The organism is Kitasatospora sp. NPDC090091 (assembly GCF_044747365.1).
GTDB lineage: Bacteria > Actinomycetota > Actinomycetes > Streptomycetales > Streptomycetaceae > Kitasatospora.
In genome coordinates, this window is the sequence record NZ_JBIVDY010000018.1 from 1 (window position 1) to 57,671 (window position 57,671).

Annotated in this window: 28 protein-coding genes (1 of these 28 running past the window's edge); 20 read left to right on the plus strand and 8 right to left on the minus strand. The window is 73.6% G+C overall.

Annotated features, from left to right (window positions below; all coding sequences use genetic code 11):
* The 4 genes from ACIPSC_RS28050 to ACIPSC_RS28065 all read left to right on the plus strand — a co-directional run.
* The coding region (locus ACIPSC_RS28050; protein WP_400829067.1) for an SDR family NAD(P)-dependent oxidoreductase at positions 1–7,884 on the plus strand (7,884 nt) is incomplete at its 5' end.
* Positions 7,885–7,898: 14 nt separating this feature from the next.
* Entirely contained in the window at positions 7,899–19,556 is an 11,658-nt protein-coding gene (locus ACIPSC_RS28055; protein ID WP_400829069.1) for an SDR family NAD(P)-dependent oxidoreductase, read from the plus strand.
* Between the two features lie 250 nt (positions 19,557–19,806).
* Positions 19,807–27,990, plus strand: coding sequence for a type I polyketide synthase (locus ACIPSC_RS28060; RefSeq protein ID WP_400829071.1), 8,184 nt, complete (start codon positions 19,807–19,809; stop codon positions 27,988–27,990).
* Positions 27,991–28,007: 17 nt separating this feature from the next.
* Positions 28,008–29,159, plus strand: coding sequence for an acyl-CoA dehydrogenase family protein (locus tag ACIPSC_RS28065; protein ID WP_400829073.1), 1,152 nt, complete (start codon positions 28,008–28,010; stop codon positions 29,157–29,159).
* Positions 29,160–29,278: 119 nt separating this feature from the next.
* Here the strand turns inward: ACIPSC_RS28065 and ACIPSC_RS28070 are convergent, their stop codons facing one another.
* The 5 genes from ACIPSC_RS28070 to ACIPSC_RS28090 form a co-directional block, all read right to left on the minus strand.
* Complete coding sequence (locus ACIPSC_RS28070) at positions 29,279–30,034, minus strand: thioesterase II family protein (RefSeq protein WP_400829075.1); 756 nt, start codon at positions 30,032–30,034, stop codon at positions 29,279–29,281.
* A gap of 379 nt (positions 30,035–30,413) precedes the next feature.
* Complete coding sequence (locus ACIPSC_RS28075; protein WP_400829077.1) at positions 30,414–31,088, minus strand: RNA polymerase sigma factor; 675 nt, start codon at positions 31,086–31,088, stop codon at positions 30,414–30,416.
* Between the two features lie 615 nt (positions 31,089–31,703).
* Entirely contained in the window at positions 31,704–33,092 is a 1,389-nt protein-coding gene (locus ACIPSC_RS28080) for an ABC1 kinase family protein (protein WP_400829079.1), read from the minus strand.
* Positions 33,093–33,901: 809 nt separating this feature from the next.
* On the minus strand, positions 33,902–34,384 hold the full coding sequence (locus tag ACIPSC_RS28085; protein ID WP_400829081.1) for a MarR family winged helix-turn-helix transcriptional regulator: 483 nt from the start codon (positions 34,382–34,384) through the stop codon (positions 33,902–33,904).
* Positions 34,385–34,472: 88 nt separating this feature from the next.
* Positions 34,473–34,847 carry a cupin domain-containing protein gene (locus tag ACIPSC_RS28090; protein ID WP_400829083.1) on the minus strand — a complete coding sequence of 125 codons (375 nt, stop codon included), beginning with the start codon at positions 34,845–34,847 and terminating at the stop codon, positions 34,473–34,475.
* Between the two features lie 354 nt (positions 34,848–35,201).
* Between ACIPSC_RS28090 and ACIPSC_RS28095 the strand changes: the two genes are divergently transcribed.
* Together ACIPSC_RS28095 and ACIPSC_RS28100 are read left to right on the plus strand one after the other, a co-directional pair.
* Positions 35,202–36,644 (plus strand): glyceraldehyde-3-phosphate dehydrogenase, encoded by a 1,443-nt coding sequence (locus ACIPSC_RS28095; protein WP_400829085.1) that lies wholly within the window; start codon positions 35,202–35,204, stop codon positions 36,642–36,644.
* A gap of 272 nt (positions 36,645–36,916) precedes the next feature.
* Entirely contained in the window at positions 36,917–37,633 is a 717-nt protein-coding gene (locus tag ACIPSC_RS28100; protein WP_400829087.1) for a flavodoxin family protein, read from the plus strand.
* 45 nt (positions 37,634–37,678) lie between these two features.
* On the opposite strand, the gene ACIPSC_RS28105 is transcribed toward ACIPSC_RS28100, so the two are convergent.
* A complete protein-coding gene (locus ACIPSC_RS28105) occupies positions 37,679–38,584 on the minus strand; it encodes an arginase family protein (protein WP_400829089.1) in 906 nt (301 codons plus the stop codon).
* Between the two features lie 189 nt (positions 38,585–38,773).
* Here ACIPSC_RS28105 and ACIPSC_RS28110 point away from each other — a divergent pair, with 189 nt between their 5' ends.
* From ACIPSC_RS28110 to ACIPSC_RS28130, 5 genes are all read left to right on the plus strand, one after another.
* Positions 38,774–39,607, plus strand: a complete 834-nt coding sequence (locus ACIPSC_RS28110) for a PIG-L family deacetylase (RefSeq protein WP_400829091.1) — start codon at positions 38,774–38,776, stop codon at positions 39,605–39,607.
* A gap of 203 nt (positions 39,608–39,810) precedes the next feature.
* Positions 39,811–40,614, plus strand: a complete 804-nt coding sequence (locus tag ACIPSC_RS28115; RefSeq protein WP_400829093.1) for a glycerophosphodiester phosphodiesterase — start codon at positions 39,811–39,813, stop codon at positions 40,612–40,614.
* The gene (locus ACIPSC_RS28120; protein WP_400829095.1) at positions 40,611–42,005 is read left to right on the plus strand and encodes an MFS transporter; all 1,395 of its coding nucleotides are present in this window, start codon (positions 40,611–40,613) and stop codon (positions 42,003–42,005) included. Before ACIPSC_RS28115 ends, ACIPSC_RS28120 begins: the two co-directional genes overlap by 4 nt.
* 324 nt (positions 42,006–42,329) lie before the next feature.
* A complete protein-coding gene (locus ACIPSC_RS28125; RefSeq protein WP_400829330.1) occupies positions 42,330–43,532 on the plus strand; it encodes a family 2 encapsulin nanocompartment cargo protein terpene cyclase in 1,203 nt (400 codons plus the stop codon).
* A 15-nt stretch (positions 43,533–43,547) separates the two neighbouring features.
* Positions 43,548–44,429 (plus strand): geranyl diphosphate 2-C-methyltransferase, encoded by an 882-nt coding sequence (locus ACIPSC_RS28130; protein WP_400829097.1) that lies wholly within the window; start codon positions 43,548–43,550, stop codon positions 44,427–44,429.
* A 131-nt stretch (positions 44,430–44,560) separates the two neighbouring features.
* Here the strand turns inward: ACIPSC_RS28130 and ACIPSC_RS28135 are convergent, their stop codons facing one another.
* Together ACIPSC_RS28135 and ACIPSC_RS28140 are read right to left on the minus strand one after the other, a co-directional pair.
* Positions 44,561–44,881 (minus strand): hypothetical protein, encoded by a 321-nt coding sequence (locus ACIPSC_RS28135; protein ID WP_400829099.1) that lies wholly within the window; start codon positions 44,879–44,881, stop codon positions 44,561–44,563.
* 135 nt (positions 44,882–45,016) lie between these two features.
* Positions 45,017–45,898, minus strand: a complete 882-nt coding sequence (locus ACIPSC_RS28140; RefSeq protein ID WP_400829101.1) for a LysR substrate-binding domain-containing protein — start codon at positions 45,896–45,898, stop codon at positions 45,017–45,019.
* A gap of 161 nt (positions 45,899–46,059) precedes the next feature.
* On the opposite strand from ACIPSC_RS28140, the gene ACIPSC_RS28145 reads away from it, so the two are divergent.
* The 9 genes from ACIPSC_RS28145 to ACIPSC_RS28185 all read left to right on the plus strand — a co-directional run.
* Positions 46,060–47,184 carry a DMT family transporter gene (locus ACIPSC_RS28145; RefSeq protein ID WP_400829103.1) on the plus strand — a complete coding sequence of 375 codons (1,125 nt, stop codon included), beginning with the start codon at positions 46,060–46,062 and terminating at the stop codon, positions 47,182–47,184.
* Between the two features lie 88 nt (positions 47,185–47,272).
* A complete protein-coding gene (locus ACIPSC_RS28150) occupies positions 47,273–48,262 on the plus strand; it encodes a GNAT family N-acetyltransferase (protein ID WP_400829105.1) in 990 nt (329 codons plus the stop codon).
* A complete protein-coding gene (locus ACIPSC_RS28155) occupies positions 48,255–49,055 on the plus strand; it encodes an aminotransferase class IV (protein ID WP_400829107.1) in 801 nt (266 codons plus the stop codon). The genes ACIPSC_RS28150 and ACIPSC_RS28155 overlap by 8 nt, the downstream gene beginning before the upstream one ends.
* Before the next feature lie 170 nt (positions 49,056–49,225).
* Entirely contained in the window at positions 49,226–50,023 is a 798-nt protein-coding gene (locus ACIPSC_RS28160; protein WP_400829109.1) for an ABC transporter ATP-binding protein, read from the plus strand.
* The gene (locus ACIPSC_RS28165; RefSeq protein WP_400829111.1) at positions 50,020–52,698 is read left to right on the plus strand and encodes an FtsX-like permease family protein; all 2,679 of its coding nucleotides are present in this window, start codon (positions 50,020–50,022) and stop codon (positions 52,696–52,698) included. The genes ACIPSC_RS28160 and ACIPSC_RS28165 overlap by 4 nt, the downstream gene beginning before the upstream one ends.
* A gap of 243 nt (positions 52,699–52,941) precedes the next feature.
* Positions 52,942–53,421 carry a hypothetical protein gene (locus tag ACIPSC_RS28170; protein ID WP_400829113.1) on the plus strand — a complete coding sequence of 160 codons (480 nt, stop codon included), beginning with the start codon at positions 52,942–52,944 and terminating at the stop codon, positions 53,419–53,421.
* On the plus strand, positions 53,418–55,064 hold the full coding sequence (locus ACIPSC_RS28175) for a multicopper oxidase family protein (protein WP_400829115.1): 1,647 nt from the start codon (positions 53,418–53,420) through the stop codon (positions 55,062–55,064). The genes ACIPSC_RS28170 and ACIPSC_RS28175 overlap by 4 nt, the downstream gene beginning before the upstream one ends.
* A gap of 214 nt (positions 55,065–55,278) precedes the next feature.
* Positions 55,279–56,640 carry a DUF2252 domain-containing protein gene (locus ACIPSC_RS28180; RefSeq protein WP_400829117.1) on the plus strand — a complete coding sequence of 454 codons (1,362 nt, stop codon included), beginning with the start codon at positions 55,279–55,281 and terminating at the stop codon, positions 56,638–56,640.
* Between the two features lie 469 nt (positions 56,641–57,109).
* A protein-coding gene (locus ACIPSC_RS28185; protein ID WP_400829119.1) for a hypothetical protein crosses the window boundary here: on the plus strand, positions 57,110–57,671 show its 5' portion. It continues 1,022 nt past the right edge of the window; 562 of the gene's 1,584 nt are visible here — the first part of the coding sequence; it begins with the start codon at positions 57,110–57,112; its stop codon lies off the right edge, out of view.

Consider the following 57,671-nt stretch of genomic DNA (forward strand, 5'->3'; position numbering starts at 1 on the left):
GACGTGGCGGCGGCCGGGCAGTCCCGGATCGGGCATCCCGTTCTGGCGGCGGCCGTCCAGGTCGGCGACCGCGACGAGTGGGTCCTGACCGGCCGTCTCTCCACCGACACCCAGCCCTGGACCGCCGAGCACCTGCTCTTCGGCACGGTCGTCGTGCCGGGGACCGCGCTGGTCGAGCTCGCCCTCGCCGCCGGCCGCCGCGTCGGCACCCAGGTGGTGGACGAGCTGGTGCTGGAGGCGCCGTTGGCGCTGTCCGACGACGCGGCGCTGCAGATCCAGGTGACGGTCGGTCCGGCCGCTGCGGACGGGCGCCGTGAAGTGGCGATCTACACCCGCCCGGAGAACGGTGACGACGACGAGCGGGAGACGGTCTGCCACGCCCGCGGTCTGCTCGGCCCGGACGCCGAGCCTTCGGCGGCGTGGCCGGCCGAGTGGCCGCCGGCGGAGGCCGAGCCGCTTCCCGTGGACGGGCTGTACGCGGGTCTGGCCGACCTCGGTTACGACTACGGGCCGGTCTTCCAGGGTGTGCGGGCGGCCTGGCGTGACGGCGACCGGACGTACGCCGAGGTGGAACTGCCGGGTGACGGCGGTGGCGAAGGCTTCGGCATCCACCCCGCCCTCTTCGACGCCGCTCTGCAGAGCGCCGTCATCATGCTGACCGGGCGCGACGGTGGCGGGCACCGGATGCCCTTCAGCTGGACCGGGGTCCGGCTGGAGCGCGAGGGCAGTTCGCGCCTGCGCGTCCGAGCCGTCGTGACCGGCGACTCCTCCGTGCGCCTCGACGCGATCGACGAGTCGGGTGACGCGGTCGTGGCCGTGCGGTCCATCGTGGTCCGCCCGGTGGAGCAGGCACGGATCGACCACGCCCAGCGCGGACAGCAGAGCCCGCTCCACCAGCTGGACTGGACAGAGGTCGCCGCCGTGTCGTCGCCGACGCCGGTGCGGGTGGCCGTCCTCGGTGCCGAGTTCGCGGACCTCGGCGCGCTGGAGCAGGCCCTGGCCGACGGCGCCGAAGCGCCGGCGGTCGTCGTCGCCGCGATGGAGACCCCGGCGGGTGATCCGGCATCGGCGTCGCGCGAGCTCGCCGCGGACGCGATGGCGCTGGCACAGCGGTGGCTCGCGAGCGAGTGGCTCGGTGAGGCACGGCTCGTCGTGGCCACCCGTGGTGCGGCCGCCGTCGGTGCCGAGGCGCCGGACGTGGCGCAGGCTGCGGCGTCGGGTCTCGTGCGCAGCGCACAGGCCGAGCACCCGGGCCGCTTCGTGCTCGTGGACCTCGACGACCAGGACGTCCCGGACTGGGCCGCGGTACTCGCCTCCGACGAGCCGCAGCTCGCGCTGCGTGGTGGCCGACTGCTCGCTCCGCGGCTGGCGCGGGTGTCGGCCGTGCCCGGTGCGCTGCCGGTGCTGGACGGGACGGTGCTGGTCACCGGTGGTACGTCCGGTCTGGGTGCGCTGTTCGCGAAGCATCTGGTGGAGCGGCACGGCGTTCGCGATCTGCTGCTGGTGAGCCGGCGCGGTGCGGCGGCCGAGGGCGTGGCCGAGCTGGTGGCCGAGCTGGCGGCGGCCGGTGCGATGGCGCGGGTCGAGGCCTGCGACGTGGCTGACCGCGACCAACTGGCTGCTCTCGTCGCATCGGTGGAGAAGCTCACTGCGGTCGTGCATGCGGCGGGTGTGCTGGACGACGGCGTGATCGAGTCGATGACCGCCGAGCAGATCGAGCGGGTCATGCGTCCGAAGGTGGACGCGGCGTGGCACCTGCACGAGCTCACCGCCGGCACGGACCTGGCGGCGTTCGTCCTGTTCTCCTCGGTCGCGGCGCTGATCGGCGCTCCCGGCCAGGCGAACTACGCGGCGGCCAACGCGGCCCTCGACGCGCTCGCTGCCAAGCGTCGCGCCGAGGGCCTGGCCGCCATGTCCCTGGCCTGGGGCCTCTGGGCCGAAGCCGGCGGCATGACCGGACAGCTCGGTGACGACGAGGTCGCCCGGCTGGAGCGGATGGGCGTCGGCGCCATCACCGCCGACCTCGGCCCGAAGCTGTTCGACCAGGCCCTGGCCCTCGACACCACCCTGCTGGCACCAGTGAAGCTGGACGCGGCCGCGCTCCGCTCGCAGGCACGGGCGGGGCTCCTTCCTGCCGTGCTGCGGGGCCTGGTCCGGATGCCGAACCGCACCGCCGGATCCGGCGGCTCCCTGGCGGAGCGGCTGGCCGGGCTGGCCGAGGCCGACCGGGAGCGGGTGGTGCTGGAGCTGGTGCAGACGCAGGTGGCCGCGGTCCTCGGGCACGCCACCGGTACGGCGCTCGATCCCGATCGGGCGTTCAAGGACCTCGGGTTCGACTCGCTGAGCGCGGTCGAGCTGCGCAACCGGCTGACCCAGGCCACCGGGCTCCGACTGCCCGCGACGCTCGTCTTCGACCACCCGAGCCCGGCCATGGTCGCACGGCTCGTCCTGGCCGAGGCCGGTGGAGCGGCCGAGGGGCAGCAGCGGGCCGTGACGCGATCGCGGCGCACCTCCGTCGACGAGCCGCTGGCGATCGTCGGCATGAGCTGCCGCTACCCGGGCGGGGTGACCTCGCCCGAGCAGCTGTGGGACCTGTTGGCCTCCGGGCGGGACGCGATCACGGGCCTGCCCACCGACCGCGGTTGGGACCTGGAGCGGCTCTACGACCCGGACCCGGACCAGCCCGGAAAGATCTACACGCGCGGCGGCGGCTTCCTGGACCGGCCGGGAGACTTCGATGCGGAGTTCTTCGGCATCAGCCCGCGCGAGGCCCTGGCGATGGACCCGCAGCAGCGGCTGGTGCTGGAGGCCGCGTGGGAGGCGTTCGAGGGCGCCGGCATCGACCCGACGACGCTGCGCGGGAGTGACACGGGCGTCTTCTGCGGCGCGGTGACCGCGGACTACGGCGGTGTCACCAGCTCGGAGCTGGAGGGCTACCGCCTGACCGGCACCACCATGAGCGTGCTGTCGGGGCGCATCTCCTACACGCTCGGCCTGGAGGGGCCGGCGGTCACGGTGGACACGGCGTGCTCGTCGTCGGCCGTGGCGCTGCACATGGCCGTCCAGGCGCTGCGCTCCGGCGAGTGCTCGATGGCGCTGGCGGGCGGCGTGACGCTGATGGCCGGTCCGTACCTCCTGACCGAGTTCAGCCGCCAGCGGGCGCTGTCGCCGGACGGGCGCTGCAAGGCGTACGCGGGTGCGGCGGACGGTACGGGGTTCTCGGACGGTCTGGGTCTGCTGGTGGTGGAGCGCCTGTCGGACGCCCGCCGCAAGGGTCACAACGTGCTCGCCGTGATCCGCGGGAGTGCGGTGAACCAGGACGGTGCGAGCAACGGCCTGACCGCGCCGAACGGTCCCTCGCAGGAGCGGGTGATCCGCGCAGCCCTGGCCAACGCCGGGCTGGACACGGCGGATGTCGACGCGGTCGAGGGGCACGGGACGGGCACGAAGCTGGGTGACCCGATCGAGGCCCAGGCGCTGCTGGCGACCTACGGCCGGGAGCGTGCGGGCGACCCGCTGTGGCTGGGCTCGCTGAAGTCGAACATCGGACACACCTCTGCCGCCGCCGGCGTGGGCGGTGTGATCAAGATGGTGATGGCGATGCAGCACGGCGTTCTGCCGCGCACGCTGCATGTGGACGAGCCGTCGCCGCACGTGGACTGGGCCTCGGGCGCGGTCGAGCTGCTGACCGAGCCGCGTGACTGGCCTGCGTCGGTGGGGCGTCCCCGGCGTGCCGCGGTGTCGTCGTTCGGTGTGAGCGGCACGAACGTGCACGTGATCCTGGAAGAGGCTCCCGCGGCGGAGGCACCCGTTCGGGGTGCGGAGCTGCCGGTGGTGCCGGTCGTCGTGTCGGCCAAGTCGGAGGCGGCGCTGCGTGAGCAGGCGGAGCGGCTGCGGGCGCACCTTCTGGCGGAGCCGGATGTCTCCCTGACGGACGTCGCGTTCTCCTCGGTGGTGTCGCGGGCGCAGCTGGATGCCCGTGGTGTGGTGGTGGCAGCCGATCGTGGTGAACTGCTTGCGGGTCTGGCCGGGTTGGCTGCTGGTGATCCGGTGGGTCAGGTGGTCGAGGGTCGTGTGGTGGCGGGGCGGCCGGTGTTCGTGTTCCCGGGGCAGGGCGCGCAGTGGGCCGGCATGGCGGTGGAGCTGCTGGACTCTTCGCCGGTGTTCGCGGGTTTGATCGCGGAGTGTGACGAGGCGTTGTCCGCGTTCGTGGACTGGCGTGTGGTGGACGTGCTGCGCGAGGTGGAGGGTGCGCCGTCGCTGGAGCTGGTGGATGTCGTCCAGCCGGTGTTGTGGGCGGTGATGGTGTCGCTGGCCGGGTTGTGGCGTTCGTTCGGTGTCGAGCCGTCCGCGGTGGTGGGTCATTCCCAGGGCGAGATCGCGGCGGCGTGTGTGGCGGGTGGCCTCTCGCTTCAGGACGGTGCCCGGGTGGTGGCGCTGCGCAGTCGTCTGGTGCGGGAGCGTCTGGCGGGTCGTGGTGGCATGGTGTCGCTGGCGGTGGCGGTGGAGCGGGCCGAGGAGTTGGTGGCTGCGTTCGACGGTCGGGTGTCGGTGGCGGCGGTGAACGGGCCGGCGTCGGTGGTGGTTGCGGGTGAGCCCGGGGCGCTGGACGAGATCGTCGCCGAGTGTGAGGCGGATGGTGTTCGTGCGCGCCGGGTGGCGGTGGACTACGCGTCGCACTCCGTGCAGGTGGAGGCCATCGAGGAGGAACTCGGCAACGTTCTGGCTTCGCTGCGGCCGGTGTCCGGAAGCGTCCCGTTCTACTCGACGGCGGTGGGCGGGTTCGTCGACACGGCATCTCTCGACGCGGGCTACTGGTACGGGAATCTGCGGGGTCGGGTCGGTTTCGAGGCGGCGGTGCGGGCTCTGACGGACCAGGGGACGGGCTGTTTCGTCGAGATGTCCCCGCACCCGGTGCTGGGTCTGGCGCTTGAGGGCACGCTGGCCGCGCACGGTGCGGCCGAGCGGGTGGGTGTGGTCGGGTCGTTGCGGCGCGGTGAGGGTGGTCTGCGCCGGTTCGCGTTGTCGCTCGCCGAGGCGTTTGCGGTGGGTGTGGCGGTGGACTGGTCCGTGCTGTTCGCGGGTTCGGGAGCGGCCCAGGTCAAGCTGCCGACGTATGCGTTCCAGCGCGAGCGGTTCTGGCTCGCGCCGAGCAGCAGTGCCGGCGACGTGACCGCAGCCGGTCTGGTGCAGGTGGACCACCCCGTGTTGGGTGCCGCGGTGCGCGTGGGGGATCGGGACGAGTGGGTGTTCGCGGGGCGGATGTCCCAGGAGACCCAGCCGTGGACCCGTGACCACATGGTGTTCGGGTTGGTGTTGGTGCCTGGTGCTGCGCTGGTGGAGATGGCGTTGTCGGCCGGCCGTCAGGTGGGCTGCGGGGTGCTGGGTGAGCTGGTGTTGGAGGCGCCGTTGGTCCTGGAGGACGATGCGGTGCTCCAGGTGCAGGTCACGATCGGTGCGGCCGGTGAGGACGGGCGTCGTGAGGTCGGGGTGTACTCCCGCCCGGAGGTCGGTGACGGCGACGAGGTCGAGACGACCTGCCACGGTCGTGGCTGGCTGACCGGGACCGCCGAGCCGGTGGCGGCGTTCCCGCTCCAGTGGCCGCCCGCCAACGCCGAACCCGTCCCCGTCGAAACGCTCTACTCCCGTGTGAACGACCACGCGCGACTGACCGACATCGGCTTCGACTACGGCCCCGCGTTCCGGGCCGTACAGGCGGCATGGCGGGTCGGCGACGAGGTGTTCACCGAACTCGAACTGCCCGAGGTCGCGGGTGACCCCCAGGGCTTCGGCGTTCACCCGGCGCTGCTCGACTCCGCCCTCCACGGCGGGCTCGGCATGCTCGACCGCGGTGGCGAGAACCCGGGCGGACTCCCGTTCTCCTGGTCGGGCGTGCGGCTGGACCGCACCGGGCTGACCCGGCTGCGGGTGCGGATCGGCCTGGCCGGCGAGGCCGCGCTGCGGCTCGACATCGCGGCCGAGGACGGCACGCCGATCGCCCGGGTGGAGCGCCTCGACGTCCGACCGGTCGAGCAGGCCCAGCTCGAAGCGGCGCGACGGGGCGGACAGCGTCCGCTCTACCAACTCGACTGGGTTGCGGCGCCGGCCACGCCGTCGTCGTCGGTACGGATCGCCGTGCTCGGTGACGCCGAGGCGCCGGGCGAGCGGTTCGCGGACCTGGACGTGCTGGAGAAGGCACTCGTCGACGGCGCCCGGGCACCGGAGCTGGTCGTCGCGACGGTCGTGCCGCCTGCGGGCGATGTGCACGAGGCGGCGCGCAAGGCCGCGACAGAGGCCCTGGGCCTGGTGCAGCGCTGGCTGGCGAGTGCCGTGCCGGCCGAAACCCGGCTCGCCGTGGTGACCCGCAACGCGGTCGCCGTCGGCACCGAGGCGGCGGACGTGGCGCAGGCCGCGGTACGGGGCCTGGTGCGCAGTGCGCAGTCGGAGCACCCGGGCCGGTTCGTGCTCGTCGATGTGGACGAGTCCGGTGCAGTGGACTGGGCGAAGGTGTTCGGTTCGGACGAGCCGCAGTTCGCGGTGCGTGGGGGCCGGCTGGTCGTACCGCGGCTGGGCCGTGCGGACACGGCGGCCGAGGGCACGGTGCTGGACGGGACGGTGCTGGTCACCGGTGGTACGTCCGGTCTCGGTGCGCTGTTCGCGAAGCATCTGGCGGAGCGGCACGGGGTCAAGGACCTGCTGCTGGTGAGCCGGCGTGGTGCGGCGGCGGAGGGTGTGGCCGAGCTGGTGGCGGAGCTGGCGGCGGCCGGTGCGACGGCGCGGGTCGAGGCCTGCGACGTGGCCGACCGCGACCAACTGGCCACGCTCATCGCATCGGTGGAGAAGCTCACCGCCGTCGTGCATGCGGCCGGTGTGCTGGACGACGGTGTGATCGAGTCGATGACCGCCGAGCAGATCGAGCGGGTCATGCGTCCCAAGCTCGATGCAGCGTGGCACCTGCACGAGCTCACCGCGGACATGGAGTTGTCGGCGTTCGTCCTCTTCTCCTCGGTCGCGGCACTGATCGGCAGTCCCGGTCAGGCGAACTACGCGGCGGCCAATGCAACGCTCGACGCGCTCGCCGCCAAGCGCCGCGCCGACGGCCTGGCCGCGACCTCGCTGGCCTGGGGCCTCTGGGCCGAGGCCGGCGGCATGACCGGAGAGCTGAACGAGGCCGAGATCGCCCGGCTGGAGCGGATGGGCACCGTCGCCCTGACAGCAGAGACGGGCCTGGACCTGTTCGACCGGAGCCTCACGGCCGGTGCTGCTCTGCTGGCGCCCGTGCAGCTCGACCTGGGCGCGCTGCGTGCCCAGGCGCGGGAGGGAATGCTGCCCGCGCTGCTCCGGGGCCTGGTCCGGATGCCGGAGCGATCGGCCGAACCCTCGGGCGCCTCGCTGGCACAGCGGCTCGCGGACGTGCCGGAGGCCGACCGGGAGCAGGTCGTGCTCGACCTGGTGCGGACGCACGCCGCGGCTGTCATCGGGTACCCGTCCGGAGCGGCCATCGACCCGGACCGCGCGTTCCAGGAACTCGGCTTCGACTCCCTCGGAGCCGTCGGCCTCCGGAACCGACTGACGCAGGCGGTCGGCGTCCGGCTGCCCGCGACGCTGATCTTCGATCACCCGACGTCGAGGGCGGTCGCGACCCTGCTCCTCTCCGAGATCGGCGGCGTCGCCGCAGAACCGCCGATGGACGTGGAGCTGAAGAAGCTCGAGGACATGTTGGCCGGTGCCGAGAACGCCGAGAAGCAGCGCGTGGCGGGCCGCCTCCGCGCTCTGCTGGCCGGCCTCTCCGACAGCGGACAGGACACGAGCGGACAGATCGAGGCCGCCGCGACCGCGGACGAGGTCTTCAAGCTGATCGACGCCGAGTTCGGCGAGGCATGACAAGGACTGTGAACATGAGCGCTGGCAGCACCGAATCCGAAAACGAGAAGCTCCTCCGCTACCTCAAGCGGACGGCCGTCGACCTCAACGAAGCCAAGGCGCGTCTGCGCGAGTACGAGGACCGGGCCAACGAGCCGGTGGCGATCGTGGGAATGAGCTGCCGCTACCCGGGCGGGGTGACCTCGCCCGAGCAGCTGTGGGACCTGGTGGCCTCCGGACGCGACGGCATGTCGCCGATGCCCTCCGACCGCGGCTGGGACCTGGAGCGGCTCTACGACCCGGACCCCGACCAGCCGGGAACCTCCTACTCGCGGGTGGGTGGCTTCATCGACGGGGTCAGTGAGTTCGACGCCGACTTCTTCGGCATCAGTCCGCGCGAGGCCACGGCGATGGACCCGCAGCAGCGGCTGCTGCTGGAGGCCGCATGGGAGGCGTTCGAGGACGCGGGCATCGACCCGACGACGCTGCGCGGCAGCGACACCGGTGTGTTCTGCGGTGTCGGCGCATCGGACTACGCCGTGGGCCCGGCCGGCAGCCTGCCCCAGGTCGAGGGGCTTCGCCTGACCGGTTCCACGTCCAGCGTGGTGTCCGGTCGTGTCTCCTACGTCCTGGGCATGGAGGGGCCGTCCGTGTCGGTGGACACGGCGTGCTCGTCGTCGCTGGTGGCGCTGCACATGGCGGCCCAGTCGCTGCGTTCGGGCGAGTGCTCGATGGCGCTCGTCGGCGGGGTCACCGTGCTGTCCGGGCCCTTCCTGTTCGTGGAGTTCAGCCGCCAGCGGGCGCTGTCGCCGGACGGGCGCTGCAAGGCGTACGCGGGTGCGGCGGACGGTACGGGGTTCTCGGACGGTCTGGGTCTGCTGGTGGTGGAGCGGCTGTCGGACGCCCGCCGCAAGGGCCACAAGGTGCTGGCGGTGCTGCGCGGGAGTGCGGTGAACCAGGACGGTGCGAGCAACGGTCTGACGGCTCCGAACGGGCCTTCGCAGGAGCGGGTGATCCGGGCGGCGCTGGCGAACGCGGGCCTGGACATGGCGGATGTCGATGCGGTCGAGGGGCACGGGACGGGCACGAAGCTGGGTGACCCGATCGAGGCCCAGGCGCTGCTGGCGACCTACGGCCGGGAGCGTGCGGGCGACCCGCTGTGGCTGGGCTCGATCAAGTCCAACATCGGCCACAGCTCCACGGCGGCCGGCGTGGCCGGTGTGATCAAGATGGTCATGGCGATGCAGCACGGCATGCTGCCGCAGACGCTGCACGTGGACGAGCCGTCGCCGCACGTGGACTGGGCCTCGGGTGCGGTGGAGCTGCTGACCGAGGCGCGGGACTGGCCTGCGTCGGCGGAGCGTCCGCGGCGTGCTGCGGTGTCGTCGTTCGGTGTGAGCGGGACGAACGCCCACGTCATTCTGGAGGAGGCCCCGGCGGCCGAGCCGACCGAGCCGGTCGAGGCACCGGAGCCGACCGAACTGCCGGTCCAGGGCGTGGACCTGCCGGTGGTGCCGGTGGTCGTGTCGGGCAAGTCGGTGCCGGCGCTGCGTGAGCAGGCGGAGCGGCTGCGGGCGCACCTTCTGGCGGAGCCGGATGTCTCCCTGACGGACGTCGCGTTCTCCTCGGTGGTCTCCCGGGCGCAGCTGGATGCCCGTGGTGTGGTCGTCGCCTCCGATCGGGATGAACTCCTCGCGGGTCTGGCCGGGTTGGCTGCTGGTGATCCGGTGGGTCAGGTGGTTGAGGGTCGTGTGGTGGCGGGGCGGCCGGTGTTCGTGTTCCCGGGGCAGGGCGCGCAGTGGGCCGGCATGGCGGTCGAACTGCTGGACTCCTCGCCGGTGTTCGCGGGTTTGATCGCGGAGTGTGACGAGGCTCTGTCCGCGTTCGTGGACTGGCGTGTGGTGGACGTGCTGCGTGAGGTGGAGGGTGCGCCGTCGCTGGAGCTGGTGGATGTCGTCCAGCCGGTGTTGTGGGCGGTGATGGTGTCGCTGGCCGGGCTGTGGCGTTCGTTCGGTGTCGAGCCGTCCGCGGTGGTGGGTCATTCGCAGGGCGAGATCGCGGCGGCGTGTGTGGCGGGTGGCCTGTCCCTTCAGGACGGTGCCCGGGTGGTGGCGCTGCGGAGCCGTCTGGTGCGGGAGCGTCTGGCGGGTCGTGGTGGCATGGTGTCGCTGGCGGTGGCGGTGGAGCGGGCCGAGGAGTTGGTGGCTGCGTTCGGCGGTCGGGTGTCGGTGGCGGCGGTGAACGGGCCGGCGTCGGTGGTGGTTGCGGGTGAGCCCGGGGCGCTGGACGAGATCGTCGCCGAGTGTGAGGCGGATGGTGTTCGTGCCCGGCGGGTGGCGGTGGACTACGCGTCGCACTCCGTGCAGGTCGAGGCGATCGAGGAGGAACTCGGTAACGTTCTGGCCTCGCTGCGGCCGGTGTCCGGGAGTGTGCCGTTCTACTCGACGGCGGTGGGCGGGTTCGTCGACACGGCGTCCCTCGACGCGGGCTACTGGTACGGGAATCTGCGGGGTCGGGTCGGTTTCGAGGCGGCGGTGCGGGCCCTGACGGACCAGGGGACGGGCTGTTTCGTCGAGATGTCCCCGCACCCGGTGCTGGGTCTGGCGCTTGAGGGCACGCTGGCCGCGCACGGTGCGGCCGAGCGGGTGGGTGTCGTCGGGTCGCTGCGGCGTGGTGAGGGTGGTCTGCGCCGGTTCGCGTTGTCGCTTGCCGAGGCGTTTGCGGTGGGTGTGGCGGTGGACTGGTCCGTGTTCTTCAAGGACACGGCCGCGGCCCAGGTCAAGCTGCCGACGTATGCGTTCCAGCGTGAGCGGTTCTGGCTGATGCCGGGTGCTGGTGGTGGTGATGTGTCCGCGGCCGGTCTGGTGCGGGTGGACCACCCGGTGTTGGGTGCCGCGGTGCGCGTGGGGGATCGGGACGAGTGGGTGTTCGCGGGGCGGATGTCCCAGGAGACCCAGCCCTGGACCCGTGACCACATGGTGCTGGGCACGGTGATCGTGCCGGGCATCGCCCTGGTGGAGATGGCGCTGACCGCCGGCCGCATGGCGGGCTGCCCCGTCGCCGACGAGCTGGTGTTGGAGGCGCCGTTGGTCCTGGAGGACGATGCGGTGCTCCAGGTCCAGGTCACGATCGGCGCGGCGGGTGACGACGGGCGCCGCGAAGTGGCGATCTACAGCCGTCCCGAAGGCCTCACCGAGGACGAGCTGCGGGAAGTGACCTGTCACGGGCGCGGATGGCTCGCCCCCGAGAGCGATGTCGCCCGGTGGCACGAGGTGTGGCCGCCGGAGAGCGCCGAGACCGTGTCGGCGGACGCCCTCTATGCGGGGATGACCGAACTCGGCTACGACTACGGCCCGATGTTCGCGTGCGTACGCGCCGCGTGGCGCCGCGGCAGGGAGGTCTTCACCGAGCTCGCGCTGCCCGACGGCACCGACAACGGCGGGTTCGCCGTGCACCCCGGACTCCTCGACGCTGCCATGCACGGCGGTCTGCTGGGGGAGAAGTCCGGCGACGGAGTTGTTCTGCCGTTCTCGTGGTCCGGGGTGCGCCTGGGTGAGGGCGGCCCGTCCCGGGCCCGCGTGCGGATCTCCCCGGCCGGTGAGTCCGCACTGCGGGTCGAGGTGGTCGGCGAGCAGGGCGAACCCGTGTTGCACGTGGACAAGCTCTTCTTCCGTCCGGTGGACGCTTCGCAGCTTGAGCGTGCGCAGGGTGTGGGTGATGCGCTGTTCCGGGTGGACTGGGCCGAGGTTGCGGTCGAGCCGGTGGGCTCGGTGCGGGTGGCCGTTCTGGGTGAGGACTTCGTCGACCTGGACGCGCTGGAGCGTGCCGTGGTCGGGGGTGCGGAGGTTCCGGAGCTGGTCGTCGCCGAGGTTGTGGCTCCTGTGGACGGGGGTCCGGGCGCGGCGCGGGCGGTTGCGGCTGGGGTTCTGGGGCTGGTGCAGCGTTGGCTGGCCGTGGAGGGGCTGGGTGAGGCGCGGCTGGCGGTGGTGACCCGTCGTGGCGTGGGTGTGGGTGACGAGGTGCCGGATGTGGCGCTGGCTCCGGTGTGGGGTCTGGTGCGTAGTGCGCAGTCGGAGCATCCGGGCCGGTTCGTGCTGATCGATGTCGACGCGGAGGCGGACGGGGTTCCGGAGTGGGGTTCGTTCGCTGCTGGTGACGAGCCGCAGTTCGCGGTGCGTGGTGGCCGGGTGCTCGCGCCGCGACTCGCGCGGGTGTCGGCGTCGTTGCCGGCGGGTGGTGCGTGGCGGCTGGCGGTGGGGCGTGCGGGTTCGCTGGAGGATCTGGCGCTGGTGCCGTCCGACGGTGGTCGGCCGTTGGGTGCGGGTGAGGTGCGGGTCGATGTGCGGGCTGCGGGTGTGAACTTCCGTGACGTGCTGATCGCGCTGGGGATGTATCCGGGCGATGCGCCGCTGGGCAGCGAGGCTGCGGGTGTCGTGGTCGAGGTCGGTGCCGAGGTGACCGACCTCAAGCCCGGCGACCGCGTCTTCGGCTTCGTTCCCCAGGGGTTCGGTCCGAGGGCGGTGGCCGACCGCCGGATGGTCGTCCCCATGCCGGCGGGCTGGTCGTTCGCCCAGGCGGCGGCGGTGCCGGTGGTGTACCTGACCGCGTACTACGGGCTGGTCGATCTGGCGGGTCTGCGTGCGGGGGAGCGGGTGCTGGTGCACGCCGCCGCGGGTGGTGTGGGGATGGCTGCGGTGCAGTTGGCCCATCATCTGGGTGCGGAGGTGTTCGCGACGGCGAGTCCGCACAAGTGGGATGCGGTGCGGGCTCTGGGTGTTGCGGACGGGCGGATCGCCTCCTCGCGGGATCTGGCCTTCCGGGAGGCGTTCCTGGAGGCGACCGGTGGTGCGGGCGTCGACGTGGTCCTCAATGCCCTCGCGGGTGAGTACGTCGACACCACGCTCGAACTGCTGCCCCGGGGCGGCCGGTTCATCGAGATGGGCAAGACCGACATCCGTGACCCCGAGGTCATCGGCACGGCCCACGCCGGCGTCCGGTACGAGGCGTTCGACATGTTCGACGGGGCGGGAATCGACCGTCTGCAGGAGATGCTGGTCGAGATCACCGCACTGTTCGAGCGAGACGCGTTCACGAGTGCGCCCGTCCGGGCGTGGGATGTGCGTCGGGGTGCCGAGGCGCTTCGGTTCCTGCGTGAGGGCCGCAACATCGGCAAGGTCGTCCTCACCGTTCCGCAGACGCTCGACCCCTCCGGCACGGCCCTGATCACCGGTGGTACGTCCGGTCTCGGTGCGCTGTTCGCGAAGCACCTGGTGGAGCGGCACGGCGTTCGCGATCTGCTGCTGGTGAGCCGGCGCGGTGCGGCGGCCGAGGGCGTTTCCGAGCTGGTGGCCGAGCTGGCGGCGGCCGGCGCGACCGCGCGGGTGGAAGCCTGCGACGTGGCCGACCGCGACCAACTGACCGCTCTCGTCGCATCGGTGGAGAAGCTCACCGCGGTCGTGCATGCGGCCGGTGTGCTGGACGACGGCGTGATCGAGTCGATGACCGCCGAGCAGATCGAGCGGGTCATGCGTCCGAAGGTGGACGCGGCATGGCACCTGCACGAGCTCACCGCCGGTACGGACCTGGCGGCGTTCGTCCTGTTCTCCTCGGTCGCGGCACTCATCGGCGCTCCCGGCCAGGCGAACTACGCGGCGGCCAACGCGGCCCTCGACGCCCTCGCCGCCAAGCGCCGCGCCGAAGGCCTGCCCGCGACCTCGCTGGCCTGGGGCTTCTGGGCCGAAGCCGGCGGCATGACCGCGCAGCTCGGTGACGACGAGGTCGCCCGGCTGGAGCGGATGGGCGTCAGCGCCCTCTCCGTGGAGCTGGGCCTGGACCTGTTCGACCAGGGCTTCAACGCCGACACGGCGCTGGTCGCCCCGGTGAAGCTCGACACGGCCGTGCTCCGGTCCCGTGCGCGGGCCGGAATGCTGGCCCCGCTGCTGCGCGGCCTGGTGCGGACGCAGACCCGGCGCGCGGAGACGGGCGGCTCGCTCGCGCAGCGCCTCGCCGGTGTGCCGGAGGCGGACCGTGAGCGGGTGATGCTGGAGCTGGTGCAGACGCAGGTCGCTTCCGTTCTCGGGCACGCCTCGGGCGCGGCGATCGATTCGGAGCGGGCGTTCAAGGAGCTCGGGTTCGACTCGCTGAGCGCGGTCGAGCTGCGCAACCGGCTCGCACAGGCCACCGGGCTCCGGCTGCCCGCGACCCTGGTCTTCGACCACCCGACCCCGGTGGCCGCCGCACGCATGCTGCTCTCCTCCATGGGGACCATCGAGGTGTCCCGTCCGGCAGCGTCCGTGACGGCACACCGGACGGACACCGACGAGCCGTTGGCGATCGTCGGCATGAGCTGCCGCTACCCGGGCGGGGCGATCTCGCCCGAGGGGCTGTGGGAGCTGGTGTCGACCGGCCGCGACGCGATATCCGGCCTGCCCACCGACCGCGGCTGGGACCTGGACGGGCTCTACGACCCGGACCCGGACCACCTGGGGACCTCGTACACGCGCAGCGGTGGCTTCGTCGACGGCATCGCCGACTTCGACGCCGAGTTCTTCGGGATCAGCCCGCGCGAGGCGATGGCGATGGACCCGCAGCAGCGGCTGCTGCTGGAGGCCGCGTGGGAGGCGTTCGAGGACGCGGGCATCGACCCGACGTCGCTGCGGGGCAGCGAGACGGGTGTCTTCTGCGGCGCGGTCACCTCGGACTACGGCAGCTCGACGGCGCCGGAGATGGAGGGCTACCGGCTGACCGGTACGACCACGAGCGTGGTGTCCGGGCGTGTCGCCTACAGCCTCGGGCTGGAGGGCCCGGCGGTCACGGTGGACACGGCGTGCTCGTCGTCGCTGGTGGCGCTGCACATGGCGGCGCAGTCCCTGCGCTCGGGCGAGTGCTCGATGGCCCTGGTCGGCGGGGTGTCCGTGATGACCGGGCCCCAGCTGCTGATCGACTTCAGCCGCCAGCGCGGTCTCGCGCCGGACGGGCGCTGCAAGGCGTACGCGGGTGCGGCGGACGGCACCGGGTTCTCGGACGGTCTGGGTCTGCTGGTGGTCGAGCGGCTGTCGGACGCCCGCCGCAAGGGTCACAACGTGCTGGCGGTGATCCGTGGGAGTGCGGTGAACCAGGACGGTGCGAGCAACGGTCTGACGGCTCCGAACGGTCCCTCGCAGGAGCGGGTGATCCGGCAGGCGCTCGCCAACGCGGGCCTGACCGCGGCGGAGGTCGATGCGGTCGAGGGCCACGGCACCGGCACGAAGCTGGGTGACCCGATCGAGGCCCAGGCGCTGCTGGCGACCTACGGCCGGGACCGGTCGGCCGACCCGTTGTGGCTGGGCTCGATCAAGTCCAACATCGGCCACAGCTCCACGGCGGCCGGCGTGGCCGGTGTGATCAAGATGGTCATGGCGATGCGGAACGGGGTTCTGCCGCGGACGCTGCACGTGGACGAGCCGTCGCCGCACGTGGACTGGGCCTCGGGTGCGGTGGAGCTGCTGACCGAGGCACGGGACTGGCCCGCGTCGGAGGGGCGCCTGCGGCGTGCGGGTGTGTCGTCGTTCGGCGTGAGCGGCACGAACGCCCACGTCATTCTGGAGGAGGCCCCGGCGACCGAGCCGGCCGAGGCGCCGGAGTCGACCGAGGTGCCTCTCGTGCCGGTGGTCGTGTCGGCCAAGTCCGAGGCGGCGCTGCGGGAGCAGGCGGACCGGCTGCGGGCGCATCTCCTGGCGGAGCCGGATGTCTCCCTGACGGACGTCGGCTTCTCCTCGGTGGTCTCCCGGGCCCGGCTCGACTCCCGTGGTGTGGTCGTCGCGGCCGATCGCGATGAACTCCTTGCCGGTCTGGCCGCGTTGTCGGTCGGTGAGCCGGCGGCTCGGGTGGTCGAGGGTCATGTGGTGGCGGGTCGCACCGCGGTGCTGTTCACCGGCCAGGGTTCGCAGCGGGCTCGGATGGGTGTGGAGTTGGCGGGGGCGTTCCCTGGGTTCGACGCTGCTCTGGAGCTGGTGTGTGCGGAGCTGGATCCGCTGCTGGGGCGTTCGTTGTGGGCGCTGTTGAGCGCGGAGGAGGGTTCGGCGGAGGCTGCTCTGCTGGATGCTACGGAGTTCACGCAGGCGGCGCTGTTCGCCGTCGAGGTGGCGCTGTTCCGGCTGGTGGAGTCTCTCGGGGTCCGGGTGGACTACGTGATGGGGCATTCGGTCGGTGAGATCGTGGCCGCTCACGTGGCGGGTGTGTTGTCGCTGGCGGATGCGTGTGCGCTGGTGGTGGCGCGCGGTCGGTTGATGGGTGCGCTGCCGGCAGGCGGTGCGATGGTCGCCGTGCAGGCCGACGAGGACGAGGTGGCTGCCTCACTCGCCGGGTTCGAGGGCCGGCTGGAGATCGCCGCCGTCAACGGCCCGCGCGCGGTGGTCGTGTCCGGCGACGCCGACGCCGCCGAGGAATGGCTCCCGGCCTGGGAAGGCCGCAAGACCTCCCGCCTGCGCGTCAGCCACGCCTTCCACTCGCCCCGCATGGAGCCGATGCTGGCGGAGTTCGAGCAGGTCGCCCGCGGTCTGTCCTACGAAGCCCCGCGGATCGCGGTGGTGTCGAACGTGACGGGCGGTCTGGTCTCGGACGAGCTGGCCGATCCCGCCTACTGGGTGCGGCACGTGCGTCGGGCGGTGCGGTTCGCCGACGGCGTGCGGACGCTCCACGAGGCGGGCGTGCGCCGGTTCCTGGAGCTGGGCCCGGACGGTGTGCTGACCGCGATGGCCCGCCAGACCCTGGACGAGCTCGGCGATCCCGCCACCGGTACGGATGCGGTGCTGGTCCCCGCGCTGCGGGCCAAGCACCCCGAGGCGCGGACCTTCGTCGGATTCCTGGGACAGGCCCACGCCGCGGGCGTGGAGGTGGACTGGTCCACGTACTACGGCAACACGGGTGCGGCCCGGGTCAAGCTCCCGACGTATGCGTTCCAGCGGGAGCGGTACTGGCTCGCGCCGGGCAGTGGTGCCGGGGACGTGGCGGCGGCCGGGCAGTCCCGGATCGGGCATCCCGTTCTGGCGGCGGCCGTCCAGGTCGGCGACCGTGACGAGTGGGTCCTGACCGGCCGTCTCTCCACCGACACCCAGCCCTGGACCCGTGACCACGTCGTCCTCGGCACGGTGATCGTGCCCGGGACCGCGCTGGTCGAGCTCGCCCTCGCCGCCGGCCGCCAGGCCGACACGCCCGTCGTCGACGAACTCGTCCTGGAGGCACCGCTGCTCCTGGAGGAGGGCATCACCCGGCAGGTCCAGGTGACGGTCGGCCGGGCCGACGAGGACGGTCGCCGTGAGGTGGCGGTGTACACCCGCCCCGAGAACGGTGACGACGACGAGCCGAGGGAGACGACCTGTCACGCCCGCGGCCTGCTCGCTCCCGATACCGGGTCCGCCGCCCCCTGGGCCGCCGCATGGCCGCCCGTGGGGGCGGAGGAGGCGTCGGTGGACGCCCTCTACACGGGCATGGCCGACCTGGGCTACGACTACGGGCCCGCCTTCCAGGGCGTGCGTGCGGTGTGGCGCTCCGGGGGCGACGTGTACGCGGAGGTCGCGCTGCCCGGTGACACCGGTGGTGAGGGCTTCGGCATCCACCCGGCGCTCTTCGACGCCGCCATGCACGGTGGCCTGCTGCAGCAGGGCGAGGGCGTGTCCGCGGTGCTGCCGTTCTCCTGGTCGGGCGTTCGGCTCGGCCGGACGGGACAGTCCCGGGTCCGGGCGCGGATCAGCCCGACCGGCGACGGTGCGATGAAGGTCGACATCGCGAGCGAGCTCGGCGAGCACGTGCTGAGCATGGCGCGGCTCGACATGCGGCCCGTGGAGCAGGCACAGCTGGAGTCCGGTCAGCGGGTCAAGCGCAACTCCCTCTTCCAGCTCGATTGGGTCGACGTCACGGCCGCGTCGCGTCCGGCACCGGTGCGGGTGGCCGTCCTCGGTGAGGACTTCGCGGACCTGGACGCGCTGGAGAAGGCGCTCTCCGACGGCACCGAGGCACCGGAGGCGGTCGTCGCCTCCCTCGGGAACTCCGGCGGCGGCGCGGCCGCCGACGGTGACACGGCCGGCGCGGCACGGACGGCCGTGGCCGAGACGGTGGCGTTGGTGAAGCGCTGGCTGGCGATCGAGCCGCTCGGGCGGGCACGGCTGGTCGTGGCCACCCGCAACGGCGTTGCCGCCGACGGCGGAACGCCGGACGTCGTGCAGGCCTCGGTGTGGGGCCTGGTGCACGGTGCCCAGGTCGAACACCCCGACCGCTTCGCGGTCGTGGACCTCGCCGACGGCGCCGCCCCGGACTGGGACGCGGTACTCGCCTCCGACGAGCCGCAGCTCGCCGTGCGCGCGGGGCGGCTGCTCGCGCCGCGCCTGGCGCGGGTGTCGTCGGCGCCCGGTGCGCTGCCCGTCCTCGACGGGACGGTGCTGGTCACCGGCGGTACGTCCGGGCTCGGTGCGCTGTTCGCGAAGCACCTGGTGGAGCGGCACGGGGTCAAGGACCTGCTGCTGGTGAGCCGGCGTGGTGCGGCGGCGGAGGGTGTGGCCGAGCTGGTGGCGGAGCTGGCGGCGGCCGGTGCGGCGGCGCGGGTCGAGGCCTGCGATGTGGCCGATCGCGACCAACTGGCCGCTCTCGTCGCATCGGTGGAGAAGCTCACCGTCGTCGTGCATGCGGCGGGTGTGCTGGACGACGGCGTGATCGAGTCGATGACCGCCGAGCAGGTCGAGCGGGTCATGCGGCCCAAGCTCGATGCGGCGTGGCACCTGCACGAGCTCACCGCGGACATGGAGCTGGCGGCGTTCGTCCTCTTCTCCTCCGCCGCGGCACTCATCGGCAGCCCCGGTCAGGCCAACTACGGTGCGGCCAACGCGGCCCTCGACGCCCTCGCGGCCAAGCGGCGCGCCGACGGCCTGGCCGCCACGTCCCTGGCCTGGGGCCTCTGGGCCGAAGCCGGCGGCATGAGCGGCGAGCTGGCCGAGGCCGACCGGACCCGCCTGGCGCGGTTGGGCATCGGCGCCATGCCGGCCGAGCTCGGGCTCGGCCTGTTCGACCAGGCACTCGCCTCGGACACGGCCCTGCTCGCGCCCGTGAAGCTCGACACGACCGCCCTCCGGGCCCAGGCGAGGGCGGGTCTGCTGCCGGCCCTGCTCCGCGGCCTGGTTCCGGCGCCCGCCCGCCGGGCGGGGACGAGCGGCTCGCTGGCACAGCGCCTCGCCGGCGTGGCGGAGGCCGACCGGGAGCGGGTGGTGCTGGACCTGGTGCAGTCGCAGGTGGCCGCCGTCCTCGGGCACGCGTCCGCCGCGGCGATCACCGCGAACCGGGCGTTCAAGGAGCTCGGGTTCGACTCGCTGAGCGCGGTCGAGCTGCGCAACCGGCTGACGCAGGACACCGGCCTGCGGCTGCCCGCGACGCTGGTCTTCGACCACCCGACCCCGGTGGCGATCGCCCGGTTCCTCCTTGCGGAGGCTGCTCTGGACGGCACGTCCGTCGAGCCGCGGTCCGAGGAGGAGGAGATCCGTGCGGTGCTGGCGTCGATCCCGATCGGCCGTCTCCGCAAGGCGGGTCTGATCGACACCCTGCGGGACCTCGCACGGACCGACGTGGACGGGACGGGCGGTGCGGCCGAGGAGGGCGGAACGGCCGCCTCGATCGACGACATGGATGCCGCGGCCCTGATCCGGATGGCCCGGGCGGACTCCGCATGACCGGCGGCCGCCTTGCCAACGCCCCTCCGGACGCGGCCCGGGGGTGACCGATCGTGTCCGCCGGCTCGACGTCGGACGGCGGCACGGAGAACGCCGGAGTGAAGCGGAGCGTGCCCGTGCGGGGCACGCCCGGGTACCGGTCGCCGCCGCCGTCGGGCGGCGGCGGCCGGTACCCGGGACCTTCACTGCCAAGTGACGTGGGCCTTCCGCCGAGTGGCGGTGGCCGAGCACATCGGGGAAGAGGACTGAAGTGAATCAGCAAGCCGTTGCCGTCGTGGGCATGTCGTGCCGGGTCCCGGGGGCCGCCGACGTCCCCGCCTTCTGGCGGATGCTCCAGGACGGCGTCGACGCGATCGTCGAAGCGCCGGCGGAGCGCTGGTACGACGTACCGGAGCTGGCCCGTTACCGGCGGGGTGGGTTCGTGGACGGCGTGGCCGACTTCGACGCCGGGTTCTTCGGGGTCTCGCCGCGTGAGGCCGAGGCGATGGACCCGCGCCAGCGCCTCGCGCTCGAACTGAGCTGGACGGCGCTGGAGGACGCCGGTGCCACGCCGGACAGCCTGCGCGGCAGCACGACGTCGGTGTTCATCGGTGCCGCGGGCGACGACTACATGTCGCTGGTGCACCGGCACGGTCCCGGCGCGGTGTCCCACCACTCGCTGGCGGGGCTGAACCGTGGGCTGATCGCCAACCGGATCTCCCACTGGTTCGACCTCCACGGGCCCAGCCTCGTCGTGGACACCGCACAGTCCTCCTCCCTCGTCGCCGTGCACCTGGCCGCCGAGAGCCTGCGCTCGGGCGAGGCCCGGCTGGCCCTGGCCGGCGGCGTCCACCTGAACCTGGTGCCGGAGGGCGCGCTGCCCCTCGCCCGCGCGGGCGCGCTCTCCCCGGACGGCCGCAGCTACACCTTCGACGCCCGCGCCAACGGATTCGTCCGGGGCGAGGGCGCGGGCGTGGTCGTCCTCAAGAAGCTGGCGGACGCGGTCGCGGACGGCGACCGGATCTACTGCGTCCTGATCGGCGGCGCGGTCAACCACGACGGCGCAGGCCAGGCCCTGACCGTCCCGGACAGCGACGCGCAGCAGGCCCTCCTGCGGGAGGCGCACGCCACGGCAGGCGTGACGCCCGATCAGGTGCGGTACGTCGAACTGCACGGCACCGGTACCCGGGCGGGCGACCCGGTGGAGGCGGGCGCGCTCGGCGCGGTGTTCGGAGAGGGCCGCGACCCCGGGCAGCCGCTGCTCGTCGGGTCGGTGAAGACCAACATCGGGCACCTCGAACCGGCCGCCGGAATCGTCGGCCTGATCAAGGTCGCGCTGTCGGTGAAGCACGGCCTGCTCCCGGCGAGCCTCAACTTCGCCGAGCCGCACCCGGCCATCCCGATGGACGCGTGGAAGCTCCGGGTGAACTCGTCCACGGGGCCGTGGCCCACGGGTGACCGGCTCGCCGGGGTGAGCTCCTTCGGCATCGGCGGCACCAACTGCCACCTCGTCGTCGGCGCCCACCCGGAGCCCGGCACCGCGTCCGGCAGCGCGCCGGCAGCCTCCTCCGCCACCTCCTCCGCCACCTCCCCGGTGCCCGTCGTCGTGTCCGCCAAGTCCGCGGCGGCGCTGCGCGCCCAGGCGGAGCGGCTGCGGCAGCGGGTGGAGTCCGACCCGGACCTGGAGCCCGCCGACGTCGGCTGGTCCACCGTGACGACCCGCGCCACGCTGAAGCACCGGGCGGTGGTCGTCGCCGCGGACCGCGCCGAACTCCTCGACGGCCTGGCCGCGCTGGCGGCGGGCGAGGCGTCCGCGAACGTCGTCACGGGTGAGGCCTCCGCCAGGACGGGCCTGGTCTGGGTGTTCCCCGGCGCGGGCTCGCAGTGGGCCGGGATGGCTCTCGGCCTGTGGGAGTCGAACCCGGTGTTCGCGGCCCGGATGGACGAGTGCGAGCGGCTGCTGGGCGAGCTGACCGACTGGTCCCTGCGGGACGTCCTCGCCGACGGGGCGGCCCTGGAGCAGGTCGGCGTCATGCAGCCCGCGCTGTTCGCCGTGATGGTGTCCCTGGCGGAGGTGTGGCGTTCGGTGGGCGTCGCCCCCGACGCCGTCGTCGGCCACTCGCAGGGCGAGGTCGCGGCCCTCTGCGCGGCGGGGATGCTGTCCCTGGCCGACGGCATCCGGCTGATCGTCCGGCGCAGCCGGGTCATCGTCAGCGGCCTGGTCGGCCTGGGGGAGATGGCGTCCCTCGCGGTGGCGCCCGAGGACGTCGACACCGGCCGGGTGGCGATCGCGGCGGTCAACGGCCCCCGTGCGGTGACGGTCTCCGGTGAGAGCGACGCGGTGCGCGAGCTCGTCGCCGACTGCGAGGCGCGCGGCATCCGCGCGCGGGTCATCCGGACCGGGTTCCCCTCCCACTCGCCGCAGGTGGAGGCCGTCCGGGCGGAGACCCTGGCCGCCGCAGCGGGTATCACGGCGACCGACACCGACGTCGCGTTCTACTCGACGGTCACCGGCGGCCGGCTGGGCGCGGCGGACCTCGGCCCAGAGTACTGGTTCGCCAACCTGCGCCGGACGGTCCGGTTCGCGGACACCGTGGGGCAGGCCGCGCGCGACGGGCACCAGGTGTTCCTGGAGATCAGCCCCCACCCCGTGCTGGCCATGGCGGTCCGGGACACCGTCGACGGCGTCCTCGCCCAGGGGACGCTGCGCCGGGACGACGGCGAGGTCCGCCGCCTGCTGCTCTCGATGGCCGAGCTGTACACCAAGGGCGTCGCGGTCGACTGGCGGAGCCTGTTCGGCGGAGCGCGCCGGGTGGAGCTGCCCACCTACGCGTTCCAGCGCGAACCCTTCTGGATCAGCGGTGAGCCGGTCCGGCCGGCCCTGACGACGGAGGCCCCGGCGGTGGCGCGCCCCGAGCGGGCGGACCGGGCCGAGGCGGCGGCAGAGCCCGGCGCGTCCGGGCCGGCCGGGACGGCCTCGGGCGCCCGCCCGGGCGACCAGGAGCTGTGGCGGCTGGTCCGCTCGCACGCGGCGGCCGTGCTCGGGCACAGCGACCCGGCCTCCGTCGAGGCGGACAGCACGTTCAAGGAGCTCGGCTTCGACTCGGTGACCGCCGTCGACCTGCGGGACCGCCTCAACGAGGCCGCGGGTCTGCACATGCCGACCTCGCTGCTGTTCGACCACCCGACCCCGAGGGCCGTCGTGCGGCACATGCACGGCGAGCTGTTCGGGCACGAGCAGCCGGACCGCCTCCCCGCCGGGGACGGCTCCACCGCGCTCTCCGACGACCCGATCGCGATCATCGGCATGGGCTGCCGCTACCCCGGCGGGGTGGCCTCGCCCGAGGACCTCTGGCGGCTGGTCGCCGACGGCGTCGACGCGATCACGCCGTTCCCGCAGGACCGCGGCTGGCCCGCCGCAGCCGGCGGGGACTACGCCCGGGTCGGCGGGTTCCTGCCCGACGCGGGCGACTTCGACGCGGGCTTCTTCCGGATCAGCCCGCGCGAGGCGACCTCGATGGACCCGCAGCAGCGGCTGGTGCTGGAAGTGGCCTGGGAGGCGCTGGAGCGTGCCGGCCAGGACCCGGCGGGGCTGCGCCGCAGCCGGACCGCCGTGTTCATGGGCGCGATGGGGCAGGACTACCTGCCGCGGCTGGGGGAGGTCCCCGAGAACCTGGCCGGGCACGCCCTGACCGGGGCCGCGGCCAGCGTGGTGTCCGGCCGGGTCGCCTACACGTTCGGCTTCGAGGGCCCGGCCGTGACGGTCGACACCGCCTGCTCGTCGTCGCTGGTGGCTCTTCACATGGCCGCGCAGTCCCTGCGGTCGGGGGACTGCTCGCTGGCCCTTGCCGGTGGCGTGACGGTCATGTCGACGCCCGGCATCTTCGTCGAGTTCTCCCGGCAGGGGGGCCTTGCCGCGGACGGCCGTTGCAAGGCGTTCTCCGAGGCGGCCGACGGCACCGGATGGTCCGAGGGCGTCGGCGTGCTGGTGCTGGAGCGGCTCTCGGACGCCCGGCGCAACGGCCACCGGGTGCTCGCGGTGCTCCGGGGCAGCGCGATCAACCAGGACGGCGAGAGCAACGGCCTGACCGCTCCGAACGGCCCGTCGCAGGAGCGGGTCATCCGGCAGGCGCTGGCCGGTGCCGGTCTGGACACGGCCGACGTCGACGCGGTGGAGGCGCACGGGACCGGCACCTCGCTCGGCGACCCGATCGAGGCGCAGGCCCTGCTGGCCACGTACGGGGAGGACCGCCCGCAGCCGCTGTGGCTGGGGTCGGTCAAGTCGAACATCGGGCACACGCAGGCCGCCGCGGGCGTCGCCGGTGTGATCAAGATGGTCATGGCCATGCGTCACGGGGTCCTGCCCAGGACGCTGTTCGCCGACGCGCCGACCTCGCACGTCGACTGGTCGGCGGGCGCCGTGGAGCTGCTGACCGAGCAGCGTGCCTGGCCGGACGCCGGCCGGCCGCGCCGCGCCGGCGTCTCCTCGTTCGGCATCAGCGGCACCAACGCCCACGTCATCGTCGAGCAGGGCGACCCCGACGAGCAGCCGCCCTCCGCCGAGCCGGCCGGCGTCCTGCCGTGGCTGGTGTCCGCGCGGACCGCGGCGGGCCTGACCGCGCAGGCCGAGCGCCTGGCCGGTGCCCTGTCCGCCGACCCGGCGCCCGGCACGGCCGACGTCGCCCGGACCCTCGCGACCGGCCGGACCGTGCTCGACCACCGCGCGGTGGTGCTCGGTGCCGGGCGGGCGGAACTGATGTCGGGCCTGACCGCGCTGGCCGCGGGCGACCGGGCCGCCGGCCTGGTCGTCGGCTCCGCGAGCGCCGCTCCGCCCGTCGCCGTCCTGTTCTCCGGGCAGGGCAGCCAGCGGCTCGGCATGGGCCGCGAACTGGTCCGCGACTTCCCCGTGTTCGCCCGGGCGTGGAACGAGGTCCGGGACGCGTTGGCCCCGCTGCTGGAGCACCCGCTCGACGAGGTCGTCGGTGCCGAGCCCGGCTCCGCCCGGGCCGCACTGATCGACGAGACGGCGATGACGCAGCCCGCGCTGTTCGCCTTCGAGGTGGCGGCGTACCGGCTGCTGGAATCCTTCGGCGCGGAGCCGGCCGTCCTGATCGGACACTCCATCGGAGAGATCGCCGCCGCCCACGTGGCCGGCGTGTTCCCGCTCGCCGACGCGGCCCGCCTGGTCGCCGCACGCGGCCGGCTGATGCAGGCGCTGCCCCGGGGCGGTGCGATGGTGGCCGTCCAGGCCGACGAGGACGAGATCCACGAGGCGCTGGAGGGCAACGAGGACTCCGCCTCGGTCGCCGCGGTCAACGGCCCCACCTCCACCGTCGTCTCCGGCGCCGAGGACGTGGTCCTCGACATCGAGTCCATGTTCTCCGACGCGGGCTACAAGACCCAGCGGCTGCGCGTCTCGCACGCCTTCCACTCCCCGCTGATGGAGCCCATGCTGGCGGAGTTCGAGCAGGTGGCCCGGTCGCTCTCGTACGCGGCCCCGCGCATCCCGGTGATCTCGAACGTGACCGGCGGTCCGGCCGGGGCCGGCGAGCTGGACCGCCCCGAGTACTGGGTGCGCCACGTCCGCGAGGCCGTGCGGTTCTCCGACGGCGTGCGCGCCGCCGTGGCCGTCGGCGTCGAGGCGTTCGTCGAGGTCGGCCCGGACGGCGTGCTGTCCGCCATGGCCCAGGAGACCCTCGCCCAGGTCGCACCGGACACGCCCGCGATCCCGCTGGCCCGCAAGGCGCGCTCCGAATCCCGCTCCCTGGGCGAGGCGCTGGCCCGGATGCACGTCGCCGGCGTGCCCGTGGACTGGCGCGCCTACCTCGACGCCGTCGGCGGCGCCGGACGGCACGTCGACCTGCCCACGTACGCCTTCGACCGCCAGCGCTACTGGGTGCGGAGCGAGGCACCGCGGGGCGCCGTCACGGGCACCGGGCTCGACGCCGTCCGGCACCCGCTGCTCTCGGCCGTCACCGAACTCGCCGTCGGCGACCAGATCGTCCTCACCGGCCAGGTCTCACCCGCCGACGACACCTGGCTGGCCGACCACGCCGTATTCGGCCGGACCGTCCTCCCCGGTACGGCCTACGTGGAGATGGCACTGCAGACCCTGGACGCGGCCGGGTGCCGCCGCGTCGAGGAGCTGAACCTCCAGACGCCGCTGGTCCTCGGCGACGACCCGGTCCAGCTGCAGATCACCGTCGGCGCCCCCGACGGCTCGGGCCGGCGCGAGATCGGGTTCCACACCCGGCCCGCCGGGTCCCGGTCGTGGACCCGGCACGCCACCGGAGTGCTCGCCGCCGGCGAGGCGCCGCAGGCCCCCGCCACGGAGTCCGCGCCGCACACCCGGCCGCCGGCCGGGGCGACACCGGTGGACCCGGCCGAGCTCTACCCCCGCCTCGCCGAGCGAGGCTACGCGTACGGGCCCGCCTTCCGGGGCCTGCTCGGCCTCTGGCAGACCGAGGACGAGGCGTACGGCGAGATCCGGCTCCCGGACGGCGTGCCGCACGCCGAGGCCGGGTTCGCCGTCCACCCCGCGCTGCTGGACGCGGCCCTGCACCCGGTGCTGTCGCTGCTCGCCGGCGCGGACGCCGGACAGGTGCTCCTGCCGTACTCCTTCTCCGGGGTGCGGCTCCACGGCGACGGCGGAACGGACCTGCGCGTCCACGTCGCACGCACCGGCACCCACGAGGTGGCGCTGCGGATCACCGGCCCGAGCGGCGCTCCGGTCCTGTCCGTCGACTCGCTGGCGCTCATGCCGGCCTCCGCGGCACAGCTGGCCGCGGGAGCGACGGCCGACAGCCTGTTCGCCGTCGAGTGGACGCGGCTGTCCGCCCCGGCCGAGCCCGGCCGAGTACTGCCGGAGGACCGGTTCACGTACGTGACGGCGGCCGGGGACGAGGACGTCCCCGGCACCGCCCGGGCCACCGCGCACGAGGTGCTGGCCCAGGTGCGGACCTGGCTGCACGACGGGCTCGGCACGGACCGGCGGGTCATCGTGACCCGCAATGCCGTCGCCGTCTCCGAGGACGAGACGCCCGACCTGGCCGCCGCCCCGGTGTGGGGCCTGGTCCGGTCGGTCCAGGCGGAGCACCCGGACCGCTTCGTGCTCGTCGACACCGACGGCCACGAGGAGTCGCTGCGCACCCTCCGTGCGCTGGACCTGTCCGGCGAGCCGCAGATCGCCGTACGCCACGGCGTCGCCCACGCACCGCGCCTCGCACCGGTGACGGCGTCGCCGTCGGCGGCCGGCGGCCCGGTGCTGGGCAGCGGGACGGTGCTGCTCACCGGCGCGACCGGTGGTCTCGGCGCGCTGTTCGCCCGGCACCTGGTTGCCGAGCACGGTGTGCGGAACCTGCTGATGCTCAGCCGGCGCGGGCCCGCCGCGCCGGGCGCCGCCGACCTGGCCGAGGAGCTGACCAGGCTCGGTGCGGCGGTCACCGTCACCGCCTGCGACGTGTCCGACCTCGCCGCCCTGGCCGCGGTGATCGGAGGCGTCGCGCCGGAGGCGCCGCTGACCGCGGTCGTCCACATGGCGGGCGTGCTCGACGACGGCGGCGTGGAGTCCATGACGCCGGAGCAGCTCGACGGGGTGTTCCGGCCCAAGGCCGACGCTGCGTGGCACCTGCACGAGCTGACGAAGGACCTCCCCCTGTCGGCGTTCGTGCTGTACTCGTCCGTCGCCGGCGCGGTCGGGACGGCGGGCCAGGCGAACTACGCCGCGGCCAACACGTTCCTCGACGCCCTGGCGGCGTACCGCAGGGCGGCGGGCCTGCCCGCGACCTCGCTCGCGTGGGGTCCCTGGGAGCTCGGCATGGCGGGCACGCTCGGCGACGCCGACCTGGCGCGCTTCCGGCGGGCCGGCATGGTGCCGCTCGCCGCGGCGGAGGGGACCGCGCTGTTCGACACCGCGCTCGCCCTCGGCACGGCCCTGCTGGTTCCCGTCGCGCTCGACAGGACGGCGCTGCAGCAGCAGAAGGCGGTACCGGCGCTGCTCCGCGGGATGGTCACGGCGGCCCCCGGGCCCGAGCCGGTCGGCGGGGACGACGGGCCGGCATTCGTGCGGCGACTGGCCGAGCTGTCGTCCGGGGAACGCTCGGAGGCGCTGCTGGAGCTGCTGCTGTCGACGGCGGCCCTGGTGCTGGGCTACCCGTCCACCGACGACATCGAGGGCGAGATGTCCTTCAAGGAGATCGGGTTCGACTCCCTGAGCGGTGTCGAGTTCCGCAACCACGTCCGCACGGACACGGGCGTGGAGATCCCCGCGACCGTCGTCTTCAACTACCCGACCCCGGTCGCGCTGGCGGAGCACCTGCGGGACCGGCTGTTCCCCGAGGACGGTCCCGCACCTGAGCGAACGGAAGACGCAGAAGCAGAAGCGATCGAGGAGCTCGACGAGGAGATCGACGCGATGGACATCGCGGCTCTCGTCCAGCGGGCCTACTCCGAATGAACGGTGAAATGATGACCATGGAAGACCTGAAGACCGTCCGGCGATTCGTCAAGGCGGAGCTGTCCGGCGATGCGGGCCAGCTGGACGAGCTGGCCGAGAAGCCCTCGGAGGTGTACGAGAAGTTCCGCGAGACGGGGCTGGCCAACTGGTGGCTGCCGGAGGAACTCGGCGGCCGGGGCCTCGGTCTGGAGGACGGCGTCGAGATCGTCAACGAGATCGCCTACGGCGACGCGGGTGTCGCGTTCACGCTGTTCATCTCCGTCCTCGGCACCACCATGGTGCAGCTGTACGGGTCCGACGACCTGAAGGCCCGGTACCTCAGGCCGATGGCGGAGCGCGGCTCCTTCTGCGCCACGCTGGGCAGCGAGCGCACCGCCGGCAGCGAGCTCAACAAGATCGAGACGGTGGCCACCCGGGAGGGGGGCGACCTCGTCATCACCGGTGAGAAGTTCTTCTCCACCAACACGGACTTCGCGGACTTCCTGGTCGTCATCGCCCGGGCGGCGGACAACCCGGAGGAGTACCTCGCGGTGGTGGTCCCGAGGGACACCCCCGGGGTCGAGATCGTCAAGCGGTGGGACGTCATCGGCCTGCGGGCCTCCCACACCTACCAGGTGAGCCTGGACCGGGTCCGGGTGCCCGCGGGCAACCAGCTGGAGGGGTCCGGGCTCAGGCTGCTCGAAATCGGCCTCAACGCCAGCCGCATCCTGATCGCGGCGACGGCGCTCGGCATCGCCCGCCGGGTCCGTGACCACTGCATGCTCTACGCGAAGGCCAAGCCGTTCCGCGACGGCACCCTCCTCGACAGCCCGGTGTTCGCACAGCAGCTGGGCCAGATGGAGATGCAGATCGACGTCATGAAGAGTCACCTGCTCAGGGCGGCCCGTGACTTCGACAGGATCATGACGGACCCCGACGCGGCCGCGCTGTTCGCCCGCCAGGGCACGCTCAAGTCGGCGCTGACGGCCAAGATGTTCTGCGGCCAGACGGGCTGGAGCGTCGCGAGCGCGGGCTCGGAGATGTTCGGGGGTCTCGGCTACACCCACGACCTGCCGATCGGGAAGCTGCTCCGGGACATCCGCTACGTGTCCATCGTCGAGGGCGGCGACGAGGTCATGCGCGAGCTGGTCTTCGGCCGCTACGTGGTTCCGGTGCTGCGCCGGACATGACGGAAGCGGGGGCACCCCGGGCCCTGTGGCCGGGGTGCCCCCGCTCCGGTCCTGCCCTCGCTCCGGTCCTGCTCCGGCGCCGGGCCGGTGACCGGCCCGACGTGCGGGCGCGGCCGGTGTCAGCGGACGAGCGCCTCGCGGATGCGGGCGATCACGGCCGGCGCGTGGTCGTTGAGGTAGAAGTGGCCGCCGGCGTACTCGTGCAGCGCGAAGGCGCCCGTGGTGTGGCTCTCCCACGCCTCGGCCTCGGCGCGGGTGACCTCCGGGTCGATGTCACCCGTCAGCGTGATCACCGGACAGCGCAGCAGCGGCGCCGCGGGCTGCCGGCGGTAGGTCTCGGCCGCCTTGTAGTCGGCCCGGATGGCCGGCAGCAGACTGCGCATCAGCTCGTCGTCCTCCAGCAGCTGCGGGCTGGTGCCGCTGAGCTTCTTGATGGTGTCGAGCAGCGTCGCGTCGTCGCTCAGGTAGACCTTGCTGCCTTCCCGGTGGCAGGCGGGTGCCCGCCGGCCGGACGCGAACAGCGTGACCGGGTCGACGCCCCCGGCCTCCAGCCGGAGGGCGACCTCGTAGGCGAGGGTCGCGCCGAGGCTGTGTCCGAAGAGCGCGAGCGGACGGTCCGTCCAGGGCTGCAGCACGTCGGCCAGGATGTCGGCCAGCTTGCAGACGTCGTCGATCGGTTCCTCGCCGCGCCGGTCCTGTCGGCCCGGGTATTGCACGGCGATCACGTCGACGGAGGGTGAAAGGGCCTGGGACACCGGAAAGTAGTAGGTGGCCGAACCGCCTGCATGCGGAAAACACACCAGTCGGGTCGGGGCCGCGTCGGCCGGGTGGAATCGGCGCAGCCAGTCGCCGGTCTGCGTGATCGAATCGCTCATGTTGTCCCCATGGAGTGCTGGAACGCGACATTGCCGGCACATGGCCGGGAGATGTCACCGTGAAACGAGGCGGCCGGCCGCCCGGGCTTCTCCCCGGCGGCGGCCGAAATGTGAAGGTCCGAATCCCGACAATGCCCGACGGATTGTCGTTCGGTGAACTTTGCCCTACCCTGGAGTGCGTAGTTAAGGGATGAACTAAATGGTGGAGGTGAGCAGGGTGGAAGATGTCGGTGGTGCGGCGCTGGAGAAGTTGGCGGAGGCGGTCGGGCAACCCACTTCCAGAGCGCTCGAAAATGCGAAAGCCCTCTTCCCGTTCATTGCGCACGAAGCCGTGACGAACGGTGATGCGTGCGTCGCCCCGGGCGCCGGGCCGGCCGGGTCAGCCGACCGTCACTCGGCTGCCGCCGCCGGCCGTGCCTAGTCCGGCCCCGCTCTCCAGGGCGAAGGCCCGCAGGCCCATCCCCTTGATGGTGTCGAACAGTTCCCGCGCACGCTCGGAGCGGTCGGCCTCGACGGCCATGGCACGCTCCAGGTGCTTCAGGCACCGGCTCCTGAAGGGGCCGATGGATCCGCGGGGTATCCCCAGTGTGGCGCTGACCTCGTCGTACGACATGGGAGGGTCGGCCACCAGCAGTCCGAGCAGCGCCTGGCACTTGGGCGAGAGCGAGCAGTAGGCGAGCAGGACCTCGTCGCGCGTCTCCTGCTTGAGCGCCTCTTCCTCCGGCTGGTTCTCGGACGGCTCGGGGCGGTCGAACACCTCGGGCTCGTCGGCGGGTGTGCTCCGCCCGGACCTCCGGATGTGCTTGAGGCTCTCGCGGCGCGCCGCCGCCGAGAGCCAGTGCGCCAGCTTCTCCGGGTCCCTGAGCTGGCCCAGGTGCTGGATCACCCGCAGCCAGGTCGTCTGGATGACGTCTTCGCAGTCGGCCGTGGAAAGTCGGTGTCCCCGGACGATGGCCCAAATCAGTGGTGTGTAACTGTCGACGATCTGGTTCCAGCTGTCCTGGTTCCCGGCCAGGCATTCGTCGACAAGACGATGCAGAGCAAGAGCCTTCATGTTCTATCCCCCGTCGCTCTCATGTGTTCGTCCCGCCGGCCGATCCCGGACGGCTGTGCACAGCTGACGACTCACCATGAGTAGGCATAGCGTCGCGTCTCAACAACTGCTGGAATGGCGCTACAGCCGCCAACTATACGGCGCCCCAGGGGTGTGATGTCAACGGTCGCATTTGCACGGACGAAACCCGGTGGAGTTGGCGGGGGCGGTGGACGGCGCGCTGTCAAGAAGGGGAATCCGGCTTCCGCTTAGCCCTTTTCGGATGGTGCCGGCAGGCCGATTCCCGGGGCCCGGGAACCGCACACGCCAGGCCGCCGGAAAGGCGGCGCTGCTATGCGGAACAAAGAACACCAGGTGGGAGTGGTGAGGCCGGATCGAGTGGTTTCCCGGCCCGTGAAATACGCAGCCGGCGGAGCTCCCCGCGGTGGTCGGAATTCCGGTGGCGGGGCCGGCCGGCGAAGCGAAAGGCGGAACTCGGCGGAGGTGATTCGGATCACGCCGGCCCCCGCTTCCGCGGTGATCGTCCCACCGGCGTTCCGGCCGCCGTCCGGGGACCCGGCGGCACGGGCGGCCGGGCGCGCGTCCGCCCGCCGAGGCCGCGTCCGCCCGCCCTGTTCACGGGGTGGGGCCATCGGGACGCGGGGCGGGCGAACCGGACCCGGAGGGGTCGAGCGCGAAGCCCGGCATTCCGGCAATGGCCTCCGCCCGGTAGGGAATCCGGGCGCCGAGCTGACTGAGCATGGCCAGTTCGGCCATCCACACCCGATGCATGAGCACGTGTTCCGGCATCGTCTCCATGCGGTCCCGGAGGATCTCCGCGTCCTTGGTGAGCGTGGCCCTGCGCACGGCCTCGCGCATCCATTCCCGGTCGAAGGCGAAGACCTCCTCGGCCAGCGGCTGCACGAGCATCTCCAGCGAGCGGTGCAGCCGGCCCCAGTCCTCGGCCTCCCCGGCCGCGTCGCCCTTGTCGCCCTTGCGGTCCTTGAGCAGCCCCACCTCCCGCATCACCCCGACCATCCGCTCCGTGTCGCCGTCGGCGCAGGCCCGCATCATCCGGCCCATCCACGGCACCGGGCCGTCGGGCAGCCGGGCCACGGCGCCGAAGTCGAGCACCCCGAGCCGGCCGTCGCCGGTGAGGCGGAAGTTCCCCGGGTGCGGGTCGGCGTGCAGCATGCCGCAGCGGTTCGGCCCCGCGTGGTTGAACCGCGTGAGCAGCAGTCCCAGCCGGTCCCGGTCCGCCTGGTCGCCGTCGGCCATGACGGCGGAGGCCGGCGTGCCGTCCATCCACTCGGTCACCAGGACGCGTTCGGTGGCCTTGACCACGCGGGGCACGAAGAAGTCCGGGTCGTCGGCGAAGGCCTCCGCGAACGCGGCCTGGGAGTCGGCCTCCAGGAGGTAGTCCAGCTCCTCCGCCATCCGCTCGCGCAGCTCCGTCACCACCTCGTTGACCTTGAGCTCGCCGCCCGTCACCCGGTCGATGATCCAGCCCATCCGGGTCAGTTGATCGAAGTCGGAGGAGAGGGCGTCGGCGGCGCCGGGGTGCTGGACCTTGATCGCGACGTCCCTGCCGTCGTGCCAACGGCCCCGGTGCACCTGGCCGATGGAGGCGGTCGCCACCGGCCGGTCGGCGAACTCCGTCAGCAGCTCACGCCAGTCGTCCCCCAGGTGCTCGCGCAGCACGGCGTGCACCGTACGGGCCGGCAGGGACGGTCCCGCCTCCTGCAGACTGGTCAGCGCCGCCCGGTAGGGCCGTACGAGGTTCTCCGGCAGGGCGCTCTCCATCACGCTGAGAACCTGGGCGAACTTCTGCGCCCCGCCTTTGAGTTCACCGATGACGGCGAAGAGCTGCTTGGCGGTGCGTTCCTCGATCTCGGTCCTGATCAGGTCCTCGGCGCCGCCCGCGAGCCGCTTCGTCACCCCGAAGGCGGTGCGCCCCGCGTATCCGAGCGGCAGTGACGCCACCTTCAGGAACCTTCGCACCGAGCCCTTCGGCAGGTCGCTCACCGGACTGCACCGCCGGCGTCGGAGAGGAGGGCCCGCACTCCGTCGGGCAGCACGGCCGGCGGCACTCCCTCGGGCAGCACGGCCGGCCTGGGGCCTGTCTTGGCCGTGGGCGTTCCGCCTTCGGTGTCCACAGTGCCTCTCCCTCTCGGTCGGCGGGGACCCGGCCGCAGGTGGCAGCCGTCCTCACCCTCTCTGATCCGCCCGAAGGCGCCGTGGATACACCTCACGGCGACTTCTCCGGCCGGTACCCGGACGTCGCGCCGGCCGCCGGACAATTCCGCACGGAAATTGCGCCCCGGCCCCCCGAAATACCGCAGCCGGACGGAACCGGTCGTGGATCTTCCGGAACCCCGATCCTCCCCGTCGGTGAACCCGGTCACCGTCTCCTCGATGATTTCCAACGCCCAAGGGTTAGTCAAGTGTGGCTGAAAACAGCCAGCTTGGGCGTACGGGGTGGCTGTTCCCGGAGGTGGTCGTCCGGGCGGGCTGCGGTCCGCCCGCGACCTGCGGCTTCCGCGTGCTTCCGGGACGGTTCCACCCTTCCCCGGGGTGCGGTTCGCCGAGGCCGGCGCGCGGCGGCCGCACGCTGCTGGGTCAAAACCGGCCAATCCACGGGCAAAGGGTTTCGGCCGCATTGTGCGTCCGGATACCGCGGCATTCAACCGGTTCAACATTGCACGAAATGATCGGGCGGGCGCTGCGGGAACGTACGCGGGCGGCCGCCGCGCCGGCCCGGCGGAGAAGGCGGGCGGCGATCGGCTACGGGCCGGCGATCGGCCGCGGGCCGGCGGGCGGGCGGAGGTGGCCGGTCACCAGCTGGGGCGGAGCGGTGGGAGGCGGTCGCCGGCCAGGGAGCGGACGAGGGCGGCGAGTTCGGCGCGCGGGAGGGTGAGGCCGCGCCGGCGGAGGTCGTCCGCCAGCTCGGCCTCCAGGCCGTGCAGGATGCCGCCGGCGACCGTGAGGTGTTGGTGGGCCTTGTCGGTGAGGACCACCAACTTGCGGCGGCCGCCCGCGGGGTGGGGTCGGCGCTGGACGTAGCCGCCCTTCTCCAGCTCGTCGACGATCTGGCCGGCGGCCTGCTTGGTGACACCGAGCCGGTCGGCGAGTTCGGTGCTGGTGAGGCCGGGGCCCCGGAGCGCCTGGAAGGCGAAGCCGTGCATGGGACGCAGGTCGTCGTGGCCGGCGGCCTCGACGCGGCGGACGAACTCGGACAGCACCAGCTGGAAGGCCAAGCCCAGGAGGAAGGTCAGCTCGGAGTGGGCGAGGGGGTCGTCGGTGTCCACGCTCCTCATGGTGACAGACGTATCCAGCCGCTCTACTCGGTCGGCCCGTCGCCCGGCCGGGGAGCCGGCTCCCTCGCCCGGCCGGGGGCCGGCTCCCTCACCGGGCCCAGGGGAGCGGGATGCGCTCGTCGCTGCCGGGGGCGGCGGCGGTGCCGCCGGCGGCCATGGCGACCAGGGCCTGCGCCCGGCCGCCGACGGCGCGGAAGACGCGGGTGCGGTCGGCCGGGACGACGAGGGCCTGGCCGCTGTCGACCAGCGCGGTCTCCTCGTCGACGACGAACTCGAAGGTGCCGGCGATGGGCATCCAGACCTGGTCCCGGTCGATCTGATGGACGGGGGAGTCGGTGCCGGGCTCCATCTCGACCCGCCAGGTGCTGACCTGCTCGCTGCCCCGGCTCGGGCCGGCGAGTGCGGCGGCGAGGCCGGAGGCGTTGTGGGTGGTGCGTTCGGCGGTCTCGGAGATGACGTGCATGGGCCCTCTTTCGTGACGTTGCGTGACGTGGCGTGCCGCGCCGAGGCGGCGGCTGCACGGCCCCGGCGCTGCGCCGGGAGCGGCGGCCGTGAGCGGCTCACCGTTAGGAAAGCAGGTTTACTCACGCATGTAAAGAGACTTTACTCATGGTCTGCGGGGCGGCCCGCGATCACTCCGGAGCGAGGGGGGTGCGGATGGGTTCGCATACGCATGATGGTGGGGCGGCCGGGCGCGGGGCGGCGGCATCGCGGGGTGCGGCGGGGGGAAGCCCATGCTCAGAGGGGGTCCGCCGCAGTGATCGAAAATGGTCAAAGCTAACATGGAGACAACACCCTCAGCTCGAAAGATGGACTTGTGACTGTCAACGACGACGTGTTCACGGACTGGATGAACCGCGAGGAGATCGCGGAGTCGATGATTCCGATCATCGGCCGACTGCACCGGGAGAGGGACGTCACCGTCCTGGTTCACAGCCGCTCGCTGGTGAACAAGTCGGTGGTCAGCATCCTCAAGACCCACCGCTTCGCCCGCCAGATCGCCGGCGAGGAGCTCTCGGTCACCGAGACGCTGCCCTTCCTCCAGGCCCTCACCGCCCTCGATCTCGGCCCCTCGCAGATCGACATCGGCATGCTCGCCGCGACCTACAGGGCCGACAGCCGCGGTCTCTCGGTGGAGGAGTTCACCGCCGAGGCCGTCATCGGTGCCACGGGCGCGAACAAGATCGAGCGCGGCGGCTCGCGTGACGTCGTCCTCTACGGCTTCGGCCGCATCGGCCGCCTCGTCGCCCGCCTGCTGATCGAGAAGGCCTCCGGCAACGGCCTGCGCCTGAAGGCCATCGTGGTCCGCCAGGGCGGCGACCAGGACATCGTCAAGCGCGCCTCGCTGCTGCGTCGCGACTCCATCCACGGCCAGTTCCAGGGCACCATCACCGTTGACGAGGCGAACAGCACGATCGTCGCCAACGGCAACGAGATCAAGGTGATCTACGCCAACGACCCGTCCGAGGTCGACTACACGGCGTACGGCATCAAGGACGCCATCCTCATCGACAACACCGGGAAGTGGCGTGACCGCGAGGGGCTGTCCAAGCACCTCCGCCCCGGCATCGACAAGGTCGTCCTGACCGCCCCGGGCAAGGGCGACGTCCCGAACATCGTGCACGGCGTCAACCACGACACGATCAAGCCGGACGAGCAGATCCTGTCCTGCGCCTCCTGCACCACCAACGCGATCGTTCCGCCGCTGAAGGCGATGGACGACGAGTACGGCGTGCTGCGCGGCCACGTGGAGACCGTCCACTCGTTCACCAACGACCAGAACCTGCTGGACAACTACCACAAGGCCGACCGTCGCGGCCGCTCGGCACCGCTGAACATGGTGATCACCGAGACCGGTGCCGCCTCGGCCGTCGCCAAGGCCCTGCCGGAGCTCAAGGCGAAGATCAGCGGAAGCTCGATCCGCGTCCCCGTGCCGGACGTCTCGATCGCGATCCTCAACCTGCAGCTGGCCCGCGCGACCAACCGCGAGGAGGTCCTCGACTACCTCCGCAACGTCTCGCTGACCTCGCCGCTGAAGCGCCAGATCGACTTCATCACCGCCCCCGACGCGGTGTCGAGCGACTTCATCGGCTCGCGCCACGCGTCGATCGTCGACGCCGGCGCCCTCAAGGTCGACGGCGACAACGCGATCCTCTACCTGTGGTACGACAACGAGTTCGGCTACTCGTGCCAGGTCATCCGGGTCGTCCGGCACGTCTCCGGCGTCGAGTACCCGACCTACCCGGCCCCGGCGGTCTGACCGGGCCCGAAGCGGTCTGACGCGGCCTGACGCGATCCGACCGGCCTCGTCCGTCGACGGCACCCGGAAGCCCCACGGCTTCCGGGTGCCGTCGACGTGTTTCGGGCCCCTTCCGGTCGCGCAGCGCCGGGGCGGGCACCCCGTCGGGGTGGGGGTGTGCGGCAGGTGGCGCAGCCGGTCGGGCGGTGGGGTGCCGGGTGCTGGTGGAGTGGAGACGGACCGGGACCGTCGCCCGGAGCCCGCCCGCAGCCGCCCGAAGGAGATGCGTGCCCATGCCGGAGCCAGGTGTGACCTATGACGATCTGAGCGCCGTAGTGATCAACTGCACCCTGAAGCGCTCGCCCGAGCGCAGCCACACCCAGGGGCTGATCGACGTCAGCACCGGCATCATGGAGCGCCAGGGCGTCCGGGTGGAGGTGCTGCGGGCGGTGGACCTGGACATCGCGACCGGCGTCTGGCCGGACATGACGGAGCACGGCTGGGAGACCGACGAGTGGCCGGTGGTCTACTCGCAGGTCATGGCCGCGGACATCCTCACGCTGGCCGGGCCGGTCTGGCTGGGGGACAACTCCTCCGTGATGAAGAAGGTGATCGAGCGGCTGTACGCCTGCTCGTCGATCCTGAACGAGCGCGGCCAGTACGCGTACTACGGCCGGGTCGGCGGGTGCCTGATCACCGGGAACGAGGACGGCGCGAAGCACTGCGCGATGAACGTCCTCTACAGCCTCCAGCACCTCGGGTACACCGTCCCGCCGCAGGCCGACGCGGGCTGGGTGGGCGAGGCGGGCCCCGGGCCCTCCTACCTGGACCCGGGCTCCGGCGGGCCGGAGAACGACTTCACCAACCGCAACACCACCTTCATGACCTGGAACCAGCTGCACCTCGCCCGGATGCTCAAGGACGCCGGTGGCATCCCCGCCCACGGCAACCAGCGCTCGGAGTGGGACGCCGGCTGCCGCTTCGACTTCGACAACCCCGAGCACCGCTGAGGTCGGGGCCGCCGGACCTGAAGGCCCTGAGGTTTCGGCCGCGGTTCACGGGGTTGCGCGCAGGGCGCGTCGAAGGCTTGCGATGAACCGGTGGAGGACGGCGGGGTGGCCGGCGGCGCGGGAAGGGTTGAGCTCGCAGACCGAGAGTGCTCGGAAGCGCGGGTCCCGGCAGGCGGTGTCCAGGGCCTCGGACACGGCGTCGAGGGTGGGGCCGCTGTTGCGGCCGTCCGTGCTCTCGGCGAGCGGCGCGTCGGTGAAGTCCAGGACGTCGACGTCGAGGTGCACGGCCAGGGGACCGGACGGGAGCGTGCCGAGGGCCCGGGTCACCTCGGCTGCCGGTGCGGCGGCCAGATCGACGTGCGAGCCCCATCGCAGGCCGAGGCCGCTTGCCTGCTCGCGTTCCCAGGGGGTGGCGGCCTCGGGGTCGATGCCGAGGAGGTGGAGCCGGTCCGGGGCGAGCAGCGGGCGGCGGGCGAAGGCGGCCGCCAGCGGCTCCGCGGCTCCGGGCAGGTCCAGTCCGTGGGCGAGCCCCATCCAGTCGAGGGCGCCCTCGCGGGTGCTCGCGGGGGTGTTGAGATCGAAGTGCCGGTCGATGTAGAGCAGGCCGGCGTCCGGGTCGCGTGCCGTGAGAGCCGCCATCACGCCCAGCGCGACGGTGCAGTTGCCGCCGATGACCAGGACGTCCGCGTCCTCCTCCAGCGCTCCGGCGACGTGGTCGGCGGCCGCCTTGACGGCCTGGACCACGGCCGCGAGGTTCTGGGCCCGCGGGTGCTGCGGGTCCGGGGCCCACACGTGCAGCGGCCCGTCCCCGGCGTCCCGTACCCGCCGGCCCGCCGCCCGCAGGTGATCGATCAGGCCCAGCTCGCGCAGCACGCCCGGGGCCGCCTCCTGGCCGGGTGCGTAGCTGCCCGCGCTGGTCGGCGCGCCCACCACAACGAGATCCCGCCGCATCCATCCATCATCGCCGTCCGCCCGGACGGGCGCGAGCCCGGCGGATTCCGGCCGCCCGCAGGCGTTCGCCCGCCGATCGTTGGCCCGCCGACGGGGCCGGGTGCGCCCCCCCGCGGAATACTGCGCGCGATCACCGGTTCTCATGGCGAAGACTCGGAGCGAGTTCTTTCAGACCGGAGGATGATCTTCATGGCCGACCGGCCCTTGACGCTGATGGCAGTGCACGCCCACCCCGACGACGAGGCCACCGGGACCGGGGGTGTCCTCGCGCGGTACGCGGCGGAGGGCATCCGGACGGTCCTCGTCACCTGCACCGACGGCAGTTGCGGTGACGGGCCGGGCGGCGCCAAGCCGGGCGATCCCGGGCACGACCCGCTGGCGGTGGCCGCGATGCGCCGCCGGGAACTCGAGGCCAGCTGTGAAGTGCTGAAGGTGAGTCACCTGGAGCTGCTGGAGTACGCCGACTCCGGAATGATGGGCTGGGCGACGAACGACGCGCCCGGGTCGTTCTGGCGCACCCCGGTGGAGGAGGGCGCCGCCCGCCTCGCCGAGCTCATGCGGCGCTACCGGCCCGACGTGGTGGTGACCTACGACGAGAACGGCTTCTACGGGCACCCGGACCACATCCAGGCGAACCGCATCACGACGGCGGCACTGGAGCTGACCGGGATGACGCCGAAGGTCTACTGGACGACGGCGCCGCACTCGGCGATGAAGCGGATGGGTGAGGTCATGCGCGAGTTCGGTGCGGACTGGGAGGAGCCGGATCCGTCGGAGGCGCCTGCGATGCCGGAGATCGGGCTCCCCGACGAGGAGATCACCACCTGGGTGGACACCACCGAGTTCGGGGGCCGGAAGTTCGACGCCCTGGCCGCGCACGCCAGCCAGGGGGAGAACATCTTCTTCCTGAAGATGGGCAAGGAGCGGTTCACCGAGCTGATGGGTGTGGAGACCTTCGTGCGGGTCCAGGACGCCACCGGCGTGCCGTTGCCCGAGAACGACCTCTTCGCCGGGCTGCGCTGATCCCGGCGCGCTCGGGGCGCTCGGCCGGACCGGGATTGCCGGGTCCGGCCGCAGCGCGTCCGGCCGCAGCCGGGCGTCAGCGTTACTGCTTGACAGGGTGCGTCATACTGTAACGCGCACGATCCGAGCCGCCGTCGGAGCGGGCAGCGCCGCCTGGCCTCACGGGCCCGCCGGGCCCTCCCCCCAGCACCTCGGAGCACGACATGCACCCCTTCCTCGACCACCCCGGGCCGCTGGCCTTCGCCCACCGGGGAGGGGACCTCGGCCACCCCGAGAACTCGCTCGCCGCCTTCGAGGCCGCCGTCGCCCTCGGGTACCGCTACCTGGAGACGGACGTGCACGCCACCGTCGACGGCGTGCTGGTGGCCTTCCACGACTCGCGCCTCGACCGGGTCACCGACCGCACCGGGGCGGTGGCCGAGCTGCCCTGGGAGACGGTCAGGCAGGCCCGGATCGGCGGCACCGAGCCGGTACCGCTGCTGGAGGACCTGCTCGGCGCGTTCCCCGGGGCCCGCTTCAACATCGACGTCAAGGCGGCGCCGGCCGTCGGGCCGCTGGTCGAGGCGATCCGCCGGACCGACGCCTGGGACCGGGTCTGCGTCGGCGGCTTCTCCGACAGCCGCCTCGCCGCCGTCCGGGCCGCCGCCGGCCCCCGGCTGGCCACCTCGCTCGGCCCGCGCGAGGTGGCCCGGCTGCGGCTGCTCTCGCTGGCCGGGCCGCTGCTGCGGGCGCGCCGGGCGCCGTTCGCCGGGGTGTGCGCGCAGGTGCCGGAGCGGCACCTCGGGATGCGCGTCGTCGACCGGGCCTTCGTCCGCGCCGCCCACCGCCTCGGCCTGCAGGTGCACGTCTGGACTGTGGACGATGCCACACGGATCCGGGCTCTCCTCGACCTGGGTGTGGATGGCATCATGGCCGATCGCATCGACGTCCTGCGGGACGTCCTCGGCGAGAACGGCTGCTGGACCGACGGCAGCACCGGCTCCAGCACCGCGATAGGAACCACATGAGCACCGCGGCCCCTCAGACGGACCCCTTGCCGGACGCCCTGGCGACCGCCACCGACGGTCGGACCCTGCGCCGGATGCAGTTCGGCTGGTACATCAACGACTGGGCCAACGCCGCCTTCTCGGCCACCGTCCTGACGGTGTTCCTCGGGCCGTACCTGACCTCGATCGCCAAGAACGCCGCCGACGCGTCCGGCGACGTGCACCCGCTCGGCCTCTCGATCCGCGCCGGCTCGTTCTTCCCCTACACGGTCTCCTTCTCCGTGCTGATATCCGTCGCGGCGATGCTGTTCACCGGCACCGTCGCCGACCGCACCGGCCGGCACAAGGAACTGATGTGCGGCTTCGCGTACGTCGGCGCGATCGCCACGATGGGGATGTTCTTCCTCGGCGGTGACCGCTACATGCTGGGCGGCGCGCTGCTGGTGGTCGCCAACATCGCGTACGCGGTGTCGGTCGCGCTCTCCTACGCCTACCTCCCGGCCCTGGCCTCCCCCGACGAGCGTGACGCCGTCTCCTCCAAGGGCTGGGCCTACGGCTACGCCGGCGGCGGACTGCTGCTGATCGCCAACCTGGCGCTGTTCGAAGGGCACGACGCGCTCGGCCTGTCCTCCGGCACCGCCGTGCGGATCTGCCTCGCCTCGGCCGGCCTCTGGTGGGCGCTGTTCACGATCGTCCCGATGCTGCGGCTGCCCTCCCGGGCCGGGGCGGCCCCCGGCCCCGCGGCCACGGAGGCGTCCGACCGGCCCACCGCCGGCAGCCTGCGCGAACTGGCCCGCACCCTGCGCAGCATGCGCGAGCACCCGCTCACGCTGCTCTACCTGGGCGCCTTCCTCTGCTACAACGACGGCATCCAGACCGTCGTCTCCCAGGCCTCGCTCTACGGCAGCGAGGAGCTCGGCATGGACCAGACCTCGCTGGTCGCGGCCGTTCTCCTGGTCCAGATCGTGGCGATCGGCGGCGCGCTGCTCCTCGGCCGGATCGCCCGCCGCTACGGCGCCAAGCGGACCGTCCTCGGCTCCCTGGTCGGCTGGGTGGTCACCCTCGCCCTCGGCTACTTCATGCCGGCCCACCAGCCCGCCTGGTTCTTCGCCCTGGCCTGCATGATCGGCCTGGTCCTCGGCGGCAGCCAGGCGCTCTCCCGCTCGCTGTTCTCGCACCTCATCCCGGCCGGCCGGGAGGCCGAGTACTTCAGCCTCTACAAGGTCAGCGACCGCGGCACCAGCTGGATGGGCCCGCTCGTCTTCGGCCTGGCGTACCAGGTCACCGGCAGCTACCGCTCGGCGATCATCTCCCTGCTGGTGTTCTTCGTGATCGGCTTCGCCGCGCTGGCGAAGGTCCCCGTCCGGCGCGCCATCGAGGCCGTGGGCAACCCCGTCCCCGAGAGGCTGTGACGGGCCGGCCCCGCCGACCCCACCGACCGGCCGCACCCGCACCGGCCCCCGCTCCACTCGCACCGAAGCCCCGCTCGTCCTCCCCCCGGACGGGCGGGGCTTCGCCGTGTGCGGACGACCTGCAAGCCGACACGCGGCGCGAAACCGATCACGGAATGCGGACGTTCAAACGCGCCAAGCGTGAACGTTCACCCTATCGGGTGCAGAGCGTGCTGCGGAGCGGCCCAGTCCGCTCAGCCACGCCTACCGTTGGGCAAGCGAGACGGGGCCGCCTGCGGAACTCCCTGTCCCGGGACGAGGACAGACGACCCGTCATGACCCGCAATCCTTCTCAGAGGAAGGCCCTTCCATGCCCGTGGTCACCAGACCGGAGACACCGCAGGCGCCGCAACCTCCGCACCCAGGCCGTGCGGAGGCAGCGGTGGTGCGGTCATGAGCGGGACGGCCCTGGACCGGATCCTCAGTGGTCCCAGCGGCCTCGGTACGGCGAGTCTGAACCTGGCCCCGCGCGCGGCGGAGCCGGCGCCGCCCCCGGCGGGGCCGCAGCCCGGCGACCCCATTCCCGGCCTGTACTTCCACCCGGTGCCCGAGCCCGACCCCGGGCGGGTGGCGGAGGTCGGCCGCCGGATCAAGGAATGGGCGATCGACGAGGTCCAGCTCTACCCGCCGGAGTGGGAGGACCAGTTCGACGGCTTCTCGCTGGGCCGCTATATGGTGGTCTGCCACCCCGACGCCCCCGGCGTCGACCACCTGATGGTCGCCGCCCGCCTGATGGCCGCCGAGAACGTGGTCGACGACTGCTACTGCGAGGACCACGGGGGCTCGCCGGTGGGCCTCGGCGGGCGGCTGCTGATGGCCCACACCGCCCTCGACCCGCTGCACACCACGGCGGAGTACGGGCCGGACTGGGAGCAGTCGCTCGCACTGGACGCGCCGCGGCGGGCCTACCGCTCCGCGATGGACTACTTCAACCGCGCGGCGACCCCCGCCCAGTCGGACCGGTTCCGGCACGACATGGCCCGCCTGCACCTGGGCTACCTCTGCGAGGCCGCCTGGGCCGAGACGGACCACGTACCGACGGTGTGGGAGTACCTGGCGATGCGCCAGTTCAACAACTTCCGCCCCTGCCCGACCATCACGGACACCGTGGGCGGCTACGAGCTGCCCGCCGACCTGCACGCCCAGCCCGCGATGCAACGCGTCATCGCGCTGGCCTCCAACGCCACCACCATCGTCAACGACCTGTACTCGTACACCAAGGAGCTCGCCAGCCCCGGCCGGCACCTCAACCTGCCCGTGGTGATCGCCGACCGCGAGGGCGTCGGTGAACGCGACGCCTACCTCAAGGCGGTCGAGGTCCACAACGACCTCATGCGCACGTTCGAGGCCGAGGCGGCCGCCCTGGCCGCAGCCTGCCCGGCCCCGACCGTGGTGCGGTTCCTGCGCGGCGTGGCCGTGTGGGTGGACGGAAACCACCACTGGCACCAGACCAACACGTATCGCTACAGCCTGCCTGATTTCTGGTAACCAAGGAGCTCATCAATGTCCATGACCGACATCACCACTGCGAACGGCACCGCGCCCATCCCGGGCCCGGCAACGCCCTACCAGGGCGACATCGCCCGCTACTGGGACCATGAGGCCCGGCCCGTGAACCTGCGCCTGGGCGACGTCGACGGCCTCTACCACCACCACTACGGCATCGGGGACGTCGACCACGCCTCGCTGGGCGAGCCGGACGACAGCGAGCGCGAGAAGAAGGTCATCACCGAGCTGCACCGGCTGGAGTCCGCCCAGACCGACGTGCTCCTCGACAACCTGGGCGCCGTCACGCCCGGCGCCACGCTCGTCGACGCCGGCTGCGGCCGCGGCGGCTCCATGGTGATGGCCCACCAGCGCTTCGGCTGCAAGGTCGAGGGCGTCACCCTCTCGGCCAAGCAGGCCGAGTTCGGCAACCGGCGCGCCAAGGAGCTCGGCATCGAGGACTCGGTGCGCTCCCGGGTCTGCAACATGCTCGACATGCCGTTCGCCACCGGCTCGGTGTCGGGCTCGTGGAACAACGAGTCCAGCATGTACGTCGACCTGCACGACCTCTTCGCCGAGCACTCCCGCATCCTCTCGGTCGGCGGCCGGTACGTGACCATCACGGGCTGCTGGAACCCGATCTACGGCCAGCCGTCGAAGTGGGTCTCGCAGATCAACGCGCACTTCGAGTGCAACATCCACTCGCGCCGCGAGTACTTCCGGGCGATGGCGGACAACCGCCTGGTGCCCCAGGCCGTCATCGACCTGACCCCCGCGACCCTGCCCTACTGGGAGCTGCGCGCCACGTCCTCGCTGGTCACCGGGATCGAGGAGGCGTTCATCTCCTCGTACAAGGACGGCTCGTTCCAGTACCTGCTGATCGCGGCCGACCGGGTCTGACGATCGGACCGGTCCGGCCCTGCCCGGCCTGAACCGGTACTGCGCTCCGGCCCCGTTCCCGCTGTCGGCGGGGGCGGGGCCGCGGGCGTGCCCGGGGTGGGCAGGACCGGGGTGCCGGTGCGGGGAGGCGGTCAGCGGCGGCTGGGCAGTTCGCGCAGTCCCAGGGCCAGCCAGGACTCGGCCTCGCAGCGCCGCACCCGCCAGCCGGCCAACAGGCCTCCGTCGGCGGTGAGTTCGCCGCAGGCGGTGCGGAGAGCCGCCTCGGCCTCCAGCAGGCAGCCGGCCGTCATGAAGACCACGGCGTCCAGCGCCTCGGCGGTGACCCGGATCCGGGCGTGGCCGAGCCGGGCGGGGCCGCGGAGCGCCTGCTCCAACCCCTCCCGGACGGCGGTCGCCTCCACCGCGGTGCCGGACGGCGGGCCGTCCCGTGTCTCGGCGCGGACGCAAATCATGTACACAGCACCAGACTGACCGATCGGTGGGCGGAACGGCGCCGTGTCGCGGTGGCACATGGCTGTCTGGCAGCAAGGTGCCACCGCCCGGGGCGGCGCCGCCCCGGGCGGTGGCACGGCCCTGGCAGCGGCCTGTCAGCGGCCGCCGTCCCGGCACCGGACGGCGGCCAGCAGCCCGGTGACGGCCGGGGACCACGGGCGGGTCGCCGGGCCGGTGAGGGTGAGCGTGCGGTGCACGGCGGGCCGGATCGGGACGAGCACGCAGTCGGCCGGCAGCATGGTCAGCGCCAGTGCGGGCATCACCGAGACCCCGACGCCCGCGTGCACCATGCCGATCAGGGTGTTCAGGTCGCGGATCCGGTGCCGCGGCGCGAACCGGGCACCGGCCCGCCGGTAGGACTCGCGGATGTGGCGCTCGCACCCGCCCTCGGAGAGCAGGAAGTCGTCGTCCTCCAGATCGGCGACGTCGACGGTGGCCTCGCCGGCCAGCGGGTGGTCGCGGCGCAGCAACGCGTGCATCGAGTCCGCGCCGAGCCCGACCGCTCCCGGCGGCGCGGGGTCGGCGTCCACCAGCACGGCGGCGTCCACCGTGCTGGCCTCCAGCCAGACCGGCAGCTCGTCGTCCTCCCCCTCGAAGACCCGGACGGTGAGCCGGGGGTGGGCCGCCCGCCAGTCGTGCAGCAGGGCGGGCAGCAGGCCCTGGCAGACGGTGGTCGGCGCGGCGAGCCGGACGGTTCCGGTGAGGCCGCCCGAGTGCCGGGTGGCGATGGCGCTCACGGCGGCGGCCGAGGCGACCGCCGTCCGGGCGTGCGGCAGGATCTGCTCGCCCAGCGGGGTCGGCCGGGCCGGGGAGCTGCGGAGCAGCACCGGCGCGCCGAGGGTCCGCTCCAGCGCGGCCACGGCGTGGGAGACGGCGGACTGGCTGATCCCCAGCTCGGCGGCGGCCGCGCCGAAGCCGCCCGCGTCGGCGACCGCGATCAGGGCCCTGAGCTGGGCGAGATTGACCTCCGCGGGCATGAGACTTCCTCATGTGTCGACGTCCGTCACTTGTTGGACTCATGATCCGGCCCAGCGCCACCCTCTGTCCACGGGGGTCTTGTCCGGCCGGTCCCGCCCGGCGCGCTGCGCCCGGCAGGACCGGCCGGACAGGTGTCCGGTGCGAATCGAGGAGAGGGTGGGTGGTCGGGGTGGTCGGTGCGGCGGGTGCGGCCGGGCAGGCCGGGGGTCGGCGCTGGTGGCCGGGGTTCGTGGCGCTGTCGGCGATCTGGGGTGCGAGCTTCGCGCTGATCAAGGTGGCGGTGGACGCGGGGGTGCAGCCGGTCTGGGTGGCGTGCTGGCGCTGCCTCCTCGGCGCGGCGGCGCTCTGGGCGATCCTCGCGCTGCGCCGCGAGCGCGCCCCGCGCGGCCTCGCCGTCTGGGGGCACTCGGCGGTGGCCGCCGTGCTGCTCAACGCCGTGCCGTTCGCGCTCTTCTCCTACGGCGAGACCAGGGTCGGCTCGGTGCTCGCCGGGGTGATGAACGCGGCCACCCCGCTCTTCACCATGCTCTTCACCGTCGCCGCCGTGCCCGGGGAGCGGCGGCCGGGGCCGCGCGGGCCGGCCGGGCTCGCCGTCGGTTTCGCCGGGGTGCTGACGGTCCTGGGCGTCTGGCGCGGGTTCGGCTCGGGGGAGGTCGGCGGTGGCCTCGCCTGCCTGGCCGCCACCTGCTGCTACGGCGCCGGCTTCGCCTACCTGCGCCGTCACCTCTCCGCCCGCCCGTACACCGCCACCGCCCTCTCGGCCGCGCAGATCGTCTGCGGCGCCGCCGAGTTGGCGGTGGTCGCGCCGCTCGCCGCAGGCCTTCCCGGCTGGCCCGGCACCGGCCCGGCCGCCGCCCTGCTGGTGCTCGGGGCCCTCGGCACCGGGGTGGCCTACATCATCAACCTCGACCTGGTCCGCACCGCCGGGACGGCGGTCGCGGCCGCGGTCACCTATGTGACGCCGCTCTGGTCGACCGCCCTGGGGGCACTGCTGCTCGGCGAGCCCGTCGGCTGGAACGCCCTGCTCGGCGGCGCCGCGGTGATCGCCGCGGTCGCCCTGACCCGGCCCCCGGCCGGGCCCGCGCAGCGCCGGTTGGGCGGGTCGGTCGGCGCGGCAGCGTTCGCGCCAGGAGGTCGGCCAGGTCCTGTCCGGTCGATCTTGTCGGATCAGCGCGCGGCGTCGGGCGCCCGGCAAGATCGACCGGACAGGGCCAAGGGCGGCGGGCCGGCACGGGACCGGCGATGCGCGGGCGCGTGCGGCGCACGAGACCGGTGGCGCGCCTGAGCCGGGTGAGCCCGGTGCGCGTCTTCGCGCTGACGTTCGGTGCTGATCGAGTCACGTTCGGTGTCCGCGGCTCGCTATCGTTGGTGCCGTGGTGAGGTCGTGGGATGCGTCGGTGGAACGGGCGCAGGAGCAGTTGGCGGGCGGGCAGCTGTTGCGGGCGGTGGACGCGCGGGAGGTGCGGCGGTTCGCGTGCTGGGACCTCGCGTCCCTGGCGGAGGGGGAGTTGGCGGAGCAGGTCGACCCGGAGGCCCTCGGCCCGTCGGCCGAGCGGGAGTTGCGCGAGCGGCTCGGCGAGGGCGGCCGCGAGTGGCCGGGCGGTGAGCTGTACCGGCGCCGATACTGGGTGCTCGACCCGGACGCCCCGGACGGGGTGCCGGCCGGCACCGTCGCGGTGGACAACTGGACGAGGGGACCGGGCCAGTTGGCCGTCTCCTCGCTCTACCTCCGGCCCTCGGTGCGCGGCCGCGGGCTGGCCGCCGCGGCCCTCGACGAGGTCTACCGGGCGGCGACCACCGAAGGCCTGCCGGGCTACCGGCTGGAGGCGCACTGGACCTGGCGGCACGCCGTCCGGTACTACCTGCGGCGCGGGCTCTGGGTGGTCTCCTGGAAGCGTGCGATCGGCCTCTCCCGGATGCCCCAACTCCCGCCCTACCGGGTGCGGGAGGAGGGCGGCAGGCTGGTGCTGGCGGTCGCGGACCGGCTGCACGGCTGGGTGCCGCTGCTCGCCGCCGGCCGCGAGGGCCGCTGGCTGCGGCTGGACGAGACGGCCGCCTACCGGCAGGCCGGTGGCTGGGTGCACGGCTACGCCCGTCCGACGCTCGCGCTCCATCTCGCGCTGGCCGGCCTGCCGCTGGTGCGCGGCCCGCAGTGGTGGGCGGAGGCCGAGCGCTGGGCGGACATCGGTGAGCCGGAGGGGCTGGCCCACCAGATCGAGCACTTCGAGCGGTCGGCCCGTGACGCCGGCCGCGGCCCCGCGGCCGCTCCGGCAGCCACCGCTCCGGCAGCCACCGCCCCGACCCCGGCCGACCGCCGCGTCGGCGCGGTCGGCGGGCGGCTGGGAGACTCGGAGGATGGCTGAGACCGGGATCGAGATCGACGGCGCTCCGGCGAGCGCGGCGCAGCTGGCCGCCCTGGGGCTGCTCAACTACGGGCACTTCACCACCCTGCGGGCCGAGGCCGGCCGGGTGTGCGGCCTCACGCTCCACCTGGACCGGCTGGTGCGGGACTGCCGGACGGTGTTCGCCGCCGAGCTGGACCGGGAGGCCGTCCGGGACCGGATCCGCGGTGCGCTCCCGGCGGACGGGGCGCCGGTGATCGTCCGGGTCACCGTGTTCGACCCGGCACTGGGCCTGGAGCGCCCGGGGGCCGTGGCCGAACCCCGGCTGCTGGTCACCACCCGCCCTGCGCCGGCCACGGCCCCGGGCCCGCTGCGGGTCCGCACCGCGGCGTACCGGCGGGAGCTGCCGGAGGTGAAGCACGTCGGCCTCTTCGGTCTGATCCGGCACCGCCGACTGGCCCAACTCGACGGTTACGACGATGTGTTGCTCACCGGACCGGACGGCCGGATCACCGAGGGCGCCACCTGGAACCTCGGGTTCCTCGACACGGACGGGCAGGTGGTCTGGCCCGAGGGCGACGCGCTCCCGGGCGTCACGGCCGCGCTGCTCGCCGACGCCCACCCCGGCCCGCAGCGGCGCGAGCGGGTGGACGCCGGCGGCGGCCCGGCCCGCTTCGCGGCGGCCTTCGCGCTCAACGCGGGGGTCGGCGTCCGCCCGATCGCGGCGATCGACGGCACCGCCTTCGACCCGGCCCACCCCGGACTGGCCGGGCTCCGCGCCGCTTACGAGGGGATCGGGGCCGAGACGGTCTGAGCCGGGGCTGTCCGTGGTGGTCCCGGGCGCTGCCCCGGGGCTGCCCCCCGACCGGGGTGGGGAAAACCCCACCCCGCGTCCGCCAGCGGCCTCCATGGTTGCGGCGCCGCCGCCTTCCTAGCCTGGAACACGTCGACGACCAGCGACGACTCCCGAAGGAAGGCCCCACCATGGCACCCCGCCGCGACCGCCAACCCGCCGAGCAGTACGGCAACTTCGCCTCTCGTGCCGCGATCGAACTGCGGGGCGTCCGGCGCACCTACGGGCGCGGCGACGAGGCCGTGCACGCGCTGCGCGGCATCGACCTCGCGCTGGACCACGGCACCTTCACCGCCGTGATGGGCCCCTCCGGTTCGGGCAAGAGCACCTTCCTGCAGTGCGCGGCCGGGCTGGACCGGCCCGACGCCGGCGAGGTCCACCTGGGCGGCGAGGAGATCAGCCGGCTGAGCGAGAACAAGCTCACCAAGCTGCGCCGCAGCCGGATCGGCTTCATCTTCCAGTCCTTCAACCTGCTGCCCTCGCTGACGGTGCTGCAGAACGTCCTGCTGCCGCAGCGCCTCGCCGGCGAGCGCCAGGACCGCTCCCGGGCCCGGGAGTTGCTGGCCCAGGTGGGCCTCGGCCAGCACGCCGGCCGGCGGCCCGGCCAGCTCTCCGGCGGGCAGCAGCAGCGCGTCGCGATCGCCCGCGCGCTGATCACCCGCCCGGACGTGGTCTTCGCCGACGAGCCGACCGGTGCGCTGGACACCCGGACCGCCCACGAGGTGCTGGGCCTGCTCCGGCAGGCGGTGGACTCGATGGGTGCGACCGTCGTCATGGTGACGCACGACCCGGTGGCCGCCTCGTTCACCGATCGGGCACTCTTCCTGGCCGACGGCGCGATCGCCGGCGAGCTCCTCCACCCGGACCCGCAGGCGGTCGCGGACCGGATGGTCGTGCTGACCGCACGCCCGGTGGGAGTGGCGGCGTGAGCAACGGTCTGGCCCGCGCCTCGGTGCGCTTCCGGCCGGCGTCCTTCGCGGGCACCTTCCTGGCCCTGTTCTTCGGCGCGGCCGTCATTACGGCCTGCGGCACCCTGTTGCAGACCGGCATCACCGCGAGCGTGCCGCCGGTCCGGTACGCGGCGGCGCCGGTGGTGGTCGCGGCCGACCCCGCCGTCTCGATCTCGGTCAAGAGGGGCGAGGACCGGGACGACGTCGAGCAGGCACTGCCCGAGCGGGCCCGGGTGGACGCGGCGCTGGCCGGGCGGATCGCCGCCCAGTCCGGCGTGGCCGCGGCGCGGCCGGACACCGCCTTCCCGGTCCCGGCCGGCCCGGCCTCCGGGCTGCCCGTCCTGACCGGCCGCGGCTTCGCCTCGGTCGGCATCGCCGGGCCGGACGAGAAGCTGGTCGAGGGCCGCGCCCCCGGTGCGGGCGAGGTCGTCCTCGACGCGGACACCGCGCGCGCCGCGCACCTCGCGCCGGGCGCCGTGGTGGCGCTCACCGCGCCCGGCGGCAGCGGCAGCTACCGGATCTCCGGCCTGGTCGCCCAGCCGGCGACCGCGACCGCCGCCTCCGCGAGTTCCGCCTCCGCCGCCTCCGCGGGAGCCGCCGGAGCCGCCCACCCGCAGCCCACCGCCTGGTTCGCCGACCCGGTCGCCGACCGGATCTCCGGCCACCCGGGCAAGGTCGACGCGATCGCCGTCCAGCCGCGTGCGGGCGTCGAGCCCAAGGCCCTGGCCGCGCAGGTCCGCCAGGCCGTCGGCAACTCCGCCGAGGTGCTCACCGGCACCGCCCGCGGCACCGCCGAGACGCCCGTGCTCACCGAGAGCCGGGCCATGCTGACCGGGCTCGGCGGCTCGTTCGGCGGCGTCGCCGCGATGACCGCCGTCTTCGTCGTGATGAGCACCGTCGCCCTGGCCACCGGCCAGCGGGCGCGTGAGTTCGCCCTGCTGCGGGCGATCGGCGCCACCCCGCGGCAGATCCGCCGCACCATCGCCACCGAGGCGGTGCTGGTGGCGCCCGTCGCCGCCGCCCTCGGCATCCTTCCCGGACTGGCCCTGGCCCGCTGGTGGTTCGGCGAGATGGTGGATCGCGGCGCCGTCCCCGGGACGGTCGGTCTCTCCGTCGGCCCGGTGCCGATGCTGGCCGCCGTCGGCACCTGCACCCTGGCCGCGCTGGGGGCCGGCTTCCTCGCCGCCCGCCGGCCGTCCCGGCTGCGGCCGAGCCAGGCGCTCGGCGAGGCCGCCGTCGAGCCCGGCCGACCGGGCAAGGTGCGGACCGTCGCCGGGCTGCTGTTCGCCGCCGGGGGAGTCGCCCTCGCCGGGGTCGCGGCCGGCCTGGACGGGGCCAACGCCGCCAACACCGCGCTGGGCGTGGTGATGTGCTTCCTGCTGGCCACCGCCCTGCTCGGGCCCTGGGTGGCCCGGACGGCCGCCGGGCTGCTCGGCGCCCCGCTGCGGCTCGGGGCCGGCGCGTCCGGCTCGCTGGCCGCCGACAACAGCCGGGCCAACGCCCGCCGGCTGGCCTCCGCGATCACGCCGATCGTGATGGTCACCGCCTTCTGCGGGACGCTGCTCTTCCTGCAGACCACGCTCAGTCATGTGACGGGCGAGCAGCTGCGCAGCGGCATCACCGCCGACCACGTGGTCGGCTCGGCCGGCCCGGGTCTGCCGGCCGGCACCGCCGCGCGGGCCGCCGAGGTGCCCGGCGTGGACGCCGCCGTCGGCGTGCTGCGCACCGGCGCGGTCCACCGCAGCGGGGACACGCTCTCCACCGTCAACGCCCTCGGCATCGACGGCGACCCGGCGAAGCTGCCCCGGGTGCTCGACCTGGGCGTGCGGAGCGGCTCGCTGGCCGACCTCGGACGCTCGGCCGACACCGTCGCCCTGGACGCCGCGCTCGCCGCGGACCTGGGCGTCAAGGTCGGCGACCGGGCCCCGCTCTGGCTCGGCGACGGCACCGCCGTCCGGCCGACGGTGGTCGCCACCTACGAGCGCGGCCTCGGTTTCGGGCAGCTGCTGCTGCCGCGGGCGGCCGTCGCCGAGCACGTCACCGCCGGCTACGACAGCCAGGTGCTGGTGGCGGACGCGCCGGGGGCGGACCGGTCCGCCGTCGCGGCCCGGCTGGCGGACCTCGGCGCGCCGTCGGGCGGCCAGGGCGGTCAGGGTGGCCAGGGCGGTACGAAGGCCGGCGGGGGAGCCCAGGCCGGGGCCGGCGCGGTCACCGTCGCCGACCGGGCGGGCTACGTGGCCCAGGCCGACCGGGCCCGGGAGATCGGCGCCTGGGCCAACACCGTGATGGCGGGCGTGCTGGGCGGCTTCGCGGCCGTCACCGCCGCCAACACCCTGGTGATGACGGTGCTGGACCGGCGCCGTGAGGTCGCGCTGCTGCGCCTGGCCGGGACCACCCGCCGCCAGGTGCGCGGGATGCTGCGCTGGGAGGCGCTGCTGGTGGCCGCCACCGGGCTGCTGGTGGGCGGGGTGATCGCCTGGATCACCCTCGTGCCGATCACCCGCGGCATCGCCGGCGCCGCCCCGCACATCCCGGCCGGGACGGCGCTGCCGCTGGCCGCCGGGGCGGTCCTGCTCTGCCTGGCCGCGACCGGCCTCCCCGGCCGCGCGCTGCTCCGCGCCCGCCCGGTGGCGGCGGGCGGCGGCCGGCAGTGACCCGGCGGCCGTGACCCGACGGCGGTGACGGGGACGGGCGGTGCGCCACCACGGCGCACCGCCCGTTCGGGTGAGTGTCCCGTCCGGATCGGCCCGACGGGGTGGACACCAGGGCGAACGACGCCTATCAGCGCCAATCGTGACAAATGATCAGCTATGCTCTCCGCCGCGCCGTCCGGGGCCCGAGCCGCCTCCGGGGGCGCTTTCCCGTTCCCCGCCCGGCCGAGCAGAGAGAAGCCCACCATGAGCAGTCCTCCCGTGGCCCCCGCCCCCCGCTGGCCGCTGATCCTGCTGCGGGCGACCGCCACCGTGCTGGCCGCGCTCGCCGTGGTGCAGAGCGCGCTGGCCGGCAGCTTCCTCAACGGCCACTACGAGTCGCTCGGGCTGCACGCGGCGGGTGGGACGGCGATGGCGGTGGTCGCGTTCGCCCAGACGGTGGTGGGGCTGCTGGTTCGCTGGATCGGCCGAGGCCCGCTCTGGCCGTTCGGCGTCCCGGCCCTCCTGACGGTCGCCACGGCGGTGCAGATCGCCCTCGGCTACCACCGCGCGGTGGGCCTGCACGTGCTGTTCGGCGTGCTGCTGGTGAGCGGCACGCTGTTCGCCGCGGTCGGGGCCTGGCGCCTGCGACTGCCGGCCGGGCGGACGGCCCCGGACGCGGCGGCCGGGGCCGACGGCGGCGGACTGCTGCCCCGGCCGGGAGGGCCCATGGAGGTGGCCCAGTGAGGCGCCGCCGGTTCCTCGGGCTCGGCGCGGCCGCGCTGGGCGCGGGTGCGCTCGGGGCGTTCACCCTCCCGGCCGCCGCGCGGCTGCTCGCCGAGGGCCAGCCGGGCCGGCTGCTGGACAGCCTCGCCGAGCTGCCGGAGCCGTTCCAGGTGCCGCTGCCGGTGCCGCCCCTGCTGCACCCGGTGCGCACCGACGGCACCACCGACCACTACGAAATCACCCAACAGGTCGCCCGGCTGGAGATCCTGCCCGGCCTGCGGACCGAGATGTGGACGTACGGCGGCAGCTACCCCGGGCCGACCCTGGCCGTCCGGTCCGGCCGGCAGGCGGTGGTGCGCCACCGCAACGAACTGCCGGTGCCCTCGGTGGTCCACCTGCACGGCGGGCACACCCCGGCGGAGAGCGACGGCTACCCGACCGACCTGATCCTGCCGGCGGCGGCCGGCCACCCGTCGGGCGCGGGTCCGGCGCCCGCTACGTCCCACGCGGCGCTCCTGGCCGGGGCGGCCAGGGCGAGCGACCTGCACGGGACGGCGGGGATGCCCGGGATGCCGGGGACGGCGCGGATGCCGGTCGGCCGGACCGCGGACGGCGACCGCACCTACACCTATCCCGGCCGCCAGCGGGCGGCCACCCTCTGGTACCACGACCACCGGATGGGCTTCACCGGCCCCGGCATCTGGCGCGGCCTGGCCGGCTTCCACCTCGTGCTCGACGACGAGGACGACGCCCTGCCGCTGCCGCGCGGTGACCGCGACCTGCCGCTGATGCTCGCCGACCGCTCCTTCGCCGAGGACGGCTCCCTCCTGTACCCGGCCGTCGACCCCACGCTCGCCGTGCCCGGCGTCACCGACGAGTACATGAACGGCGTCCTCGGCGACGTGATCCTGGTCAACGGCGCGCCCTGGCCGCGCCTGGAGGTCGACCGCGCCCGGTACCGGCTGCGCCTGCTGAACTCCTCCAACGCCCGCCTCTACCGCCTCGAACTCGACCCGCAGCCCGCCGGCGGCAACGCGCTCGTCCAGATCGCCGGCGACGGCGGCCTGTTGGAAGCCCCGGTGGCGCACGACGCCGTCGAGATCGCCCCGGCCGAGCGGTTCGAGGTCGTCGTCGACTTCGCCCGCTTCGCGCCGGGCACCTCCGTCCGGCTGGTGAACCGCTTCGGCAGCGAGCGGACCGCCGAGGTGATGCGCTTCGACGTCTCCTCCCGCACGGTCACGGACGACTCCACCGTTCCCGAGCGGCTCTGCAGCCTCGAACGGCTCGACGCCGGGACCGCCGTCGCCACCCGGAGGTTCGGCTTCCGGCGCAGCCGCAGCTCCGGCTGGACCATCAACAACCAGGGCTACGAGCCCGGCCGCGCCGTCGCCGCCCCGGCCCTCGGCAGTACCGAGATCTGGAGGTTCTTCACGGACGTGCACCACCCCGTCCACCTCCACCTGGACCACTTCCAGGTGCTCTCGCGCAACGGCGCCGCGCCCGGCCCGTACGACGCCGGGTGGAAGGACACCGTCGACCTGCGGCCGGCCGAGTCGGTGGAGGTGCTGGTCCGCTTCACCGACTACCCGGGCACGTACATGCTGCACTGCCACAACCTGGAGCACGAGGACATGGCGATGATGGCGGACTTCGTCGTGGAGTAGCGGGTCGGGTCGTGGAGCGGCTGTCCCGGAACCGCGGGCCGGCCGCCACCCCCGCCGAGCCCCGGCCGCGCCCCTGGCGAACCCCGGCCGTCACCCGGCCGGCGGAGTGCGCGCGGGTCCGCGGAAGGCCCGGCCGCGCCCCGACGTGCCGGGCGCCGACGGGTGACCTAGCGTCGCGGGCAGGAGGCACGCCCGGCACGCCCAGGAGGAGCGCATGACCAGTCCCGCCGAACGCCGCCGGCGCGGCCGGGCCGCCCGCGACCGCGTCTCGCGCTCCGAGCACGGCCGCTGGATCCCCGACGCGGACCGGCCCGACCCGATCCGGGTGCTGGAGCGGCAGGGCGCCGACCGCCTCACCGAACTGCTGCCGATCCGCTACGGCCGGATGTCCGACTCGCCGTTCGCCTTCCTGCGCGGTGCCGCCGCCGTCATGGCCGCCGACCTCGCGGCCCTGCCCGACACCGGCATCACCGTCCAACTCTGCGGCGATGCCCACCTGTTGAACTTCGGCGTGTACGCCTCGCCGGAGCGGTCGCTGCTCTTCGACCTCAACGACTTCGACGAGACCTATCCCGGCCCCTTCGAGTGGGACGTCAAACGCCTCGCCGCGAGCGTGGCCGTCGCCGCCCGGGCCAACGGGTACGACGCGGACAACGTCCGCCGGGCCGCGCTCGCCACCGCACAGGGCTACGCAACCGCGATCCGGCGGCTGGCGGGGATGGCCGAGCTCGACGTCTGGTACGCCCGGATCGACACCGAGGACCTCCTCCCGCTGGTCCGCAAGCGCAAGCGCCGGGCCAAGCTGGAGGCCGGCCTGGAGCACGCCCGCCGCCGCACCAGCCTGCAGGCCTTCGGCAAGCTCACCGAGACGACGGAGGACGGTCACCGCCGCATCATCAGCGACCCGCCGCTGATCGAGCCGGTCCCGCGGAACGAATTGCGGCGGCTCGGCAAGATCTTCAGCGACTACCGCGCCACCCTGGCCGAGGACCGCCGGGTGCTGCTCGACCGGTTCCGGTTCGTGGACGCCGCCCGCAAGGTGGTCGGCGTCGGCAGCGTCGGCACCCGCTGCTTCATCGTGCTGCTGGAGGGCCGGGACGCGAAGGACCCGCTGTTCCTCCAGGTCAAGGAGGCCGGCCGGTCCGTGCTGGAGGACTACCTGCCCGCCTCCCGCCCGCACGCCGAGGCGCCGGTCGTCCACGGCGGCGAGCGCGTCGTCACCGGCCAGCGCCTGATGCAGGCCGCCAGCGACATCTTCCTCGGCTGGACCACCGGCCCGGCCGGCCGGCACTTCTACGGCCGCCAGCTGCGCGACATGAAGGGCTCGGCGGACGTCACCGACATGCCCCCGGCCGTCCTGCGCGCCTACGCCGACCTCTGCGGCCGGGCCCTGGCCCGTGCCCACGCCCGCTCCGGCGACCGCCTGGTCATCGGCGGCTACCTGGGCACCTCCGACACCTTCGCGGAGGCGGTCGCCGACTTCGCCGTCCGCTACGCCGACCGGACGGAGGTCGACCACGCGGCGCTGCAGGCGGCCATCGACTCCGGCGCGGTGGCGGCCAGGAGGGGAATCTGACGGCCACACGGGCGGCGGGAGCCAGGCATAGCGGCCGGGCGTAGCGGACCGGCGCCCGGGGGCCGGGGCGGCTGCGGCGTGGTGGCCGCGGGGCGCTCCTCCAGGTGATGTGGCGGTGCTGTGTCCGGCCGGAACCCATCCTGCGGGGGCCGGGTGAGAGTGTCGTTCCCCGGCGGGGAACCGCCCGCCCGAGCCCGGTCGAACGGCGGGGGTGGGGGCCCGCCGGTCGGTGGATCGGCGGGCCGTCGGCCACCCGCCGATCGGCGGGGGTGATATCGGACTGGTCGTCAACTCGCGTCAAATGAGCGGTAGTTGTCGGACCCTCCGAGGGGCGCCCCGTTCATTTGCATGTCTTCGACAAGCTTATTCCCCGTCAGTAACATAGCGCTCGCGCGGCCGTTCGGGCCGTCGCTGAAGCCACTGGTTCCCGGGCAGTCGTGTGCGCGTCCGGCGCTTCGAAAGAGTCCTGTTGAAGAGTCCCCTCGGCACGGCGGTCCGCCCTGCCCTCGTTTCGCTGCTGCTGCTCGGTGTCGCCGCGTGCGGGCCCGTCTCGGGCACGCAGCAGGCGACCTCGGTCACCGCCGACGGTCCCGGTGCGGTCCCCGTTGCCGCCTCGGCCTCCCCCTCCGCGGCCGCCGCGAGCCCGGCGGCCTCCCGGCCGTCCGGCGCCCCGCACGCCCGCGCCACCACCCCGGCCGCTGCGCCGACCGGGTCCGCCTCCGCCTCGCCCGCCGCCGGGCAGCCCGCGCCCGGCACCCTTCCGGTGGCCGCCGCCCAGCCGGGCGTCCAGCAGGCCGCGGTCGGTGCACCGGGCAAGGACGGCGCGGCCGTCGCCCCGGAGGCGAAGAACCTCCAGCTCACCGCCTACGACCCGGCTGCCGGCACGGCGGTCCTGACGGCGGCGCAGGCTGCCGGTCCGTCGGCCGCACCGGCCGCCACGCCGTCCGCCGCTCCCACGGTGACCGCGTCGGCCACCCCCTCGGCCGGCCCCTCGCCCGCCGAGGCCGTCAAGCCCGGCCAGCTGATCGCCA

Bases quoted from the DNA above. Each gene is read 5' to 3' on its own strand.
- ACIPSC_RS28085 (WP_400829081.1), bottom strand. From the start codon at position 34,384: ATGAGGAGCGTGGACACCGACGACCCCCTCGCCCACTCCGAGCTGACC.
- ACIPSC_RS28070 (WP_400829075.1), bottom strand. From the start codon at position 30,034: ATGAGCGATTCGATCACGCAGACCGGCGACTGGCTGCGCCGATTCCAC.
- ACIPSC_RS28160 (WP_400829109.1), top strand. From the start codon at position 49,226: ATGGCACCCCGCCGCGACCGCCAACCCGCCGAGCAGTACGGCAACTTC.
- ACIPSC_RS28130 (WP_400829097.1), top strand. From the start codon at position 43,548: ATGTCCATGACCGACATCACCACTGCGAACGGCACCGCGCCCATCCCG.
- ACIPSC_RS28110 (WP_400829091.1), top strand. From the start codon at position 38,774: ATGGCCGACCGGCCCTTGACGCTGATGGCAGTGCACGCCCACCCCGAC.
- ACIPSC_RS28180 (WP_400829117.1), top strand. From the start codon at position 55,279: ATGACCAGTCCCGCCGAACGCCGCCGGCGCGGCCGGGCCGCCCGCGAC.
- ACIPSC_RS28140 (WP_400829101.1), bottom strand. From the start codon at position 45,898: ATGCCCGCGGAGGTCAATCTCGCCCAGCTCAGGGCCCTGATCGCGGTC.
- ACIPSC_RS28115 (WP_400829093.1), top strand. From the start codon at position 39,811: ATGCACCCCTTCCTCGACCACCCCGGGCCGCTGGCCTTCGCCCACCGG.
- ACIPSC_RS28120 (WP_400829095.1), top strand. From the start codon at position 40,611: ATGAGCACCGCGGCCCCTCAGACGGACCCCTTGCCGGACGCCCTGGCG.
- ACIPSC_RS28055 (WP_400829069.1), top strand. From the start codon at position 7,899: ATGAGCGCTGGCAGCACCGAATCCGAAAACGAGAAGCTCCTCCGCTAC.
- ACIPSC_RS28075 (WP_400829077.1), bottom strand. From the start codon at position 31,088: ATGAAGGCTCTTGCTCTGCATCGTCTTGTCGACGAATGCCTGGCCGGG.
- ACIPSC_RS28090 (WP_400829083.1), bottom strand. From the start codon at position 34,847: ATGCACGTCATCTCCGAGACCGCCGAACGCACCACCCACAACGCCTCC.
- ACIPSC_RS28065 (WP_400829073.1), top strand. From the start codon at position 28,008: ATGGAAGACCTGAAGACCGTCCGGCGATTCGTCAAGGCGGAGCTGTCC.
- ACIPSC_RS28155 (WP_400829107.1), top strand. From the start codon at position 48,255: ATGGCTGAGACCGGGATCGAGATCGACGGCGCTCCGGCGAGCGCGGCG.
- ACIPSC_RS28135 (WP_400829099.1), bottom strand. From the start codon at position 44,881: ATGATTTGCGTCCGCGCCGAGACACGGGACGGCCCGCCGTCCGGCACC.
- ACIPSC_RS28105 (WP_400829089.1), bottom strand. From the start codon at position 38,584: ATGCGGCGGGATCTCGTTGTGGTGGGCGCGCCGACCAGCGCGGGCAGC.
- ACIPSC_RS28100 (WP_400829087.1), top strand. From the start codon at position 36,917: ATGCCGGAGCCAGGTGTGACCTATGACGATCTGAGCGCCGTAGTGATC.
- ACIPSC_RS28170 (WP_400829113.1), top strand. From the start codon at position 52,942: ATGAGCAGTCCTCCCGTGGCCCCCGCCCCCCGCTGGCCGCTGATCCTG.